Genomic DNA, 55,483 nt, shown 5'->3' with positions numbered 1-55,483 from the left:
CGGCCGCGACGGCGAGGCCCGCGGCATCAGCGCCTTCCTGGTGCCGGCGCATGCCGAGGGCGTGAAGATCGAGGAATACCTCTGGACCTTCAACATGCCGACCGACCATCCGCGCGTGAGCTTCAACAACGTTTGGGTGCCGGGCTCCGCGGTGCTCGGCAAGCTCGACGGCGGCCTGGCGCTGGCCCAGCATTTCGTGCACGAGAACCGCATCCGTCAGGCCGCATCGAGCCTCGGCGCCGCCGATTACTGCGTGCGCGAAAGCGTCAAGTACGCGCGCGAGCGCAAGCCTTTCGGCGAGGAGCTCGCGCGCAGCCAGGGCATCCAGTTCCCGCTGGTCGAACTCGCCACGCAGGTCGAGATGCTGCGCCTCCTGATCCGCAAGACCGCCTGGCAGATGGACCAGATGCCCAAGCCCGAAGTCGAGAAGCGCCTGTCCGACAAGGTCTCGATGTGCAACTACCAGGCCAACCGCCTGTGCTGCGAAGCGGCCGACCGGGCGATGCAGGTGCACGGCGGGCTGGGCTATTCACGCCACAAGCCCTTCGAGCACATCTACCGGCATCACCGCCGCTACCGGATCACCGAAGGGTCCGAGGAGATCCAGATGCGCAAGGTGGCCGGCCACCTGTTCGGGTATATGGGCGCCGGCAAATATTGATCCCGCGCCGCGCACCCGCGACGGCTTCTCTTCTAGCGTCTTCCGCGACGCATGAACAAGCGCTAGCAAAGCCATGCCTGTTCGTGGGCACCCGCGGTACCGGCTTCGCCGGGCCGCTGGGTTGCGCCCCCTTGAGGGGCTGAGGGCCGCGGCTCCAAGCCTGCCAGTGCAGGCTTGGACGGAACCGCAAGAGCAGCCGCCTCTGGCGGCCGCCCCGGTGCCGCAGGCGCTTGGGGGTGGGCTTCAATCAGGACTTGAAGAACGCCAGCAAGTCCGGATTGATGATCTCCGGATGCGTCGCGCACATCCCGTGCGGCAGGCCGGGGTAGATCTTCAACGTCGCGTTCTTCAGCAGCTTGGCCGACAGCAGCGCGGCATCTTGGTACGGCACGATCTGGTCGTCGTCGCCGTGCATGACCAGCATCGGCACATCGATCTTCTTCAGGTCCTCGGTGAAGTCGGTCTCCGAGAAGGCCTTGACGCATTCGTAGTGGGCCAGGATCGAACCCATCATTCCCTGCAGCCACCAGTGGTCGCGAATGCCTTGCGAGATCTTCGCGCCGGGCCGGTTGTAGCCGTAGAAGGGCAGCGTGAAGTCCCGGTAGATCTCGGCGCGATTGGCCGCCACGCCAGCGCGAATTCCGTCGAACACCTCGATCGGCAGCCCGCCCGGGTTGGCCTCGGTCTTGAGCATGAGCGGCGGCACTGCGCCGATCAGCACGCCCTTGGCCACGCGCTTGGTGCCGTGCCGGCCCATGTAGCGGGCTACCTCGCCGCCACCGGTCGAATGGCCGACGTGGATCGCGTCCTTCAGGTTCAGCGCCTCGGTCAGCGCGGCCAGGTCGTCGGCATAGGTGTCCATCTCGTTGCCGCCCGATGTCTGGCTGGACCGCCCGTGCCCGCGCCGGTCGTGCGCGATGACGCGATAGCCCTGCTGGAGGAAGTACAGCATCTGGCCATCCCAGTCGTCGCCCGAAAGTGGCCAGCCGTGCGAGAAGACGATGGGCTGTCCGGTGCCCCAGTCCTTGTAGAAAATCTCGGTGCCGTCCTCGGTCTTGATCGTGCTCATCAATGCGTCCTTGGGTAATGGTTGAGTGAGGGAGGATGTGCCTGTGCGGCACGGTGAGTGCCCGATTTCATTTGCTCGTATTCATGAAACGGGGTACGCAGCTTGAAGCAAAACGCGTTCCCGTGCAGGGGCATGCATTTCGCGCCACGGCATATGCGCCACGCGACAAGCGCCTTGCAACGCGCGACACGCGCAGTCGCCATCGTGTCGCTTGCCATAGGGCCTGCCGCGTAGCATTGCCGCTCGCCGCTGGCGCCCATGCGATGGCGCGGCGGATGCGCAGGACACAACCCCATGGACAAGCAAAAATTCCCCACCGGCCTGATGCACGCCATCGGCTTTACCGAACTCCTTCGCAGCGACGCCGAAGCCGGCGCTGCCCGCGTCCGCTTCACCGCGCGCCCCGAATTCGCCCACACCCACGGCACGGTGGTGCAGGGCGGCATCATCACCGCCTGGCTCGACTGCTCGATGGCCTTCGCCGTGATGGCACGCGAGCCGGAATCGGGGCTGGCCAGCCTGGAACTCAAGGTGACCTTCCTCGAGCGCGTCGACGTATCGACCTTCGAAGTCGAAGCCCGCGTCCTGCGCTGGGGCCGCAGCGTGGTGTTCCTCGAGGCCGACCTGTTTGCGCAGGACGGCCGGCTGTGTGCCCGGGCCTCGTCGACGGGGAAGCTGGTGCGGGCGAAGGGTTGACGCTTGAGTCGTCGAACCGCCATCCGATGGAGCGTCGCAGTCGCCTTGCTGGCAGGCGGCGCGGCGGTGGCCCTGCTCGCGCGCTCCGTCCTGGATCGCGATGCGATGCAATTGCAGATCTGCATGGAGGTGGAACGTCCGTTCCTCGCCTGGCCTTGCCGCCAGGCGCTCTATCGGCTTCACCCGACGGCCGCCGAGATTCGCGATATGAACCGTTCGGCCGGCGCCCAGTTCGTGGTGTTCATGGAAGACCGGGCCGAGGCACGACGCCTCCTGAGTCACTACTTGAACGCCGGGCTCGACATCAACGCGCAAGACCATCGCGACGCCCTTGCCAGTGGTGAAAGCCGAGGCAACCCGCATTGGACCGCCTTGCACCTTGCCGCCACCGCGCTGGATGAGAATGCCGTTCCCCTGCTGCTCGACAACAAGGCGAACCCCGCCGTCAAGGATGACACTGGCCGGACGCCCCTCGATCTTGCCAAGGCGGCTGCAGCGAAGCAGTCGCCGGACCAGCGAAACACAGCGGTCATCGAACTGCTGGAGTCGGCCGGGTCGAAACGCTGAGAAGAGGGGCTACCCCGCCTCCTCCGACTGCCGCGCCAACTGCGCCCGCACATAGTCCACATGCTGCCGCAGCGTGTACACCTTGTCCGAGAACTCCAGCGGAAATTTCGATTGCACGATTTCCTTCTCGATGTGGTCCAGCTGCGCACGCGCGTTGCGCCGCTCCTGGTCATTCAACTGGCGTGAAGCCAGGTCCCGCTCCAGGAACTTCAATTCGCCATAGCGGCGGTAGATCTTGCTCTGGCGCCGCCACGAGACCAGCGCTGGTAGCACGCGCGCCAACGGCACCAGGATGGCCGCCAACGGGACGAGCAGCAACAACAGGCGCTGCACCCAGTTCGCCGCCCAGAAGGGCAGGTAGCTCTGCAGGAAGGGTCGGCCGTTCTTGAAGTAGCGCTCGGCCTCGGTCGACAGCGGAAAGTCCGTGCCCTTGGGGCTGGGGAATTCATCGGGCCGGTTGATCAGGCTCGGCTGCTTGTGCACCTGCTGCGCGGCCTCCAGCAGCAGGTAGCTGAGGGCGGGATGCAACTCGTCGCGAACGACCAGGTTGGCCGTCGTCGCCAGCAGTTCGATGTCGTTCGGGGGCATGTCGCGTTGCGGGTCGACCGAACCGCGCTTCAGCACTACCGGGCGAAAGTAAGGGAAGCGGCGCGCCAATCCTTCCACATGCTCCAGTGCCGCCAAGTGCATCGAACCGTCGGACAGCAGTCGCTGTATCGCGGGCGCTTGCGGTGCCGAGATGATGATGGCCGCGTCGATCTCGCGGCGCGCGAGCATGTCGACCACGGCCAGGCCGCCGTCATGGATGAAGGTGGTGCCATCCGCCGCGGGCTGGTTGCCGTCGGTCACCACGCCATAGACGGCCAGCAGTTGCAGCGCCACCTTGTTGTTGCCGCTGCCGGGCACGCCGATGGCCGTGCGCTTGCCGGCCAGCGCGCCGAGCCCCTTCGACAGGTCCAGCGTGTGCGTGAAGATCCACACCGGCTCGTAGGCGACGGTGGCCAATGAGCGCAACGGCGTCGCGCTGGGCAACGCGTCATAGTCGAGCGTCAGCAACCCGGTGCCGCCCTGCGCGAAAGCGACCTGCACGCTGCCATCGTTGAGCCGCTGCAGGTTCTCGACGCCGCCGCTCGACGCGCGCAACTGCAGGTCGATGCCGTTGGCCTGCAGGATGTCCTTGTAATGCTGGCCGAAGCGGTGATACGCGCCGTCGGTCACGCCCGTGCTCATGATGAGCGAGCGCGGCGGCGCGGGGCTCACGAAGCGCACCACCGCCCAGATCAGGGCTGTCAGGACCGCGATGGCCACGCCCCACAAGAGCAGGTGGCGGCGAATCGACATGGAGCGCATCCGGATCTCCTTCGGCGCGTAGTCTCCGCGAAGGCGAACGCAGTGTCGAGGCCGGCGGGCGGCCGCCCTGTTTCTTGCGGATCAGCGCACCTTGTTGTCCAGGAAGGGCAGCGGATTCACCGCCACGCTTTGCTTGCGGATCTCGAAGTGCAGCTTCACGCGATCCGTGCCGCTCTTGCCCATCTCGGCGATCTGCTGGCCCTGGCGCACCACCTGGTTCTCCTTCACCAGCGCCTTGTCGAGGTGCGCGTAGGCGGAGATGTAGGTCTCGTTGTGCTTGATGATGATCATCGTGCCGTAGCCGCGCAACGCGTTGCTGACGACCACGACGCGGCCATCGGCCGTGGCCAGCACCGGGTCGCCGAGTGCGCCGGCAATATCGATGCCCTTGTTCTCTTTGCCGTTGAATCGGGCGACGATTTCGCCTGCGGCCGGTCGGATGAACGCCGGTTTTACCGTGGGCGCGGGTGGTGGCGGCGATGGCGACGGCGCGGCCGGCACGCCCGCGGTGGGCGCGCGCTTGGCAGGCGGCGGTGGGGTGCTGGAGCAGGCGGCGAGGGCGGTGACCGTGAGGGCGAGGAGGGCGCGTCGGAGCGAGGGGGATGTTGCGAAGGCAGATAGAGGCATGAGTTGTTGGTATGTTGTCGTCGCGCTGTGTTCCCTGGAAAGCAGCGTCTGCGCTGCAGGGCAGCAAAATATAGTGGCTCGCATCTGCCGGCCTGTGGCCGCTACCACTTATTACCTGTTCGATCCGTGCCGCAATTGGGGCTGGCGCTGCAGCACTTCGGCGCGCGGACCGGCATCGGCGATGCGGCCAGCCTCCATCAGCACCACCGTGTCGAAGTGGTCCAGCACGCTGAGCCGGTGGATCGACGCGATCAGGCAGGCGTCGGGGAAAGCGGTGCCGATGCGCTCCAGTACGCGGGCCTCGGTGGCGGCGTCGAGCGCACTGGTGGGCTCGTCGAGCAAGAGCAAGGAACTCCCTTGCGCTGCAAGCACGCCGCGCGCCAGGCACAGGCGCTGCCGCTGGCCGCCGGAGAGGTTGAAGCCACGCTCGGTCAGCGGCGTGTCGAGCGAGCCCTTCATGGCGTCCAGCACTTCGTCGAAGGCGCTGGCATGCAAGGCGGCCTGCAACGCGGCCTCCTCATGCGGCTCGCCGAAGGTCAGGTTCTCGCGCACGCTGGCCTCGAACACCTCGATCTCCTGCGGGATCAGCGTGGCGAGCCGGCGAAGCGCGGTCCAGTCCTGCGCATGGCCGTCGAGGCGCAGGCTGCCCTGCTGCGGCACGTAGAGCCCCGCCAGCACGCGCAGCAAGGTGCTCTTGCCACCACCGCTCGGGCCCACCAGCGCGATGCGCTCGCCGCGGTGCAAGGCCAGCGCCATGTCGCGCAGGCCACCGCCGCGTGCCGCATCGGCATAGCCCCATGCCAGGTGGTTGATGGCGATGCGCTGCCACGCGGCGCCGCGTTCGATCGGTGTGTCGCTGCGGCCATCCGACGGGTCGCCCGGCGCGGCCCAGATCGGGTCGGCGCTCAGGTAGTCGGTGTGCATGCGCGCGAAGTTCTGGAAGTTGGCCGCCATCGAGCCGACCACGGCCGCCGCCTGCTGCGCGTACTGGTAGATCATGAACACGTTGCCTAGCTGCACGGCCTCGCCGGGTCCGCGTTCATGCCACACGTAGATGAGCACCAGCGCCCAGGTCAGCCCGAGCCCGAGCAGTTCCACCGCGGCCCACTTGCCTTCGTTCAACATCGCCGCGCGCTTGAGCGGCACCGACACCGCCGCCATGCGACGACGCAGCAGCACGCGCGAGGCCGCCTGCAGCCGCAGGCCGATCACCGTCGATGCGTTCCCGATGAAGTCCAGTAACGCTGCGACATAGCGCCGGTCGGCATCGTTCTCGGTGCGGGCCAGCTTCATCAGCGCGCGGTCGAAGCGCAGGATCACCAGGCCGATCAGCACATAGCCCACCAGCGCCAGCACGCCGCTGGCGCGCGACAGCAGCATCAACGCCACCAGCGGCCCGACGAAGGTCACCGCACTCGCGAGGTAGACGAACTGGTTCTGCGCGAAGTCCGACAGCGCACGGCCGGCCTGGTGCACGCGGTGCTGCAACTCGCCGGAGTGATGCGCGTCGTGCCAGGTCAGCGGCGCGGCGGCGATGCGGGCATAGAGCGTGTCGGCCAGCGTCTCGCGCACGCGCACGGCCACGTCACGCTCGAGCACGCGGCCGGGCCCGTGCAAGCCCCAGGAGACGAGGTAGACGAACACCAGCAGCAGGATCCACTGCGTGGCGGTGCCGATCTCGCCTTGCTGCAACGCGTTGATAGCCTTGCCAGCCAGCCACGGCATGCCCAGCCGGATCAGCTGCGACCCGCCCAGAAGCGACAGCGCACCGACCAGTCGCCCACGCACCCCGGCGGCAAAGCGCCACAGGGCGCCATAGAGGACGCGAAGGGGGTGCTGGCCGGGCGCAGGCATGGGTACTGCGCCGGGCGGTTAGTGCGCTGTCCCGCAGGTCACTGCGCAGAATGAAATCGATGCATTTCGTGTCAGGGCAAGGCGCAAACCACAGCGATACCGGAAGGTATCGCGAGGATTTGCAACGCCGCCATGGCGCAAAAGGCGCGATTTCATGCGCAGTTACTTGCGGGGCAGCGCACCTACTTCACCGGGATCACCGTGCCGCGATCCACGGCCACGGCGGTGATGGCGTTCTTCGGCGAACCATCGACCAGCAGGTCGGAGTAGGTGAGGTACACCAGCGCATTGCGCCTGGCATCGACCATGCGCACCACGCGCAATCGCTTGAACATGATCGACAGCCGCTCGCTGTAGACCTCCTCTCGCTTGGGCAGAGGCTCCTTGAAGCTGATCGGGCCGACCTGGCGGCAGGCGATCGAGGCTTCGGACTTGTCTTCGGCCAGGCCCAGCGCGCCGGAGACACCGCCGGTCTTGGCGCGCGAGACATAGCAGGTGACGCCGTTGACCTTTGGGTCGTCATAGGCCTCGACCACGATCTTGTGGTCCGGCCCGATCAGCTTGAAGGCCGTGTCGACGTCGCCCACGGTCTCGGCGTGCGCGCCCAGGCCCAGCAGCGAGGCGAGCAACAGCGGAATCAGGGAAGGGGATTTCATGTGTGTGACAGGCTTCGGACTCAAGACTCAGACGATATCGACGGTGTGCACCCGGTCGAAGTTGCCCTTGCGGCGATCCTCGAAGAAGTGCTGCAGCGCCTCGCGCACGGTGCGAAAGGCGATCTCGTCCCAGGGGATTTCTTCTTCGGTGAACAGCTTGGCCTCGATGGTCTCGTGGCCCGGATTGAACTTGTCGCTCAGCAGCCTGGCACGGTAGAACAGATGCACTTGGCCCACGCGCACCACGCTCATCACGGCAAAAAGGCCCTGCAACTCGTACTCGGCGCCGGCTTCCTCGTCCGTCTCGCGCGCCGCGCCCTGGGCTGTGGTCTCGTCGAGTTCCATGAACCCGGCGGGCAAGGTCCACTTGCCCCAACGCGGCTCGATGTTGCGCTTGCACAGCAGCACCTTGTCCCCCAGGACCGGGATCGTGCCCACCACGTTCAGCGGGTTCTCATAGTGGACGGTGTTGCAGGCGGGGCACACCGCGCGCGGCTTGGTGTCGCCGTCATCCGGCAAGCGATAGACGACGGCGGTGCCGCAGTTCTTGCAGTGTTTGATGGGGATGCGCGGGAACATGTATCGGCGGGGTCGGTCTTCAGGAGATCTTCACGGTGAGGGATGGCAGGCCGGCGACGGACCCCACCAGCGTGTCGCCGCTCACCACTGCAGCCACGCCTTCCGGCGTGCCCGAGAAGATCAGGTCGCCCGGCGCCAGTTCCCATGCGGCCGAAAGCTGTTCGATGGTCTCGGCAATGTTCCAGATCAGCTTGCTCACGTTGCTGCGCTGGCGGTCCGTGCCATTCACCTGCAACGAGATCTCCGCGTTCTGCACGTCGCCCGCATCGGCCACCGGCACGATCGGGCCGATCGGCGCGCTCTGCTCGAAGGCCTTGCCGATCTCCCACGGGCGGCCCTGCTTCTTCATCTCGCCTTGCAGGTCGCGCCGCGTCATGTCCAGGCCCACGGCATAGCCGTAGATGTGTTTCATCGCGTCGGCGGCCGCGATGTTCTTGCCGCCGGTGCCGATCGCCACCACCAGCTCGATCTCATGGTGCAGGCTCTTGGTCAGGCTCGGGTAGGCGGCGCTGCCGGTCTGGCCGCCATCCACCACGACGATCGCATCGGCCGGCTTCATGAAGAAGAATGGCGGCTCGCGTCCGCTGAAGCCCATTTCCTTCGCGTGCTCTTCGTAGTTGCGGCCCACGCAGTAGATGCGGTGCACCGGAAAACGCGCACCCGTGCCCACGACGGGGATCGACACGACGGGTGCGGGAGGGAATACGTACTCGGAAGCCATGGGAAGTTCGTCCTTCTACGGAGCAGGTTCAACAGGAAGCGGCAGTGTGCCAGAGGGCGCGGCGGCTCGCCTGCCTGCGACCTTGGACATCCCGCCAATGCTGGGCATGTCGCCCCGACACGCGAGCGCCTTGGACAGTGTTGTCCTATGCTCGCCCCATGATGAAGCTCCACAACTACTTTCGTTCGTCGGCGTCGTACCGGGTGCGCATTGCGCTCAACCTGAAGGGCCTGGACTACGACTACATCCCCGTCCACATCGCGCGCGGCGACCACCTCGCCGGCCCCTTCGCCGCCATCTCGGCCGACATGCTGGTGCCGGTGCTGGAAGACGACGGCGAGCACTTCTCGCAGTCGATGGCGATCATGGAATACCTCGACGAGACCCAGCCCGAGCCACCGCTGCTGCCGCGCGACCCGGTCGGCCGCGCGCGCGTGCGGGCGTTGTCGGAATCGATCGCCTGCGAGATCCACCCGGTCAACAACCTGCGCGTGCTCAAGTACCTGGTGCGCGAGCTCAAGCTGGACGACGTGGCCAAGAACGCCTGGTACCGTCATTGGGTCCGCGTTGGTCTCGAGGCCTTCGAGCGCCAGCTGGCCCAGTTGCCTGCCGGCAGCAGCTACTGCTACGGCGACACCCCGACCATGGCCGACTGCTGCCTGGTGCCCCAGATCTTCAATGCGCAGCGTTTCGATTGCGACCTGAACGGCCTGCCGCGCACCATGGCGGCCTTCGAGACCTGCATGCAGCTCGACGCCTTCCGTCGCGCCCAGCCTTCGAACTGTCCCGATGCCGAATCTTGACCTGCTGGTGCCGCAATGGCCGGCGCCTGCGGGTGTGCGGGCGGTTTGCACGACGCGAGCCGGTGGTGTTTCGCAGGGCTGTTTCGAGAGCCTGAACCTGGGCGATCACGTGAGTGACGATGCAGTGGCGGTCGCGGAAAACCGGCGCCGCCTGCAGGCCGAGATCGGTGTTCGCCCGGTGTTCTTGCGGCAGGTGCATGGCGTGGAATTGCTGCGTCTCGATGCAGCCAGCGCCGACGGGGCGACCGCCGATGCTTGCGCCAGCACCGAGGCCGAGCTGGCGTGCACGGTCATGGTGGCCGACTGCCTGCCCGTGCTGTTCACAGACAGCGCAGGCCGCCAGGTGGCTGCCGCGCATGCCGGCTGGCGCGGGCTCGCCGCGGGCGTGCTGGAGCAGACGCTGGCGACTTACGACGACGGCGAGACGGTCATGGCATGGCTCGGCCCATGCATCGGCCCGACGGCCTTCGAAGTCGGCGCCGAAGTCAAGGCTGTTTTCGAGGCGCACGACCCGGCCAGCGCCGCATGCTTCAAGCCGGCGCACGCCGAAGGCAAGTGGTTCGCCCACCTGTCCGGCCTCGCGCGCCAGCGCTTGCTGGCCGCGGGCGTGGCATCCATTCATGGCAACGACGGCACGGCCGTGTGGTGCACCGTCGGCAACCCTTCACGTTTCTTTTCGCACCGGCGCGACGGGAGCAGCGGACGATTCGCCGCCTGCATCTGGCGCACCTGAACCTGCGCGCTCGCCGCCGGCGGGCGTTCGCCGCCCCTCGACGGCGCCGTCGGTTTCCATTGCCGCGGCAGCTTTGCGCGCGGCCTCCTGCTCCGCAATCTCACGCGCCCGGATGGCCTTGCGTCGGCCCGGCGCACCCATCAGGTACACCACCAGCGCGACCGGGGCCAATCCGTACATCAGAAAAGTAACGATAGCGCCCAGCACCGTGCCATTGGTGTTGGTCGCCTCGGCCACGGCCATCATCACGACGACGTAGAGCCAGCCGATGACGATCAGGTGCACGAACATGTACGGTCGGTGAGTAATGAAAATGGAGACAGTATTCGGCGAACACATGTAGGATGGCCGCCCTAAAACCCCGCGTAGTTCTGCGGCATCGAACCGGTCGAACCAAGGCTCGCCAGCGATTGCAGGATACTCAAAAACTGTCTGGGCCATCGCGCAGATCAAGGAGACTTCATGAAACTAGAGGCCGCGACGGCCGACGCATTCGCGTCGATGCAGCAGGCGCTGACACAGGGATGGAACAAGGCGCTGGAGTCCTTTCAAGCGACTGGCAACAACGGGGGCATGTCGATGCCCGGCATGCCGGACCTGCCCAGGTTCAATCTCTCGCCGGCCAAGCTTCAGGAATTGCAACAGCAGTATGTGAAGGAGGCTTCGGAACTCTGGAACAAAGGCCTCACCACGCCGCCGGCCGGTGACCGCCGCTTTGCCGGAGAGGCCTGGGGCAGCAACCCGCTGTCAGGCTTTGCCGCTGCCGTGTACCTGCTCAACGCACGCACGCTGATGGGCATGGCCGAGGCCGTCGAGGCCGATGCCAAGACCCGTGCGCGCCTGCGCTTCGCGGTCGAGCAGTGGGCCGCCGCGTGCGCGCCGAGCAACTACATCGCGCTCAACGCCGAAGCCATCAAGCGGGCCATCGACACCAGGGGCGAGAGCATCGGCAAGGGATTGCAGAACCTGCTGGGCGACATCAAGCGCGGGCATCTCAGCATGACTGACGAAAGCGCCTTCGAGGTCGGCCGCAACGTGGCGACCACCGAGGGCGCGGTGGTGTTCGAGAACGAGATGTTCCAGCTGCTTGAATACAAGCCGCTCAATGCCAAGGTCTACGAGAAGCCGTTCCTGCTGGTCCCGCCGTGCATCAACAAGTTCTACATCCTTGACCTGCAGCCCGAGAACTCGCTGATCCGCTATGCGAACGAGCAAGGCCACCGCGTGTTCCTGGTGAGTTGGCGCAACCCCGACGAGTCGCTGCGCACCGCCACCTGGGACAAGTACATCGAGGACGCCGCCATCAAGGCGATCCACGTCGCGCAGGAGATCAGTGGAAGCGAGCAGATCAACACGCTCGGCTTCTGCGTCGGCGGCACCATCCTCACGACGGCACTGGCCGTGCTGGCGGCGCGCGGCGAGCAGCCGGCCGCCTCGGTCACGCTGCTGACCACGCTGCTCGACTTCAGCGACACCGGCATCCTCGACATCTTCATCGACGAGCCGATGGTGAAGTACCGCGAGATGCAGATGGGCAGCGGCGGCCTGCTGCCCGGCGGCGACCTGGCCTCCACCTTCAGCTTCCTGCGGCCCAACGACCTGGTCTGGAACTACGTCGTCGGCAACTACCTGAAGGGCGAGACGCCGCCGCCGTTCGACCTGCTCTACTGGAACAGCGACGCGACCAACCTGCCGGGCCCGTTCTACGCCTGGTACCTGCGCAACACCTACCTCGAAAACAAGCTCATGGTGCCTGGCGCGCTCACCGTGTGCGGCGAGAAGATCGACCTGGGCGCCATCGAGGCACCGGTCTACATCTACGGCTCGCGCGAAGACCACATCGTGCCGATCGGGGGCGCCTATGCGTCGACGCAGATCCTCAAGGGCAAGAAGCGTTTCGTGATGGGGGCATCGGGCCACATCGCCGGCGTGATCAACCCACCGGCCAAGAAGAAGCGCAGCCACTGGATCCGCGAAGACGGCAAGCTGCCCAAGACGCAGCCCGAATGGCTGGAAGGCGCCACCGAGCATCCCGGCAGTTGGTGGACCGACTGGTCGGCCTGGCTCAAGGGCCACGCAGGCAAGCAGATTCCCGCGCCCAAGACCTACGGCAAGGGCAACACCTACAAGGCCACCGAACCGGCCCCCGGCCGCTACGTCAAGGCCAAGGCCTGATGGCTCTCCCCCAGGTCGCTGCGCACTGCGTGCGCGACTCCCACCCCCTCACCGGGGGCAACACCGACGGCCCGGCGAAGCCGGTTCCGTGGTGTTCCCCGAACTGAAGCGTCCCGCGTCAAGCCCCTCGTTCAATCGTCCAGTCAGTCATCATCATCGGAGTACATAGCATGGAAGACATCGTCATCGTTTCAGCCGCTCGCACCGCCGTCGGCAAGTTCGGGGGCTCGCTCGCGGGCATCGCGGCTACTGAGCTGGGCGCCATCGTCATCAAGGAAGTGCTGGCGCGCGCCAACCTCACGGCGGACCAGGTCGGTGAAGCCATCATGGGCCAGGTGCTCGCGGCCGGCGCCGGCCAGAATCCGGCACGCCAGGCCTGGCTGAAGAGCGGCGGCGCCAAGGAAACGCCCGCGCTCACGATCAACGCCGTATGCGGCTCCGGCCTCAAGGCCGTGATGCTGGCCGCGCAAGCCATCGGCGCGGGCGACAGCGAGATCGTCATCGCCGGCGGCCAGGAAAACATGAGCCTGGCGCCGCACGTGCTGCCGAACTCGCGCAACGGCCAGCGCATGGGCGACTGGAAGCTGGTCGACACCATGATCGTGGACGGCCTGTGGGACGTCTACAACCAGTACCACATGGGCATCACCGCCGAGAACGTGGCCAAGAAGTACGGCATCGACCGCGCTTCGCAGGATGAACTCGCGCTGGGCAGCCAGACCAAGGCCGCCGCCGCGCAGGACGCCGGCAAGTTCAAGGACGAAATCGTCGGCGTGAACATTCCGCAGAAGAAGGGCGACCCGGTCGTCTTCGACAAGGACGAGTTCATCAACCGCAAGACCAATGCCGACGGCCTGGCCGGCCTGCGCCCCGCCTTCGACAAGGCCGGCGGCGTAACCGCCGGCAACGCGTCCGGCCTGAACGACGGCGCTGCCGCCGTGATGGTGATGACCGCCAAGAAGGCGGCCTCGCTCGGCCTGACGCCGCTGGGCCGCATCGCCAGCTACGCCACCGCTGGCCTCGACCCGGCCATCATGGGCATGGGCCCGGTGCCGGCCTCGACCAAGGCGCTGCAACGCGCTGGCTGGAAGGCCGCCGACCTCGACGTGCTGGAAATCAACGAAGCCTTTGCGGCCCAAGCCTGTGCCGTCAACCGCGAAATGGGCTGGGACGTGAGCAAGGTCAACGTGAACGGCGGCGCCATTGCCATCGGCCACCCGATCGGTGCGTCCGGCTGCCGCATCCTGGTCACGCTGCTGCATGAGATGAAGCGCCAGAACGCCAAGAAGGGCATTGCCTCGCTGTGCATCGGCGGCGGCATGGGCGTGGCGCTGACCATCGAGCGATAAAGGCCCACCCCCGCAGCGCCTGCGGCGCACCCCCTCAAGGGGGCGCACCCAGCGGCCCGGCAAAGCCGGTTCCGCGGGTGCCCACGAACAGGCATGGCGTTTCGTGGGTCGCGAGGCAAGCGCGCCGGCGGAAATGGCGGCGGGGTTTGCAGACGTTTCCGGAGGCCGGCTCAGCCCGGCCTGACTGCGACAAGACCTCTGGGTCGGGACAATCCGACATCCATCCAGAAAGGTTCTTGAATGCCTACGTACGAACGCGCCCTGACCGCCGGGGAGCAACGCGAGTTCAACCAATATGCCGTGATCGGCAACCAGATGATCGGTGGCGAGCGTGACGCGTCGCCCATGCGCATCGTCACCACCCTCCAGGCATTCGTCGAAAAGCACCAGCGCCAGCAGGAAAGCCAGTGGTCGCTGCGCCGCGAAGGCGTCGAAAGGCCGAGCCATACCGGGGCCGCGCGCGCGTTGGCCACCGTGTGGGGCGACCAACTCGTCCGTGTCTTCGGTTGGGAATGGATCTGCCTCATGTTCGAAGGCGAGGAGCACTTCGTCGTCGTGCAGCCGGACCGCTCCCTCGCCGTCTTCGCGGCGGAATACGTGGAAGCCTGCCTCAACCTCGAGATGGGTTGCGCGATCAGGCCTGCCTTCGACCAGTTGCGGGCCAATGCCTTTCCTGCGCAAGCCCCATTGAGTTATGTGAGCGTCATGCAATGGGTCAGCTCGCCCTGCAATGAGCTTGCGCCGTCGCAGGCTGTTCCGCCCAAGCGCTGGGCTGCCGACCGCCTGAAAGCCATCATCCGGAACCTGGGCGCATCGGGCCCGTCGAGCGAAGCGGCGTGCGAAGCGACGGAACAAGGATTCGGCACGCCGACCCTGGCGACTTGAACTTCGGAATTTTCAGGGGCCTCTGTCAGCCGCAGCCTGCTGAGTAGAAACCCTTAGTTTTGGACAATCTAGGTTCCAACCAACAAGGGTTTCAAATGCCTACCTCCGAACGCTCACTCACTGTCCAGGAACATGCACTGTTCAAGGACTACGCTGCCACCGGGTTCAACATGATCTCGGATGTCCCATGCAGCCGGATGTCCGTCATCGTGACCGGGATCGACGACTTCATCCAGGCGGCGCAGGGTCCGCTGCTGTTTGCACCGACGAAGAGCTTCGAAGTTGACGACGCCGTTGCAGCCCGAGCACTGGGCACGGTGTGGGGCAACCAGATGGTGCGCGAATTCGGCTGGGAATGGATCTGCGTGACCCTGGGCGAGGAAGAGCATTTCGTCGTCGCAGCGCCGGACCGCGCATTGGTCGTCTTTGCGCACGACTACGTATGGAAGTGCCTGGAGTCGAACGACATGGAATGCAACGTCGCGCTGTCGTTCGACCTGTTGCGGGCCGGTGCCATCAAGGCTCCGCCGGCATTGACCTACACCAGCATGATGCCGATGGTGAAGCGCTCGAAACCGCGGCAGCGCAGTCACCGCTTCGGGTTCATGAAGAGAGTCGATTCACGGGCGCCGCGGAACCCGTGGAACGAGGCTTGCCGCGATTGCGCGCACGTTTGACGTGCCTGGTGCGTGAGGATTCAAGGCGTCGCCAGAGCGGCCGAGTGCATCCGCCGCACGCGCAGCAACAGCGTCACCGCGATCGACATGTTCAGCAGGTTCCACGCGATGCCGTTGATGAACGCCGCGTGATAGCTCCCGGTCAGGTCGAACACCTTGCCTGACATCCATCCGCCCAGCGCCATGCCGAGCAGCGTGCACATGATGACCGTGCCCACGCGCGCGCCGGCCTCGGCCGGTGGAAAGTATTCGCGCACGATGATTGCGTAGGAAGGCACGATGCCGCCCTGGAACAGGCCGAACAGGGCCGACACCACGAACAGCGGCACCAATCCGTCGAAGGGCAGGAACAGGACCAGCGCCACGCACTGCAGCACCGAGCCGAGCAGCAAGGTGCGCAGGCCGCCGATGCGGTCGCAGATGTAGCCCGACACCAGCCGGCTGACGATGCCGAAGGCCAGCATCACCGACAGCATCTGCGCACCGCGTGCCGCGCCGTAGCCGAGGTCGCTGCAGTAGGCCACGATGTGCACCTGCGGCATCGCCATCGCCACGCAGCAGGCGGTGCCGGCGACGCACAGCAGCCCTTGCGCCATGCCGAGGCTGAGGCCGAAGGGCTGCATCGAAGGGCCGATGGTGACGCGGCCGGGCGTGGCGGCTGGTGTGGCCACCGGGACTTCCAGCGGCGGCCGCTCCCGCATGAACAGCGCCAGCCCGGCCATGGCCAGCCCGCAGAACACGCCCATGCCGAAGTAGGTGGTGCGCCAGCCCACCGTCTCGATGAAGTGCTGCACGATGGGCGGCCAGATCGCGCCCGCGATGTAGTTGCCGCTGGCACACACAGCCACCGCGATGCCGCGCCGCTTCACGAACCAGAGCGAGGTGTCGGCCACCAGCGGCGCGAAGACTGCGGCGCTGCCGAGCAGGCCCACCAGCAAGGCCTGCACGATGGCAAAGGACACGATGCCGCCCGCGAAGCTGCAGGCGATATAGCCCAGACCGAGCGCCACGGCCCCGAGCAGCAAGGGCCACATCACGCCGAAGCGGTCGGCCAGCTTGCCCATCACCACGCCGCCGACGCCGAAGCCGATCATCAGCAGCGTGTAGGGCAGCGACGCGTCGGCACGCGCGACGCCGAAATCCGCTTGCACGGCCGGCAGCACCACCGACACCACGTACATGCCGCTGCTGCCCACGGTCATGAGCAGCATGGTCACGATCAGGCGCATCACCGCATAGCGTGAATCGGGCAGGTGTCGGGTAGCGTGCATCGGGTACTTATAGCGCGATGAGCACCGGCTGGTGGTCGGAGGCACGCGACTGCAGGTCGACCTCGACGCGTTGAACGCGCGGTGCAAGGCTGTCGCTCACGAAGACGAAGTCGGCCGTCACCGGGTCAGGGCCGTAGGTGCGGTCGAACAGGCGGAAGGTCGGCGCATGGGGCGTGTCGCCATGCGCCAGCGGCCAGGCATCCTGCAGGCGGCCGTGGGCATGGGCGCGATGAATGGCCTGGTACTCGGGCGCGGAGACGAGGGCCTCGGGCCGGGACACCGTCAGGTTGAAGTCACCGCACACGATCGCGTGCGGCGTGTGCAACTTGGGCTGGAACGGCGAGGGTTCGGTCTCCGCCTTGGGCGGTGCGGCGGCTTGCGCGCAGGCCTCGGCGTTCAACTCGCGCAACGCATGCACCTGCGCCAGGCGCTGCGTCTGGCTGTAGTACTCGAGGTGCGTGGTCATGATGCGCACCGGGCCCAGCACCGGATCGCGCACGGTCACGACCGTGCACATGCGCGGCATGCTGAAGACGCTGGGGTCGGACGGCCACGGCAGGGGATGGTGCTGCAGGCGCGCCACGGGCAGCCGCGTGGCGATGAGGTTGCCGAAGCGCTGGCGCTTGCCTTGCGCATCGAACTCGTCGACCGCCGCGCCGAAGAAGACCTGGAAGCCGGGCAGCAGCGCCGCCAGCTCCGCAGGCTGGTCGCCGGGCGCGCCGGGCATGTTGTCGAAGCCTTGCGCGATCTCCTGCAGGCAGAGGACGTCGAAGTCGGCCATCGCGCGTGCACCGTCGACGATGCGCTGCGCGCTCACGACGCCGTCGAGGCCGCGGCACCATTGGGTGTTCCAGGTGATGAGTTGCATCATTTGATCCCGGCCCGCATGAAGCTCTGGACGAACTGCCTTTGAAAAAGGAGGAAGGCGATGAGCAGCGGCGCCGAGGTCATGAGCGTAGCAGCCGTGATGACGGACCAGTCCACGCCTTGGTCCACCGATGAGAACACCTGCAGCCCCACCGTCAGCGGCCGTGCGTTTACGCTGTTGGTGATGATCAGCGGCCAGAGGAAGTTGTTCCAGTGGAAGCTCGCCGAGACCAGCGCGAAAGCGGTGTAGACCGGTTTGGCCAGCGGCACGTAGACGCGCCACAGCGTCTGCATGGCGCTCGCGCCTTCCACGCGCGCGGCTTCGTCGAGTTCCTTGGGGATGCCCATGAAAGTCTGGCGCAGCAGGAAGATCGCGAAGGCCGAAGCAAAGTAGGGCAGGCCGATGGCCACCAGCGTGTCGACCAGGCCGAGCCGGGCCATGGACTTGTAGTTCTCGACCAGCAGGATGTCCGGCATGATCATCAGCTGAACCAGCACCAGGGCGAACGCGATGTTCTTGCCGCGGAACTCGTAGCGCGCAAACGCGAAGGCAGCGAGCGTGGCCAGCACCAGTTGCACCGCGAGGATCATGCCGACCAGCAGCGTGGTGTTGAGGAAGTAGCGCGCGAAGGGGGCAGCCGCCCAGGCGCGCGCGAAGTTGTCGAGTGTGAGCGGTGCGGCGAGGGCGAAGCGCGTCGAATACTCGGCCGGGTGGAACGCGGTCCACACCGCGTAGGCCAGCGGCAGGATCCACAGCAGCGCCAGCACCCAGGCTGCGAGCGTGTCGAGCCAGCCGGGTTCGTTGTACGTGAGGCGAGCAGCCTTCATTGGTAGTGCGTCTTCTTGTCCAGCACGAAGAACTGGAACAGCGCGATGCCGGCCAGCACCACGATCAGCACCACGGTGATCGCCGATGCATAGGCCGTGTCCCAGAAGCTGAAGCCGACTTCGTAGAGGTGGTAGAGCAGCAGCGTCGAGGCGTTGTCCGGCCCGCCGCGTGTCAGCACGAAGAGATGGTCGACCATGCGGAAGGCGTTGATGAAGGCATTGACCAGCACGAACAGCGTGGTCGGCATCAGCAGCGGCCATTGCACGCGCCGGAAGAAGTACCAGCGCGACGCGCCCTCGATGGCAGCGGCCTCGCGCAGGCTCGGGTTCATGGTCTGCAGCGCGGCCAGGTAGAAGATCATGAAGAAGCCGGCCTCCTTCCAGATCGCCACCACCGTGACGGCGCCGAGCGCGGTGCTCGGACTGCCCAGCCAGTTGTGCGAGGGCAGGCCGAGCGCGCCGGTGATCTGTTCCAGCAAGCCGTATTGCGGCGTGTAGAAGAACAGCCAGATGTTGGCCACCGCGATCATCGGCAGCACGGTCGGCGTGAAGTACGCCATGCGCAGGAAGGCGCGGCCCGCGATGCGCTCGTTGACCCACAGCGCCATCGCCAGCGCCAGGCCGATGGAAAACGGGATGGTGGCGGCGGCGAACGCGAGGTTGTTGCGCACCGCCTTCCAGAACACCGGGTCGCCGGCCATGACCTCGTAGTTCTCCAGGCCCACCCACACGCCGGGCCGCGCGCCCTTCGGCGTGGAGAAGAAGCTGTCGAACAAGGTCGAGACCGCAGGCCAGTGCGTGAAGCTGACCAGCAGCACCAGCGCGGGCAGCAGCATCAGCCAGGCGTGGACGGCCTGGCGTGAGGAATGGCTGCCGCTGGTCATGCTTGCCGACTTACTTGTAGCTACGCAGGATGCGGTCGGCTTCCTGCTGCGCATCCTTCATCGCTTGTGCCGGCGTCTTGGTGCCGGTGAGCGCCGCCTGCAAGCCGTCGTTCAGCGCCTTGGTCACGCGCTGGTTGTCATGCGTCGAGAACTCGGCCACCGACACCGGCAACTGGTCGCGCGCCACCAGTGCGGGCGGGAAGTCCGCGCCGTACTTCTTCAGCGTCGGCGTGTCGTAGGCGGCCTGCGACACGGCGACATAGCCGGTGTCCATGCTCCACTGCGCTGCGCGCTCGGGCTGCGTCACCCACTTGGCGAACTTGAAGGCCGCTTCCTGCTGCGCCGGCGTGGACTTCTTGAAGATGTAGAAGTTGCCGCCGCCCGTGGGCGAGCCCTTGCGCTTGTTGCCCGGGATCATGCCCACGCCGAAGTCGAACTTCGCATTCGCCTTGATGTTGGTCAGGTTGCCGGTGGTCGTGTAGATGATCGCGGCCTTGCGTTCGAAGAAGTCCTTCGGCGTGGTGCCCCACTCGACCACGCCCGGCGGGTGGATGCCGGCCTTGCCCAGGTCGACCCAGGTCTGCAGCGCCTCGATGACCTTCGGGTCGTCGAACTTGACCTGCGTGCCGGCATCGTTGGCGAGGATCGCGTCGTTGGGCGTGGTCAGCGTCTGGAACAGCCAGTAGGGGAAGCCGCTCGAGGGGATCTGCACGCCCCATTGCGTGACCTTGCCGCTGGCGTCCTTCTTCGTCAGCTTGGTCGCGGCGTCCTTCAGTTCGGCCCAGTTCGTCGGCGGCTTGTTGGGGTCGAGGCCGGCCTCCTTGAAGGCTTCCTTGTTCCAGTACATGACGACCGTCGAACGCTGGAACGGAATGCCCCAGGTCTTGCCGCCGGTCTGGCTGTTCATCATGAAGGCCTTGTAGAAACCGCCCAGCCAGGCCTTGTCATCGTCGGTCTTGACGAAGTTGTCGAAGGGCACCACGGCGTCTTCGTCGATCAGCGTGAACATGTCGGTGGACAGCAGCACCGAGGTGACCGGCGGCGTGCCCGACTTGTGCGCGGTGAGCGCCTTGACGATGGTCTCCTGGTAGGTGCCGGCGTAGATCGGCGTGACCTTGATGCCGGGGTTCTCCTTCATGAAGCCCTCGGCGAATCCATCGATGGTCTTGGCGATCGGACCGCCCACCGCGACGGGGTAGTAGAACTGCACCTCGACGGGCGCCTGGGCCCATGCGGCCGAGGTTCCGCCGAGCAATGCGCCGCCCGCGACGACCTGGCAGGCGAGGGCTTTGAGGAAGGTATTGCGTTGCATGTCTTTCCAGCTCCGTTGAAAAAAATCGGTGTTCGAATCAGTTTTTCACCACGCTATCGCATGACCCGCGACGTGTGAAAACCCGGGCGAGCAATGCCTGTTCGTGGGCACCCGCGGATCCGGCTTTGCCGGGCCGCTGGGTGCGCCCCCTTGAGGGGGTGCGCCGCAGGCGCTGCGGGGGTGGGCTTCCATTTCAGGCGATGCGGAGGCCGTCGCCGTCGAAGGCGTGGGCATCCGTGTCAGCCCAGCGCAGGGCGACGCGCTCGCCGGCCTCGCAATGGCGTTGGCCGTCCGCGCGCACCAGCAGGGATTCGCTGCCGATGGCGCAGCGCAGGACCATGTCCGCGCCGAGGTACTCGACGTCCTGCACCACGGCGGGAATGCCATCCGCGCCGATGGCAATAGCCTCCGGCCGCACGCCCAGCGTCGCGCCGCCCACGCCGACGGCCACGTCGCTGCCGGCGATGCGACCGCTGTCGAGCGCGACCAAATTCATCGGTGGCGTACCAATGAAGCGCGCCGCAAAGGTGCTGGCCGGCCGCGCGTACAACTCGCGTGGCGTGCCGGTCTGTTCGACGCGGCCCTTGTTGAGCAGCACCACCTGGTCGGCCATGCTCATCGCCTCGGTCTGGTCGTGCGTGACGTAGACGACCGTGAGGCCCAACTGACGCTGCAGGTCGCGCAACTCGCGCCGCATCTCCTGGCGCAACTGGGCATCGAGGTTGGACAGCGGCTCGTCCATCAGGCACACCTTGGCCTGGGCCACCAGCGCGCGACCCAGCGCAACACGTTGCTGCTGTCCACCGGAGAGTTGCGAGGGCTTGCGCGCCAGCAGTGCGCCGAGGCCCAGCAGTTCGGCCGTCTGGCCTAGCCGCGTGGCCTGTTCAGCGGCGGGCATGCCCCGGACAGACAGCCCGAAGGTGATGTTGTCGGCCACGCTCAAGTGCGGAAACAGCGCGTAGTTCTGGAACACCATCGCGATGCCGCGCCTGGCGGGCGGCAATCCGGTGACGTCCTGGCCATCGATGATGACCTTGCCACTGCTCGGAATTTCAAGCCCCGCGATGATGCGCAGCGTCGTCGACTTGCCGCAGCCCGAGGGCCCGAGCAGCACGCAGAAGGAACCGGATGCGATGCGCAGGTCTACCGCGTGCAACGCGGCCGCGTCGCCCCAGTGTTTGGCAACGCCGGCCAGTTCGATCGATGACATTGGATCAGTATAGGAAGCCGATGTGACAGATGGTTTCACTCTCGCGTCGGTGTTTTCCTGACTGGTTTAACCCCTAAGTTCGTTAAAGTCCGGGGTCCGCAAATAGCCATCAACCAAGGAAGATTCATGAGCAAGAAAGTCGCATATGTCACTGGAGGAATGGGTGGCATCGGAACCGCAATCTGCCAGCGGCTCCACAAGGATGGATTCACTGTCATCGCCGGATGCGGCCCCACGCGCGACCACGCCAAGTGGCTGGGAGAGCAGAAGGCAGAAGGCTACGATTTCTACGCGTCGGTAGGCAATGTCGGCGACTGGCAGTCCACCGTTGACGCATTCGCCAACGCCAAGTCCGAACACGGCAGCATCGACGTGCTGGTCAACAACGCCGGCATCACGCGCGACCGCATGTTCGTGAAGATGTCGCCCGAGGACTGGAGCGCCGTCATCGAAACCAACCTCAACAGCATGTTCAACGTCACCAAGCAGGTGGTCGGCGACATGGTCGAAAAGGGCTGGGGCCGCATCATCAACATCAGCTCGGTCAACGGCGCCAAGGGCCAGGCCGGGCAGACCAACTACTCGGCCGCCAAGGCCGGCATGCACGGCTTCTCGATGGCGCTGGCGCAGGAACTGGCCGGCAAGGGCGTGACGGTCAACACCGTGAGCCCGGGCTACATCGGCACCGACATGGTCAACGCCATCCGCCAGGAAGTGCTCGACAAGATCATCTCGACGATCCCGGTCAAGCGCCTGGGCAAGCCGAGCGAAATCGCCTCGATCATCGCGTGGCTGGCCACCGACGAAGGCGGCTACTCCACTGGCGCCGACTTCTCGATCAACGGCGGCCTGCACATGCACTGAGCGGCGGTCTGCGCCCCCGTCAGCAAGACCCGCTTCGGCGGGTTTTTCTGTTGGTGCGCCGGATGTGCTGCCGGGCGCGACATGGCGCCAAGGTGGCCGGTGCATCGATCGACCTCTGCATGCCGGCCTCGACAAGGCAGGACGCCAGGAACGAAAAGATCGCCATCTGGAAAGGTTATGCACCGATCTTGCAGAATGGGTCGATGCCCCACAGCGTTTCCCTGATCAACACCATCGCGGCAGGCCTCGGCCTGGCGCTGATTCTCGGTTTCATCGCGGTGCGCGTGCGCCTGCCGGCACTGGTGGGTTATCTGCTCGCCGGGGTCATCATCGGCCCGTTCACGCCAGGCTTCGTGGCCGATGCGGGGATTGCCGCGCAGCTGGCCGAGATCGGCGTGATGCTGCTGATGTTCGGTGTCGGGCTGCACTTCTCGCTCGACGACCTGCTGACGGTGCGCAAGATTGCGGTGCCGGGTGCGCTGGTGCAGATCGCGGTGGCCACGCTGCTGGGTGGGGGCTTGGCCGTCTGGTGGGGCTGGTCGCTGGGGGCGGCGCTGGTGTTCGGCCTGGCGCTGTCGGTGGCGAGCACCGTGGTGCTGCTTCGCGCGCTCGAGACGCTCGGCATCCTTGACACCTTTACCGGTCGCATCGCGGTCGGCTGGCTGGTGGTGGAGGACTTGGCGATGGTGCTTGTGCTGGTGCTGCTGCCGCCGCTGGCGGGTGCGCTGGGCGGCAGCGGGGCGGTGGAGACGTCCGAGCCGGTCTGGCAGACGCTGGGCTTGACGCTGCTGCAGGTGGGCGGCTTCGTCGCGCTGATGCTGGTGGTCGGGCGGCGGGTGTTCCCCTGGGTGCTGTGGCAGGTGACGCGGACGGGCTCTCGTGAGCTGTTCACGCTTTGCGTGGTGGCGGCTGCGGTCAGCATTGCATTTGCATCGGCGGCGCTGTTCGGCGTCTCCTTCGCGCTCGGTGCGTTCTTCGCGGGCATGGTGATGCGCGAGTCCGAGTTTGCCCATCGGGCGGCGCAGGAGTCCCTGCCGCTGCGCGATGCGTTCGCCGTGCTGTTCTTCGTGTCGGTCGGCATGCTGTTCGATCCGATGGTGATGATCGAGCGGCCGCTGCAGGTGCTGGCGGTGGTGGGCGTGATCGTGGTCGGCAAGTCGATGGCGGCTTGCCTGCTGGTGCTGCTGCTGCGCTATCCGCTGCACACGGCGCTGACGGTGAGCGCGAGCTTGGCGCAGATTGGCGAGTTCTCCTTCATCCTGGCCGGGCTGGGCATGTCGCTGGGCCTGCTGTCGGCCGAGGGGCAGAGCCTGATCCTGGCCGGGGCGTTGATTTCCATCGCGACGAATCCGCTGTGGTTCAGCGCGATTGCGCCGATGCAGAAGTGGCTGCGCGCACGCTCTTCGCTGGCACGCGACCTCGACGCGCGTTCGGACCCCCTCGCCGAACTGCCCATGTCGACCGATGCCCGCTATCTGTCCAGGCAGGTCGTGCTGGTGGGCTATGGACGCGTCGGCCGTCGCATCGCCGCGGCCTTGACGGCGCACGACCTGCCCTTCGTCGTGGCCGAGCAGAACCGCGAGCTGGTCGAGAAGCTGCGGGAAAGCGGCATGGCAGCGGTGTGGGGCGACGCGGCGGATCCGTCGGTGCTGATCCAGGCGCACGTGGCGCGCGCGCGGGTGCTGGTCATCGCGACGGCCGACACCCTGCATGTACGCCAGATGATCGAGACGGCACGAACACTCAACCCCGGCATCCAGACCGTGGTGCGCAGCCGCAACGAGGAAGAAGCCGCGCTGCTTTCCCGCGAGGACAGCGCCATCGTGTTCTTCCTCGGCGAGCAGGAACTCGCGCAGGCCATGACGCGCGAAGTCGTTCGGCGCGCAGCGCCGGCTTGATTGAAATGAAGGCCCACCCCCGATGCGCCTGCGGCGCCTCCCCCTCAAGGGGGCGCACCCAACGGCCCGGCAAAGCCGGTTCCGTGGGTGCCCACGAACGGGGCCCCCGCGGGGGGATTGTGTCGAGATGGCGAAGCCACATCGACTCCAGAGGCTGGAGGGCCGCGACTGCAAGCCTCCCCCAGCCAAGCTTGGACTGTCCGCAAGCGCAGCCGCCTCTGGGAGCCGTCCTGACCGCCACAGGCGCTTCAGGTGGCTACAAGTCCTCGATCACCAGCGTGCGATAGCGCTGCGCCATCGAGTACGGCACCGTTCGCACGATCTCCATCATGCGTTCGGCGGCCTTGGCGTCGGGCGTCCTGACCAGCAGGCCGGTGTGGCCGTCGAGCGCAAGCTTGGTGAAGGCGCGCACGGTGGCGCCGTCGGTGCCGGCGGAGGGGAGGGGGTTGTCGCCATCGTGCACCGTCGGTGTGATCTGCGAGAGGATTTCCTCCGGTGGCACCAGGTACACGTCGTCGCCGCTCACGTCGCTGTCGATCAGCCGCTTGCCGACCTGCCGGGCGGTTTCACCGTCCGGAAACATGAGCATGGAATATCCGGTGGGATAGAACGCGCCGCCCAGGGCCGAACGCATGTGGGAATCGACGACGAGGTGTTTCATGGTTGGCTCCTTGTTCAGACGGTGACCAGCGTAGGCTTTCAACCACGAAAAAGTTGTAGGAAAAGAAACAAAAGGCACTCATTTCTCGCGGGGATGTGGCCAATCGTGTGTAATAACGATGTTTATTTACTTACTGTTTGTCACATTTTGAAGTTACCGTGACTTTGTGGTTAGGCGTAGGAGGGTGGTCCTGACTACGATGACCGGGCGTTATTAACCCACGACACTGTAATTTTGTCCTTCTGATGTCCCAACTCCGAAACATTGCGTTGACTGTGCACGAACTGGAAGACGGTGAGTTCTATTGGGTCTTGATGGAAGGCGCCGATAGCGCGGAAGACGCTGCCGCGGACTCGCTGTCCTACTTGCCGCTGGAAGCGTCCGCGGATGCCCATGTCAGTTATTCCAACGCGTTGGTGGCTGGCGTGGCGGCGATCCGCCGGATGTTCGGCCGGGAAGGTCCGCGCGGTGCGTGAAGCGGATGCGAGGGTCGTGCTCGATGCGCGGGCGCGAGGGGTGTCTTTCCGCAGGCCGCGCTGGCAGGGTGTCCAGGCAGGGATCATCGAAATGACTTGTTGCCTTGTCCGGAAGGTCTAGAGATGCAAAGAATGTGGTTGCCGGCCGTACTTGCGCTTGCATTCAGTCTCCTGGCTGCGGCCTGGGCATTCCGGCCCGAGTCGGCGGGCGAATGGGCCGCGTGGGTCCAGGTCTTCGGGGTGCTGCTGGCCATGGGCTGGAGCGTGCGGCTGCAAAAGCTGGCAGGCAGCCAGGGCGAACGGCAGGCGGCGCAGGTGGCGGCGGCCTTTGCGTCGAACATGCACTGGGTCTTTCGCGAACTCAGCGACGCCTGTGCCAAGCGCAGTTGGGCTGACTACAAGGTGCACCGCCGTATCCTGGAGGAGATCCTCGCGCAGGGCCGCGAGGTGACCTTGCAACTGCTGGACGGCCGCTCGCTGGCCATGGTGACCAGCCTGCGTTCGATGGGCGTCGAGGCGCTCGAGGTCACCGAGCCGCATGATGCCGATGGCCTCTGGCCGCCCCTCCAGTGCTACTTCGAAAAGCGACTGCCGAGCATCGCGGCTTGGCTTTCGGCGACCGGCAATCCCTCGGAGAGCAACGGGCCGACCGACTACGCCGGCTTGCGCACCTCGTTGAACAACCTCTAGGCTTCCAGGCGATCTCGACGCTGGCGCGCGGCCCGTGATGGCCCGGGCCAGACCAGCTCGCGTCTTCCGCCAGCCGACACATGGCGTCAGGGCAAGCCACTGCGGCGCTGGTCGCCAAGGCCCGGTTCCTGGAGGAGCCATTGCCCCGCGGGTGGCAGTGCACATGCCGAATGCCAGCACGAAGGTTCCCAGCGCACTGAAGCGGCCGGAGGCAAGGCACTTGCGGGCGGTCCGGAGTCATGGCCAAAATGTGAACTAGTGTTTCATGAACCTGGACGTTGCTCATGCTGGTTTCCGTTCTTGTGCCCACGTCACTGCGCCCCGATCTTCTGGCGGACGCCCTGGCAAGCCTCGCACGACAGGACAGGCGCCACATCGGCGAGATCATCGTGGGCGACAGCAATGCAGCGCCGCTTCGAGCCCGGGCCCGGGCGGTGATCGCCGCCAGCGGGGTCGCAGCGCTGGTCCGCCATGTCGTCAACGACCCGCTCCGTGGCGACCATCCGGATCAATGCGCTCTGGGACGCGTCGCGCGCTTCGACCACATCCTGATCCTGCACGAGCAGGACCAACTCTGTCCTGGCGGCCTCGCCATGCTCGCCGAGGCCTGCGCCAAGGAGACGGACGGCAGCGTGAAGATCTGGTTCGGCCGCAGCCAGATCATGGACGCGGACGCTCACGTCGATCGCGCGCTCACGGCCGCCGACAACAAGGCATTCGGGAAGGACGGCCCCGGTGCCGTACGCTCGGTGCGCGAGTGGTGTCTCAAGCGCGCCATCCCGCGGAACGGCTTCCTGATTTGCCGCGCCAGCTACCTCGCGGAGATCTCCGGCGCTCGCGACGGCAACGTCGGTGATTGGGGCTTGACGGTACGTCTCGCGAACAGCGGCGCCTCTGGCCGATTCATTGCCGAGGATGTGGGGCGCCATCGGGTCCAGGCCGGGTCGGCGACACAGCCAGGACATGGCGTGGACGTGCACCTGATGTTCGAGATCGCTCGGCAGCTGGAGGTCTCCACGCCAGCCCACATCGACGCCAGGAAGAGGCTGCTGCGACAACTCGTGGAAGTCGCGACCACAGGCTACCTCCGCCATGGCGAGCGCGCGCGGGCTTGGATGTGCTTTCTTTCGCCCTATTGGAAGTGGAAGCGGCGCCTGTCCCCGAGCGGTGTCGCAGCGCTGTGCATGTTGCTGACGCCCGCCTTCTGTTGGGATTGGGCGATTGGCGCTTCGGATCCCGGCAGTCCGCTGGCTCCAACCGGGCTGGCTCGTCCCGTGCTGGCTGTGCAAAACCCTTTGTTCGGTGCGGCCGGATTTTCCGGTCGCGATGACGTGGACGAGCGGGCGCCAAGGTCCTGAGACGCGACTGCGCGTGCAGCATCGAACGGTGCAGATGCGCCGGGCGGGTTGATGGCGTTTTCATCCAACGGGTGAGGGGCCGGCGCCAGCTTTACATTGCAGCACGCGCGCCGCACCAGCGCGACACACACGCGGCCGACACTGAACTCGTCATCCAAACAAGGAGTTCAGCATGACCTTCCGTTCCAACAAGACCATCGCCGTGATCGCCGCTACGCTCGCACTGTCCAGCCTGGGCAGCGCATTTGCGCAAGACCGCGGCCAAGGGCCGGACCGCGATGGGCGCGACGGCCGGTATGAACAACGTGGTCCGCGCCACGACGGCCGCCATGACAACGGCCGCCATGACAACGGGCGCTGGAACGACGATCGCGGCGACCATCGCGATGGCCGCCAAGTCGACCGCCGCGGCTACCCGCAGCCGCATGCCGAATGGAGGCGAGGTGGCCGCGTGCCCAACGAATACCGTGGCCGCAACTACGTCGTGAACGACTACCGCGCCTATCGCCTGAATCCGCCGCAGCGTGGCTACCAGTGGGTGGGTGTGGGCGGAGACTACGTTCTGGCTGCGATTGCGACCGGGATCATTGCGCAGATCATTGTTGGGCAGTGAGGTTGCGGAAGGAGGGCACGCTTGCGCGCCTCGCGCCCTGGGACCATGATGCCTGCTGAATCCGGGCCCACCGTTCGCCAGGACGCAGGAGGTTTTCGATGCGCCGAAATCATTCCTTCGATCGCTCACGCCGGAGCATTCTCGGCGCAGCCGGTGCGTGGGGCGTCGTGGCCGCGCTGAGTTCAAGCCACGCACTTGCCCAAGCAATCGCTCGGCCCATACCCATCGGCATCATCGGCTCAGGCCGCATCGGCGGAACCATCGGCGGCCTCTGGGTCAAGGCCGGCCACCCGGTCCTCTTCTCCTCCCGCCATCCCGAGGAGCTCAAGGACCTCGTCGCCGGCCTCGGCCCGCTTGCCAAGGCGGGCACCGTCGCAGAGGCCATCGCCTTCGGCGAAGCCCTCTTCATCGCCGTCCCCTATGGCGCGCTGCCGCAGATCGGCAAGGACTATGGCAGCATGCTCAACCGCAAGGTCATGCTCGATGCCTGCAATGCGGTGGCCTCGCGTGACGGGTCATCCGTGGCCGACGAGGTGGAGCAGGAGGGCATCGGCGTCGTCTCGCAGAAATACCTGTCCGGTGCGCGGCTGGTGCGGGCGTTCAACACCATGTCGTACACGATCTTCGCGCGCGAGGCCAACCGGCCCGATCCGAAGCTGGCGATCCCGATCGCCGGTGACGATCCGGATGCCGTGAAGGTGGCGGCGCAACTGGTGCGCGATGCCGGCTTCGATCCAGTGGTGGTCGGCAAGCTGGCCGATGCCAAGCGCTTCCAGCGTGGCGGGCCGGGCTATGGGCAGTCGGTGACTGCGGCGGAACTGAAGCAGAAGCTGTCTCTGGCGCCATGACGGCGGCGGTCCAGGGCGGGCTGCCGGGCGTCTTGCAACGCTGGATGCGCAAGGCCGTCCCTGCAACGCCGCAGGAACTGGCAGCGGCCCTCTGGTCCTTCGGGTACTTCTTCGCGCTGCTGGCGGGCTACTACGTGCTGCGACCGCTGCGCGACCAGATGGGCATCGCTGGCGGAACGCGTGCATTGCCGTGGCTCTTCACCGCGACCTTCGTGACGCTGCTGGCGGCGCAGCCGGTGTATGGCGCGCTGGTCGCGCGGCTGCCGCGGGCGCGCTTCATCCCCATCGTCTACCACTTCTTCGTGCTCAACCTGGCGATCTTCTGGCTGCTGCTGGCGCTGGACGTCGCGCCGGTGATCGTGGCGCGCGTGTTCTTCGTGTGGGTGAGCGTGTTCAACCTGTTCGCGGTGGCGGTGTTCTGGTCCTTCATGGCGGACCTGTACACGAGCGAGCAGGGCAAGCGGCTGTTCGGTTTCATCGGTGCGGGCGGCACGGCGGGTGCGTTGCTGGGGCCGGTGATCACCATCGCGCTGGCAGTGCCGCTGGGGCCGCACAACCTGCTGATCGCGGCGATCGTGTTCCTGGAGATCGCGGTGTTCTGCGCGTCGCGGTTGGAGCGCAGCGCGGGTGTATCGCAGGGGGCGGGGCAGGGGCGCGACGCGGCGCAGCGCGTGGGCGGCAGTGTGTTCGCGGGGCTGTCGGGGCTGGTGCGCTCGCCGTACCTGCTCGGCGTCGCCGCGTGGGTGAGCCTGCTGTCCTTCGGCGCGACCATGCTCTACCTGATGCAGGCGAACCTGGTGTCCGCCAACGTGCAGGGCGCCGGTGCGCAGACGCGCATCTTCGCGAGCGTCGACCTGATCGTGGGGCTGCTGACGCTGGCCACGCAGGTGTTCGCGACGGGGCACTTCCTCAAGCGCTTCGGCACCGGCATCGCGGCGGCTGCGCTGCCTGCGGTGTATGTGGTCGGCTTCGTGGTGCTGTGGTGGAGCCCGGGGCTGATGGTGGTGCTGGTGTTCCAGGTGGTGCAGCGGTGGATGAACTTCGCCATCGCCAATCCGGCGCGGCAGGTGTTCTTCACGGTGGTCGGGCGCGAGGAGAAATACAAGGCCAAGAACATGATCGACGTGGTGGTGTATCGCGGTTCCGATGCGCTCTATGGCTGGGTGTTCAGCAGCATGCAGGCGATGGGGCTGAAGATCGGCGCCATCGCCTTGTGTGCGCTGCCGGTGGCGCTGCTGTGGACGCTGCTGTCGACTGCGTTGGGGCGTCATCAGGAGCGGCGTGCGGCTGCGCGCGTCGAGCAAAGGCAGCAGACGACGGGGGAAGCGCACCCCAGCGCTGTCGATACCTGACGCGGAAGTCGCAAGGTCCGCGCATCGACGGCCCTTGCGCCAAGCAGCCAGCCCCTATCGCTCCCAGCGCCGATGCCTCGCAGCCGAGGCCAGGTCGCGGTGGACCGCTGCCGCGCCGGCGCTCTTGCACTGCATGCAGTTGCGGCCATGGCCACCGGCGCCATTCTTCAGCGCCAGGTCGAAGAAGGCCTCGCGCTCCTTGATCTGCCCGCACTTCCTGCATTGCTGCATTTCCTTCTGTAACAACCCTGCGGCCTGTTCCTGCATCTGGTGAACGGCTTCCGACTCGACCTCGCCCAGGGCGACTTCCACCAGCGCGAGCAGCCTGCCGTTGATCGTGGCAACGGGGTCCCGTCCGAGGTTGAAGCGGTTCAGGCGCAGGAAGCGGTAGCCGTAGCTTTCCAGCGTGAGCTGGCGCTCGAGGTCACCGGGCTCCAGATAGCGCTCGTAGTTGCCGACGTGCACCTTCTTGCCCTTCTGGAAATGGAATTCGAAGCCGTCGTACTCGATCACGATCTGCAGCGCGCCCTTGTCCGATCGAAAGGTCAGCAGGAAGTCGGTTCGCCACGCCGGATGCTGGTAGGTCGGGTTCAGCTGCTTGAGGTAGGTGCCGATGGGGAATTGCGGAAGGATCTCGATGTGCTGCGCATTCGCCTGGAAGAAGGGCGTCTGCTGGATCCACTTCAGGACCCTCGCTTCCATCGGGCTCTCGGTCAAGGCTTCCGCGCCGGGCGCGACCGGCTCGTGTTGCTCGAGGATGCCCGCGTAGTGCGACAGGGCCTTGGCAATGGCGCCGCGATAGTTCTCCAGCGGCATGGAATGCACGAACCAGATCATTTCCTGCGCACGGCTGAAGCCGACGTTCAGCCGCTGCACCTTCAGCTTGTCCTCGACGCTTTGCTCCGCGTCCTGCAAGGTCACCGGGAAGATGTAGTTCAGCGCGTCGTTGCCGGCGCTGGCGACCATCGAATAGAAGATGATGTTGCGCTCATTGCCCTGGCAGGTGTCGAAGGTGAACACGCGAAGGCGCAGCACGTCTTCGAAGGCCTGGCCCTTCGCATGGTTGAACAGCAGCTTCGACAGCCAGGTCTGCTGTTCCCGGAACGGCGTGATGACGCCGACCGACGGCGGCTCTTCCTCTTCCAGAAGTTCCAGCAGGCGCGCCAGGATGAACTCGCCTTCCGCCTCGTTGATGCCGCGCGTGGCCTTGTGTCCCGGTCCGACTTCGACCTTGGCGAAGCGGATCACATCGTCGATCGGCAGCGCCCTGATCTTCAGTGCCTGGAGCTGGCCGTTGTAGAAGGTCTTGGACGAGTAGCCGATCAGTTCCGGGTAGGAGCGGAAGTGCTTCGTGAGCATCGTCGAGTACGAGCAGGCCGCGGTGCAGAACTCCAGGATCGAACGCTTGACGTCGAACATGGCCAGGCGCTGCAGCACGTCGGTGGCTGTGCTGACGTGTTGCTGGAAGTACTTGTCGAGCTCAGCGCGGTACTTCGTGTTCTGCGCAATGCTCGCGTTCGCGGACTTCACGTTGGAGAACTGCTTGGTGTCGCCCAGCACCACGATCTTCCTGGCGCGCAGCAGGGCGGGCAGGGCCTGCGCCACCGACACCTGCGAGGCCTCGTCGATGACGACGACGTCGAAGATCTCCGGGCTGAGCGGCATGAATTCGCCGAACTCGCGAACGCTGGCCAGGATCACCGGGAACGAGTCCCGAAGCTGGGCGAAGCGCTCTTCCGGAAACTTCTGTCTTGCTGAGATCACGGCGGCGAGCGCCTTGGCATCCGCGCGGTTGTCGTCCATGAACTTCATGAGACGACCGTCGACATGAGCGTTCATGACCGAGGTGTTCATGCGTTCCAGCTTGGTCTTGGTGCCGACGTAGTCGTAGAACGGCGCCGCGCCGAATGCGCCGGCCACCGAAGTCCAGCGTTCGAGCAACTGGATCGTTGGGGGCCACATCTCCAGCTTTCCCGCGCCGAGCATGGCCTCCGGCAATGCCGGGTTGACCCGGTGGAGGACGTCGAGGAGCCTGGCCGTGTCGCGCGCTGCGGGATGCGGCCGCTGGCCTGAAGCGAGACGGCGAAAGGCGTCGTCGAAGTGCTGCCCGAGCGACGCCGCTTCAAGTTTCAGCTGCAGGCTGTTGCCGCCTTCGACGATGGCGCCCAATGCGGCCTTGTCGGCTTTCAATGCAACAGGCCGCGTCGCGCCGAGCTCGTTGACCTTCAGCTCGAGGGCGCGCACCGCACCGCCGCGGAACAGGTAGCCGAACAAGGGCATGCGGAGTTGCTCGTAGGCCAGGAGATCGGCCTGCAGCGCCCTGATCTGTGCGCCTTTCATGCGGGGCAGCAGCTTCCAGTGGTCTGCGTTGTGTGCGCTGAGGAAGTCGAGAAGGCAGACTTCCAGCCGGGTGCTTTCGATCAGGCCTTCGGCCGTGGTGGCCGGACCTGCATCCTTGGCCAGGTACGCCAGGACTGCGTCGAGATTCGTCGAAGCGGCACGGAGCTCGACGCGCAAGGCTTCGGTGATGCCGTCGTGGCAGATGGAATGCAGCGTGTCGAGCAAGGCCGGTGCGCCATCGGCCAGCTGGTTCTCGCAATCGTGCAGGGCCTTGACCGCGCTCAACTCGATCGCACCCAGCACATCCACGGTCTTGTGGACCGCCTCCTTGAGATCGGCGTGCGTCTCGGCGCGCTCGGCTTGCAACTTTTGCGTGGCGCCCTGCGTCGCCTTCGAGTACGCCTGCAACTGGGTCAGGGTCGCGGTCGATGTCAGTTTCTTGAAGTTGGCGTCTTGCCGCCCGAGGCGCAGGATCGGGTTCGGAAAGTTCCGGTCATGACGCACCTTGTTCATCGCGTCGTTGAGCTTTTCCTCGACGACGTCGAGAGCCTCCGCCTTGTCCGAAAGAACGAGGCAGGAGCGGCCCGCAAAGGCGCAGTCGGCAGCGATCGCCGTGATCGTGTGGCTCTTGCCGGTGCCGGGCGGGCCTTCCACGACCAGGATCTTTCCTTCGTCCCTGCGCGTCGCCAGCACGACCTTGCGCTGCTCCTCGTTGAGTGGAATCGGCGAGTCGTCCAGCACCCGGTCGACCAGCGGGAAGTCGTCCCATTCCTTGTTGATGGCGGTGCGGATGGATTCACTGTTGCCCTGCAGCACCTGGCTGACCAGGCCCTGGAACAGATCGACGATCGCCGAGCCGCCGCGCTTGGCCTGGTCGATGATTTCCTCGTAGTCATTGACCAGTGCTTCGTCGGCCTTCTCGAAGGCTGCGAAGTGCAGCGCCGCGGACATGCCCACCTTCGAGGTGCGCGCATCTTTGGCGACCTGGGAGAGTTCGATCTGGCCGCCCAGGTCGGTGGAATTGGCGACGAGCCGGAACAGCCCGCCGGCCACCTCGTAGATGCTCTGCTGCGGCGTGAGGTAGGTGATCCGGTCCCGCACCGGGCTGCTCCATTCGCGCTGGGCCGCTTGGGCGAGTGCGGCGAGCACGTAATCGATCGCCTTGCGATTGGCGAACAGGTGGTTCGACAGGCTGAGCCTGTAGCCGCCGCCTTCCATCGATCCGATGTCGATGGGAACGAACAGCAGCGGGTAGCTGGCATTCTCGTAGCGGAGCGAACCGATGTAGAGGTAGAGCTGCATCCCGTCGCCATTGGCGACGTAGGTCTCCAGGTCACGGAATTCGAGGAAGCCGTCGGCGGCAACGAAGTTGTCGAAGAAGACGAGCAAGGCGTTGTGCGTGTGCTCGCGGGTGATGAAGTCCTGGAGGGCTTCATCCAGAGGCTGCAGATTGCCGGTGGCCAGGAACTTGGCGAGCGTGTCGGGCAGCACTTCGGCCAGATCCGCGCCGACGCGCTGGATCAGGTCGCCTTCGGCCGCGATCAGTGAATCCATCACCGCATAAGCCTGCTGCTTCAGCGGCCCCTCGAGCTGCGTCACGAGCGGGCGGACGATCGACTTGCTGATGAGTGCGCGCAACGCGGCTTGCGTCGCTTCGATCCAGGCCTCTGCGTCCGCGGAGGGAGCAGGGCGCGACGCAATCACTTCCGCGCGCAGACCCGTTCGCACGGCAACGATCTGCTCCTCTGCAATCGCCAGCACCTGCTCGCGAACGATCTTCTGGAGCACGGCACTGATGGGCCGGTTGTACTTGCGCGGCACCATGTCGAGCGAGCGGTCTTCGCCGCTCGGGCGGCTCAACAGGTTCCAGACTTCGCGATCCAGTGCGGGATAGGGCGCGAGCCGCATCCCCGAGCGGAACCCTTCCGGCGTGGTCAGCGTGATGCGGCGGCGTGGCGCCTGGCCGCTCTTGAAGTCGGTGTCGAGGAAGTCGCAGAAATAGCGACTGACTTTCTCCGCGATCTGGTTGATCCTTGCTGCATCCAGTGACATGTCGATCCACTTCGCCTTGAAGAGCCCCCGGGGCCGGGCTGCGCCCAGCCCGCCCCCCGAGGGGAATTGAGTCGGGATGGCAAAGCCACCGAGTCAAGAGCCCCCAGGGCCGGGCTGCGCCCAGCCCGTCCCCCGAGGGGATTTGAGTCGGGATGGCAAAGCCACACCGACTCAAGAGTTGGGGAGTCTAGCTAGCAGGCTGTTGAATCCAGCGGCCGCGACGCGCATCGCGTACTTGAACTGCACAGCACGTTCCATGGCGCAGGTTCTGGCGACCTGCGCGCAGTAACTCAGCTAAGCGGACGCGGGGTCTTGTGGCGGACCCAAGTGCCGTATCAGTCCTACGGCAACGAGTTGCAATTGATCAACACGCATGGCCAATTGTAACTTAATGTTACATATACTGCGCCATGCTGATCTCCATCCTCGTACCCACCTTTCGGCGACCTCATCACTTGGCCGAGGCGCTCGACAGCCTGGCACAGCAAGACCGCTCCCTGATCGGCGAGATCATCGTGGGGGATGACAGCCCCGCGCAGTTTCATTCCGACAACCGTGCCGCGATCGCCGCCAGCGGGGTTGCAGCGCTGGTGCGCCATGTCATCAACGACCCTCCGCTCAGCAACTATCCGAACCAGTGCGCGCTGGGGCGGGCGGCGAGGTTCGACCACATCCTCATCCTGCATGACGACGACCAGCTCTGCCCGGGCGGCCTGGCCAAGTTGGCCGAGGCGTGCGCCGACGAGACGGACGACAGTGTGAGGATCTGGTTCGGCCGCAGTGAAATCATGGACGAGCACTCCCGCGTCGATCCCGTGCGCACTGCCGCCGTCAACAAGGAGTTCGGGAAGGACGGGCCGGGCGAGGTGCGCTCCGTGCGCGAGTGGTCGCTCGAGCATGCGATCCCGCCGGACGGTTTCCTGATCGCCCGGTCCACGTACCTCGCGCACATGCTCGGTGCCCGTGATGGCAACGTCGGTGACTGGGGCTTGTCCGTGAGGCTCGCGAACAGCGGCGCCCACGGTCGGTTCATTGCGGAGGACGTGGCCCGCTACCGGGTGCATACCGAGTCGTTGACCAACTTGGGGCGGGGCGTGGATGCACACATCATGTTCGAGCTGACGCAGCAGCTGAAGGTCTCCGCGCCCGAGCACATCGAGGGCAGGGATCGGCTGTTGCGTGAGTTCGTGGAGGTTGCGACCACGCGCTATCTCCGCGATGGCGAGCGCAGCACGGCATGGCAATGCTTCTTGTCGCCTTATTGGCATTGGAAGCGACGCTTTTCGCCGCGCGGGATCGCGACGCTCGGCATGCTGTTGACACCCGCCTTCTGCTGGAACTGGGCGCTAGGCAACCGAGGTGGCCGGATTTTCCGCTCGTGATGAAGTAGACGAGAGCGCGCCCAGGTCCTGACCCAGCAGAGGGCACGCTGCTCGCCATCTTTACCTTGCAGCACGGGCGCCGCACGTCCGGGACACATGCGCGCGCGCTGCCCATGCATGAAAACGCGAGCGTTGCGGCGATCACGGCGATGGTCTTGGATCGAGGGGCAGTGACCAGCCTCAATCCGCCTTGATGCTCCCGTCCTTGATCACCTTGGCCCACAGCGCCGTTTCCTGGTCCACGAACTTGCCGAGCGTCGGCGGGTCCATGTAGACCGCGAAGGCGCCCTGGTCCTCCACCTTCTTCCTGAAGGCTTCGCTTTCGACGATGGTCTTGACTTGGGCGCTCAGGCGCGCGACGACCTCGGGCGGGGTCTTCGCCGGCGCGAACAGGGCGAACCACGATTCGACCTCATACCCGGGCAGGCCGGCCTCGGCCGCGGTGGGCACCGTCGGCATCGAGGGATGCCGCTTTGCGCCGGCATAGGCGAGCGCCTTGATCTTGCCGGCCTGCACCTGCCCGATGACGGAGGGCGGCGTGGTGATGAACATGTCGACCTGGCCGCTGATGAGGTCGGTGATGACCGGCCCGGAACCCTTGTACGGGACGTGCGTGGCCTGCACCTTGGCCTGGCGCGCGAACATCTCGCCGGCGATGTGCTGGATCGAGCCATTGCCCGACGACGCGTAGAACAAGCCCTTGCCGTTCTTCTGTCCGTAGGTGACGAAGTCCTTCAGGTTGGTGGCCGGCAGCGCACCGCTCACGGCAATCACGTGCGGCGCCCGCATGACCAGCGCGATCGGCGCGAAGTCGCTCGTCTTCCAGCGGATCTGCGGGAACAAGGCCGGGTTGCCGACGTGGTAGCCGGAGTACTGCATGAGCAGCGTGTAGCCGTCCGGCGCGGCGCGCGCCACGGCCTCTGTGCCGATGTTGCCGCTGGCGCCGGGCTTGTTGTCGACCACGACCGGCTGGCCCAGCGCCTTGGCCAGTTGCTCGCCCACCATGCGGGCCATGATGTCGGTCGACCCGGCCGCGGCGGTCGGCACGACCATCGTGATGGGCTTGGAGGGATAGGTGTCGGCGTGTGCGGGAAGGGCGCAGAGGGACGCGGCAATGGCAGCCAGGGAAGCGAGGCGGGTTTTCATGGGCTTGTCTCCGGTGATGTCGGGTTCAGGAAAGCTGGGCCGGCTGGGCAACCAGCGCTTGCAGGGAGTTGGCGAGCCTGGCTTGTGCGCGGTCGCTGGCCCAGGCGACGTGAGGCGTCAGCAGGAGATTGGGAACGCTGTCGTCGAGCAGCGGGTGCGCCGGTGTTGGCGGCTCCGTCTCCAGCACATCTATGGCTGCGCCCGCGATGGTGCCGCTGCGCAGAGCGCTGGCCAGTGCGATGGGTCGACCAGTGCGCCGCGGCCCGTGTTGATGAGGATCGCGTCGGATTTCATCCGGGCCAGCGAATCGGCGTTGATCAGGCCCCGGGTGTCCGGCGTCAGCGGCAGGTGGAGCGTGATCGCATCGGACTGGGACAGGATGTCGTCGAGCGGGAGTTCGTCCTCCTTGCAGTCACTGCCGGGTGTCTGTGCAAAGTGAACCGTCATGCCGACACCCCGTGCAAGCCGCGCTGCCGCCTCGCCGATGCGCCCGCGGCCGACGATGCCCAGGCGCGAGCCGCCAAGGTCGCGAATGCGGGGCCCGGTCCAGCAGAAATGGCTGGATGCCGACCAACGGCCATCGCGGGCCGCGGCGGCATAGGTCGCGATCTCGCGGCGCAAGGCAAACAAGGTGGCAATCGCGTGCTCGGCCACGGAGTCGCTGCCATAGTCGGGCACGTTCTGCACGCGGATGCCCAGCGCCTCGGCCGCCGCGACATCGATGTTGTCCGTGCCGGCGGCCGCCACGGCGATGAGTCGCAGGGCCGGTGCTGCACGGAGTTGCCCGGCGTCGAGGCGCACCTTGTTCGTGATCACCACCGTGGCGCCGGCGATGCGTTGTGCAAGCTGCGCGGGCGAGGTGCTGGGCCAGGGTGTGTAGTCGATGCCGAGGGCGGCGTCGAAGGCCAGCGCCTGCGGCAGCGTGGCTGCATCCAGGAAGACCACCTTCATGACGCCACCTCGGAGATCTCGATGAGGTTCAGGTCCGGGTCACGCAAGTACACGGAGCGGATGCGCGAGGTGGCGCCGGTGCGCATCACCGGCCCTTCGATGATCACCATGCCTTTGTGCTGGAGTGCAGCGATCACTTCATCCAGCGGCACGCTGGCGATGAAGCACAGGTCCAGCGCGCCCGGCACCGGCAGGTGCGCCTTGGGCTCGAACTCCTTGCCCTTGACGTGCAGGTTGATCTTCTGGTGGCCGAAGCGGAAGGCCTTGCGGCCCTCGCCGAAGGATTCGAGCGACATGCCCAGTCCATCGACATAGAAGGCAATGCAGGCCTGCTCGTCGGTGGTGGTGAGCACTAGGTGGTCGAGATGATCGATCACGACAGGGTCTCCCTCGCGCTGGTTCTTGCGCCTTGCTTGGCGGCAGCACGGGCGACGATCTCGGGGAAGTCGGCAGGCGGCTGATGCTTCGTCAGGCGGTGGCCGGCCCTGGGCAACTGGCTCGGCAATTCATGCTGCACGAGGTGGGCCACCTGCGCCGCGGCACTGATCAGGCCATCGAGGTCCATGCCGGTGTCATAGCCCATGCATTGCAGCATGTGGACCACGTCCTCGGTCGCGACGTTGCCGGTGGCGCCCGGCGCATAGGGGCAGCCGCCGATGCCGCCCAGCGACATGTCGAAGCGCCGGATGCCGGCCTCCACGGCGGCCACGCTGTTGACCAGTCCCATCGCGCGGGTGTTGTGGAAGTGCGCCGTGAAGTCCAGTCGAGGATGGCGCGCCATCGCGGCGCTGCAGATCGACTGGACCTGCGTGGGGTAGGCCATGCCGGTGGTGTCGCACAGGGTGATGCCCTTGACGCCCAGCGCGGCGAAGCGGTCGATCCAGCCGAGCACCGTCTGCTGCGGCACTTCGCCTTCCATCGGGCAGCCGAACACGCAGGACAGCGACACGTTGACCGGCACATTCGCACCGCGCGCCAGGCCGATCACTTCAGCCAACTGCGCGAAGGACTGTTCGCGCGTCATCCGCAGGTTGCTGAGGTTGTGCGTCTCGCTGGTCGACATGACGATGTTGAACTCGTCGATGTTGACGTCGAGCGCACGCTCCGCGCCGCGCAGGTTGGGCACCAGGGCGGTGTACACCACACCGGGCTTGCGCTTGATGCGCGCCATGACCTCCTCGCCGTCGCGCAGTGCCGGAATGGCCTTGGGCGAGGTGAAGGAGGTCACTTCGATCTTCGCGTAGCCCAGCGTGCTGAGCTGGTCGATGAGCGCGATCTTGTCGTCGGTCGGGATGAAGTGGCTCTCCATCTGGAAGCCGTCGCGCGTGGCGACTTCGTTGATGTAGAGGCGTTGGTTGTTGCCGTGGTTCATGGTGCTTGCTCCGTGGGTTCAGGCTGTGCGCGCGGGCCAGCCGCCGTTGCGTTGCAGGTCTTCGGTGTGCTGCCCCAGGCGGGGCGCTGCGTGGGCGATGGCGCCCGGTGTTGCGCTGAGCTTGGGCACGACGCCCGGCACCTTCAGCGTGCGCCCATCGGAGGTCGGCGATTCGAGGATCATGTCGCGGGCCAGGTACTGCGGGTCGCTGGCAATGTCGGCGACCGAGTAGATGCGGCCGACCGGCACGCCCGCGCCATCCAGCACGGCCAGCACGTCGTCGCGGCTGCGCGTCTTCGTCCATGCCTCGATGGCGGCATCGATTTCCTCGACGCGGCGCACGCGGCCGTCGTTGTGGGTCAGCTCCGGATCGGTCTCCAGGTCCTCGCGGTCGATGGCGCGCATCAGCCTGCGGAAGATGCTGTCGCCGTTGCCTGCTACGAGCACGTACTGGCCGTCGTTGCAGCGGTAGGCGTTGGTCGGCGCGATGCCCGGCAAGGCGCTGCCGGCGCGTTCACGCACAGCGCCGAAGGCATCGTGCTCGGGCACCAGGCTCTCCATGACGTTGAACACGGATTCATAGAGTGCCACGTCGATGAACTGGCCTTCGCCACCGTGCGCGGTGCGGTGGTGCAGGGCGGTCAGCACGCCGATCACGCCATGCAGCGCCGCCAGCGTGTCGCCGATGGAAACCCCCACCCGCACCGGCACCCGGCCCGGCTCGCCGGTCAGGTGGCGCAGGCCGCCCATCGCCTCGCCGAGCACGCCGAAGCCGGGCTTGTCGCGGTAGGGGCCGGTCTGGCCGTAGCCGGAGATGCGCAGCATGATCAGCCGCGGGTTGAGCGCATGAAGCTGCTCCCAGCCCAGGCCCCAGCCTTCCAGCGTGCCGGGCTTGAAGTTCTCGATGAGCACGTCGGCCTCCAGTGCCAGCGTACGCACGGCGTCCTGGCCTTCAGGGCTTCGCAGGTCGAGGCACACCGAGCGCTTGTTGCGCGACTGCACCTCCCACCAGACGGAGGTGCCGTCGCGCAGCAGCCGCCACTTGCGCAGCGGATCGCCGACGCCGTGCGGCTCGACCTTGATGACGTCGGCGCCGAACTCGGCCAGTGTCTTGCCGGCGAAGGGCCCGGCGATGAGTTGCCCCAGTTCAAGAACCTTGAGGCCTTCCAGTGCTTTCATGTCTCTTTGCTTTCGTGTGCTGCGAAGACTTGAATCTAGGCTTGAAGGGCGTCGAGGAGGAATTGCCATGTCGGCATGTATCCTTCGCGTTTTGCGGAGGCCCCCATGGCGAAGAACCTGATCAACCCGGCGCGGGTCGACTTCGTGACGCTGCGATTGTTCTGCGCCGTGGTGCAGACCGGCAGCATCACCAAGGGCGCGGCGCAGTGCCACCTGGCGCTGTCGGCCGCGAGCCGGCGCTTGAGCGACTTCGAGGCCGCGACCGGCGCGCAGTTGCTGGAGCGAAGCGTGCAGGGCGTGAGCGTGACGGCAGCGGGGCATGCGGCCGCGCAACATGCGATGCGACTGTTCCAGGGCTTCGAGCTGTTCAGCAGTGAGCTGGCGGACTACTCAGTGGGCTACCGTGGCCATGTGCGGCTCTGGGCCAACATGTCCGCGCTGACGGAATTCCTGCCACAAGCGCTGGCGGACTTCATGGCGCAGCAGCCGGGGATACGGGTCGACATCGAGGAGCAGTTGAGCGCGGACATCGTTCGTGCGCTGCTCGATGGCTTGGCCGACATCGGCGTGTTCGCCGAAGGCACGCCGGCAGAAGGCCTGACGCTGGCGCCGTTTCGCAGCGACGAGCTGGTGCTGCTGTGCCCGCGCGCCCATCCGCTGGCCAATGCGCGGAAGCTGGCTTTCGCGGATTGCCTGGACCACGATTTCGTCGGGCTGAACCGGGGCAGTTCGTTGCTGGAGCTCACCTCCCGCGCCGCCGCCGACGCCGGGCGCACGCTGCGCATGCGCGTGCAGGTGCGCAGCTTCGATGCGATGTGCCAGATGATTGCCGCCAAGCTCGGCGTGGGCGTGCTGCCGTTGGCGGCGTGCAAGGAAACGGCGGGGCCGCGCGGGCTCAAGGCGGTGCGGCTGACCGATGCATGGGCACAGCGCCAGTTGATGCTCGGCTACAGCGCGAACAGGCCGTTGTCGGCTGCGGCGCAGGTCATGGTGGATCAACTGCTGCTGCCTGGCGGCAGTGGCACGCGGCGTTGAACGCTCGCTTCAGAAGATCAGCGTCGCCGTCGCCATCACGGTCTTTCGGCTGTCGATGCGGTTCTTGCTGCTGATGGTCGGAACCCAGCGCAAGCTCATCGACAGGGGGGCCTTGCCGCCGATCTTTGTGTCGTAACTCACCACCGGGCCGAATGCCCAGTCGTGTCCCTTGAAGCCGTTGAGCCTGTCGGCGGTGGGACCGCTGTCGCTGCCGAGCTGCTGCACGGTGCCCAGGATCAGGCCGGCGCCCACGCCGTTGCTGAACTTCTTCACGCCCATCACATCGAGCGTGAACAGCGGTGCGTTCTCGTAGTCCGTGTCCTTGTTGCGTGTGTAGAACTGCAGCCCTGCCACGGCATCGAGTTGCCATCCACCTTCCGGAAAGATCCGCGTGTAGGCGATCTGCGGTATGAAGGTCCAGTTGTTGAGGCTGGGGTTGGCGAGATTGTCGGCGTTGTACTTGCCTGTGGGCGCCCAGAAATTGAAGCTGAGCGACATGTGCTCGGTCTCCGAGAAATGGTAGCCCGCGATGATCGGCGACACGTAGATGTCGAACATGTTGGACGCCACGTCCTGCGCGTTGCCCTGGCGAGTGCCGGCCGTGAGGTTGGCATTGATCTTTTCATAGAGGTACGGCAACGTGATGCTCGAGGCGAAGTTCCACTTGCCCGGGCCCGTGTCCCACACCTTCAAGACGGTCGCGAGCGTGAACGAGATCTTCGCGTCGATGCCGATCGATGTCTGGCGCAGCACCGGCACCTGGCGGTCGCCACCGATCGAGCCATTGAGGTAGATTTCACTGAAGTTGACAGCCCAGATGGGCGCGGGCGGGACGATCCCGCCGTTGGCTTGGACGGTCGTGCCGGAGACCGGCCGGCCCAATCCACCCTCGGTGGCATGGGCGGCGATGCCGCACAGCCCGATGGCCAGACCTGAAATCACCTGCAACGGAAAATCCCGGCAACGAGCATTCATGCGAGTCTCCTGGCAACACATTGCCAGTTTGCCCCCACGTGCTTTCGTCCGGCAAGCACGCCTGCGTGGGTTGTGCACTTCGGCCCCAAGGTGCAATTGACTTGGCCTGTGCATTGGTTTGCGGGGTTGGTTCATGCCGGGAGCCGGCGAAGCGGAACAGCAACCTTATTGGCCGATCCACCGCTCGATGTGCGCCCGCATGCGTTGCAGGTGGTCATCACGGCTCGCGTCGCTTGACCTCCTTGTCGCCAGCGCGCAGGGAAGCGATCTCGCGCTCCTCGATCGGGACATCCTTCGGCGGGAGTGCACGGCAGGCCGCGCGGCCTTCATCACCGGGCAGTACACGATCCGCTCGGGCATGACCACGGCGCATGGAGGACTTCGACGGCGGCGAGGTCATCCCCAAGGCGATGGACTTCATGCGCAATTCGAAGAAGGAGGGCAAGCCCTTCTTCGTCTGGCTCAACACCAGCCGCATGCACCTGTACACGCGCCTCGGCGAGAAGTGGGACCACGCCGCTGCCAAGTACACGCATGAGGACGACAGCCACGGCAGCGGCATGCTGCAGCACGACCACGACATCGGCCAGGTGCTCGACTTCCTCAAGAAGTACGGCATGGAAGACAACACCGTCGTCTGGTATTCCACCGACAACGGCCCCGAGCATTCGTCATGGCCGGACGGCGCAACGACGCCTTTCCGCGGCGAGAAGATGACCGCCCACGAAGGCGGCGCGCGCGTCATCTCGATGCTGCGCTGGCCCGGCGTGATCAAGCCCGCGCAGATCAGGAACGGCATCCAGTCGCACCAGGACATGTTCACCAGCTTCGCGGCCGCGGCCGGCGTACCCGACGTCGTGGAGCAGATGAAGACGCAGAAGAAGCAGTACATCGACGGCGTCAACAACCTCGACTACTGGACCGGCAAGTCACCCGAGAGCGCGCGCCTGCTCTATCGAAGGCAAGCTCACTGCGGTGCGCATGGGGCCATGGAAGCTGCACTTCTCGACCAAGGAGGACTACTACGCGCAGGTGGTGCCGCGCTTCGCCCCGCTGATGTTCAACCTGCGCAGCGATCCGTTCGAGAGCTATGACAGCAAGGATTCGTATGGGCACCTGATCCAGCAGAACTCGTGGATCTCGGGGCCGATGGGCGAGCTGATCGGCGCGCACCTGAAGACGCTGGCGGAGTACCCGCCGGTGCGGGCGGCGAAGTCCTCTGATCGGTCGAATCTGGTGCAGGATTTCCTGCAGCGACAGAAGCGGCAGCCTTGAAAAGGGGCAGGCGCCTGTCGACTGCAAAGGGCGTCTACTGAGGCTGGGAACGGGCTGCTTTCGAGAAGTGCGCCTTGCCAATTGAGCATCGCAGCCCTTGGAATGCCCGAGAATCCGTTCAGACCCAAGCGCCTTGTGGCCGCGCGATGCGCATGTGGGATGCGCCGGCGGCAAGCACGATGGGATTGGCGATGGCACATCAGGCAAGCGCAATAGCAATCGTCGGCGGCGGAATCGGCGGACTCACGGCGGCCCTATCGCTGCTGCACGCGGGGTTCGATGTGCACGTGTATGAGCAGATGAAGGATCTGCGTGAAGTGGGTGCCGGAATTCAGATCAGTCCCAATGCGTCGCGCATCCTGCATCGGCTCGGCTTGGCGGGGAAGCTGGCAGCAATGGGCGTGCGGCCGTTGGCCTGGCATCAGCGACGTTGGGACGACGGTCGCACATTGCTGCACACGCCGCTCGGCGAAACAGTCGAGGCGGTGTTTGGTTTCCCGCACGTTCAGGTGCACCGGGCCGACCTGCTGAATGCGCTCAGGGATTCCTTCCCCGCCGAACGTCTGCATCTTGGACATCGGTTTGCGGGATGTACCGACCGCGGCGACCACGTCGAGCTGAGCTTCGAGAATGGCGCGCGCATCACCAGCGATGCGTTCGTCGGTGCGGATGGCATTCACTCCGCCGTGCGCCGAGCCTTGTTCGGCGACGCGAGCCCCCGCTTCACAGGGTGTGTCGCCTACCGCGGCCTGGTGCCCGCCGCCCGCCTGGCGCACCTGCGGCTCCCGGTGGAATCCCAGGTCTGGATGGGGCCGGGCAAGCACTTCGTGCACTACTACGTTCAGAACCAGGCCTTGGTCAACTTCGTTGCCATCGTTGACCAGGATGACTGGGCGCGCGAATCCTGGATCGAGCCGGCCGACGTCGCCCAGGCATTGGCCGCGTTCGAGGGGTGGCATCCCCAGGTCCGGGCGATCCTCGGGGCGGTCGACGAGACCTTCGTCTGGGGCCTCTTCGATCGCTCGCCCATGGCGCAATGGTCCGTCGGACGCAGCACGCTGCTGGGCGATTCCTGCCACGCGATGCTGCCCTTCATGGCGCAGGGGGCGGCGCAGGCGATCGAGGACGGCGCAACACTCGCGGCGTGTCTTGCGAAAGGCAGCCCGCAAGACATTCCCGGCGCACTGCGGCGCTACGAATCCTTGCGATTGCCGCGCGCGTCGCGCGTCCAAACCGCTTCGAGGGAAAACAAGACGCGCTTCCATCTGCCAGACGGGCCACAACAGCAAGAGCGCGATGCGCAGATGGCGAGTGGCTCGACCGACTGGTCGTTCAAGGCCGTTCAGTGGCTCCACGGGCACGACGCGGGAATCGTCGAAGAAGGCGCGTGAGCGCGAAGGACTGATGAAACTTGTCGGCGCCGTGCACGAGAACTGGCAGCCCGAACGTTGATCAGCGTACCTCGCAGTCGTCTTCTCTACCCGACCGTCAAGGTGGGACGGCCATCCGCTTACGCAACAACACCTTCCAGGCATCCGAGCTGCGGCTGGTGGCAGTTGATGGCGTCGAACAACCTGAGCCCGGCGGTACCGTCAGGCGCCTGACGGATAGCCAGCGAGATGTCCTGCTGCTGCGTCTTCTCGAACGCGCGTGAACCTCGTCGAGACCTCGGGGCGATTCAATTCAGCTTGATGTCGTAGGTCTTCACGATGCCTGCGTTGCGCTCGTACTCCTCGCGCACCGCCGGGCCCAGCTTGTCGACGGGCTGGTCCTCGATGGGGTCGAAGCCGTTGGCCAGCAGGCGCTGCTTCACGCTTGGCAGGTTGCCAACATGGGCCAGGGCGGAGTGGATTTTCTGGACCAGTTCAGGCGCCATCTTGCTGCTGGCGATCACCCCCATCCAGTTGCCGAACACCAGATCCGGGTAGCCCAGTTCCGTCATCGTCGGCACATTGGGCAACTGCGGCGAGCGCGCCTTGGACGCGACGGCGAATACCTTGAGCTTGCCGCTATCGATCATCGACCTGGAGGTGGTGAGCCCGTCGAACATGATTGGAATGCGCCCCGCGATCACGTCCACCAGCGCCGGGGGCGAGCCAGGGTAAGGCACGTGCTGCAAGTCCAGCCCCGCCTCCTTGCTGAACATCAGCCCCGCGTACTGCGAGCTGGTGCCGGCGCTGTACGAGGCAAAGGCGAACTGGCCCGGCTTGCCCTTGAGGTAGGTCACCAGTCCCTTCACGTCTGATGCGGGCAGCGTCGGCGAGCCCACGAGCACGGACGTGCCCTTGGCCAGCGCGGCGATGGGCTTCACGTCCTTCAGCGGGTCGAAGCCGCCCTTGAGCACCAGGGGCACTTCGGTGAGGACGTTGCTTGCGCACACCACCATCGTGAGGCCGTCAGCTGGCTGCGACAACATGTACTTGATGGCGATCGCGCCGCCCGCGCCGGGCTTGTTCTCAACCACCACGGTCTGGCCGGTTTCCGTCGCCAAGGCTTCGCCTATCAGCCGAGCGAACACGTCCGCCGAGCCGCCTGCAGGCCCGGTGACGACCAGGCGGATCGGCTTGTCCGTCCAGGAGGCGGCGTTGACGGCAAAGGCGCTGGGCGTGGCCAGCAATGTGCAGGCGGCAGCGGCCAGGGCACGGCGGCGGCTGATGAAATGGGGCATGGTCGTCTCCAGTGGTGATGCTTTGAAGGCCTGAATCTTCGCGCCGCTGGCCGGACGTCGCGTTGCATTTCATGCCATTCGTTTCGCTTTTCACGCCAGCGATCGCTCAGGACGCGAGCACATCATCGAAGCGGTGGAGGCCAGCGTCGGCATCCAATACCTCGAAGGCTGGGTGCTGCAGAAGCTCATCGACGGCACGCAGCTGGAAGTGCGCTGCTTCGGATCGCGCGCGCTGCACATCGTGGCCGGCAACGCCCCGGCGCTGTCGCTGTGGACCATCCATGCGCAACATGGTCCTGCGCAGCGACGCGATCATCAAGGCGCCTTCCAACGACCCGTTCACCGCGCTGGCGATCGCCCGCACCATGATCGAGATGGCACCGGTCCATCCGCTGACGAAGCATGTGAGCGTGGCCTACTGGAAGGGCGGCGACACCGCGTTCGAAGAGCGCCTGTACCAGCCGCAGAACATCGAGAAGATCGTCGCGTGGGGCGGCTTTGCCTCGCTCAAGCACGTCACGCGCTACGTGCAACCTGGGCTGGAACTCATCTCGCTGGACCCCAAGCGCAGCGCCAGCATCATCGGCGCCGAGACCTTCGAGACCGAGGAGACGATGCGCGAAGCCGCCGTGCGCCTGGCCACCGACGTCGGTGTGCTGAACCAGAAGAGCTGCATCTGCGCACGCGTGGTCTATGCGCAGAGCGGCACCGATGAAGACGGCGTGCGGAAGCTCGCCGACTTCGGTCGCATGGTCCATGAGGCAATGCTGAAATTGCCCAACAGCGTCAGCACCGCCGCAAAGCGCTACGACGCGGGCCTGAAGGCCGAAGTCGACGCGCTGCGCCTCGATGACGAGTGGTACGAAGGTGATCGGCGGCGAGCAAGCGGAGGGCGCCGTCATCGTGTCGAAGATCCCGGAGGCGGTGTTCTTCTACACGAAGCTCGACGACCGCACCGTCTACCCCTGCGTGCCGGGTCATGAGATCGTCGGACACGTGACGGCCGTCGGGCCCGAAGTCACCAAGTACAAGGCAGGCGATCGCGTCGCGGTCGGCTGCTTCGTCGACAGCTGCGGGCTGTGCGAGCCCTGCCAACTGGGGCAGGAGCAGCACTGCACCGGCGGCGTCACCGCCACCTGCAACGGCAAGGACCGCGTGACCGGCGAGACCACCCTGGGCGGCTACGCCGACAAGATCGTGGTGCGCGAGAAGTTCGTGCTCCGCGTGCCCGATGCGCTCGATTTCGAGTACGCCCCGCCGCTGCTGTGCGCCGGCATCACCGTTCGGACGCCGATGCGCGAGCATGGCGTGGTCATGGGAACCCGGGTCGCGGTCGTGGGCCTGGGCGGTCTCGGCCACATGGGCGTGAAGCTCGCCGTCGCACTGGGTGCGCGGGTCACGGTCATCACCACCTCGCCCTCCAAGGCCGAGGATGCACTCGCGCTGGGCGCACACAAGGTGCTGCTGTCCACCGACCAGAAGGCCATGATGGCTTCGCTCAACGCCTTCGATTTCATCCTCGACACGATCCCCAAGCGCCACGACGGCATTGCCGCCAGGTAGCTGGGAGAATGGAGGCATGCGTGTGCACCCCGTGTGCACCTGTCTTCGCACATCCTCGATCCCGCGACCGCCAATGCCTGAAAAAAGCCAATCCAATCAACAGCTTGATTCGATGAGGGTCAGTGTCGCCCCGATGATGGATTGGACCGACCGTCATTGCCGCTTCTTCCACCGCCTGCTGAGCCGCCGCACCTTGCTCTACACCGAGATGGTGACCACCGGCGCCCTGGTGCACGGCGACGTGCCGCGCCACCTGCGCTTCAACACCGAGGAGCACCCGGTCGCCCTGCAACTGGGCGGCAGCGAACTCGCCGACCTGGCCCATTGCGCGAAGCTCGGCGAGGAATGGGGCTACGACGAGATCAACCTCAACTGCGGCTGCCCCAGCGAGCGCGTGCAGCGCGGCGCTTTCGGTGCCTGCCTGATGCAGGAGCCGCAACTGGTGGCCGATTGCGTGAAGGCCATGGTCGATGTGGTCGACGTGCCGGTCACCGTCAAGCACCGCATCGGCATCGACAAGACCGAGAGCTACGCGTTCGTGCGCGACTTCGTCGGCACGGTGCGCGAGGCCGGCTGCAACACCTTCATCGTGCATGCACGCAATGCCTGGCTCAAGGGCTTGTCGCCCAAGCAGAACCGCGAGGTGCCGCCCTTGCGCTATGCCCTGGTGCACCGCCTCAAGCACGACTTCCCGGACCTGCGCATCTCCATCAACGGCGGCATCGCCGACAACGCCGAAGTCCATTCGCAACTGCGTCTGCTGGACGGTGTGATGATCGGTCGTGAGGCCTATCACAACCCCTGGTGGCTGGCCGAATGGGATGCCGGTTTCTTCGGTGAAACGACACGCGAACTCACGCGCGAAGACATCGAATCCCAAATGTGCGACTACATGGCCCGAGAGTCCGCCGAACACGGCACCCCCTGGTCCAACATCGCCCGCCACATGCTCGGCCTGCGCAACGGGCTCCCTGGCGCCCGTCGCTGGCGTCAGGTCTGGAGCGACCACAAGCTCAAGGGTTCATCGCCGCACGAGGTCATGGCACTCGCACACGCCACGGGGGCTGCGCGCGAACCGGTGATCTGAATTCGCACGAACGCAGGAGGAAGACGCAGGCACGCGTCCCGATATCGCGAAGCCCCCGTCAGGCAGCTGCTTCCAATCCGCTCTCGAAGTGCTCGCGCATGCGGGCCATGGCGGCCTCGGCGTCGCGAGCCACCAGCGCCGCCATGATCGCGCGGTGTTCGCTCAGTGATTCGCCAATCCGGCCCGCCTTCAGGAGCGAGTTGTGGCGATTGAGCTTCATCACCTTGCGCAGGTCGGCCACCATCTGGTCGCGCCAGCGGTTGTCGGCCATGGCCAGCAGCCGCATGTGAAAGCGCTCGTTGACCGCGAAGAAGCGCTCACGGTCGATATGTCCCGGTCGGGCCGCGGCTTCGAGCTCGGCATGCAGCGCCTTCAGTTCGTCCACTTGGGCCGTGGTCGCATTCACCGCCACCACGCCGGCCGCGTCGCTCTCCAGCAGGCTCAGCAAGTGGTAGACGTCCGAGAGATCCTTCTCCGACAGCTCGGTCACGTAGGCGCCACGGCGCATCTTCATCGTCACCAGCCCTTCCGCGGCCAGTACCTTCAGCGCTTCCCGCAACGGCGTGCGGCTGATGCCGTACTCCTCCGCCAGCTTGAGTTCGTCGATCCAGGTGCCAGGCTCCAGCTCGCGATTGAAGATGCGCTGGCGCAGCAATTCGGCCACTTCTTCATACAGGGCGCGGGGTGTGAGGGTGACAACGGACATGCGCGAAATGTACCGCAATAATGGGTTATGAATTAATAATTACAGCGCGGGTATACTCGCGACCACATCTTGATTCCCAGCCAGGCGGCGCACATGAGCACACCTTCCGAACCCACCTTCAAGTCTTCCACCCTCGACGCCTGGACCAAGGCCGCGGCCAAGTCCGCGCCCGGCGGCGACCTGAACGCGCTCAACTGGCTCACGCCCGACGGCATCACCGTCAAGCCGCTCTACACCGCGGCCGACCTGCAGGGCCTGAAGTACACCGATACGCTGCCTGGCTTCGAGCCCTACCTGCGCGGCCCCCAGGCCACGATGTACGCCGTGCGCCCCTGGACCATCCGCCAGTACGCCGGCTTCTCCACCGCCGAGGAGTCCAACGCCTTTTATCGCAAGGCTTTGGCAGCAGGCGGGCAGGGCGTCAGCGTGGCCTTCGACCTGGCCACTCACCGCGGCTACGACAGCGACCATCCGCGCGTGACCGGTGACGTCGGCAAGGCTGGCGTCGCGATCGACAGCGTGGAGGACATGAAGATCCTGTTCGACCAGATCCCGCTGGACAAGGTGAGTGTGTCCATGACCATGAACGGCGCGGTGCTGCCGGTGCTGGCGGGCTACGTCGTCGCGGCCGAAGAGCAGGGCGTGTCCGAGGATCAACTCAGCGGAACCATCCAGAACGACATCCTCAAGGAGTTCATGGTCCGCAACACGTATATCTTCCCGCCCGCGCCGAGCATGCGGATCATCGGCGACATCATCGAGTACACGGCGCAGAAGATGCCCAAGTTCAACTCGATCTCCATCAGCGGCTACCACATGCAGGAAGCCGGCGCGAACCAGGCGCTGGAACTGGCCTTCACGCTGGCCGACGGCAAGGAGTACGTGAAGACGGCGCTGGCCAAGGGCCTGGATGTGGACGTGTTCGCCGGGCGCCTGAGCTTCTTCTGGGCCATCGGCATGAACTTCTACCTGGAAGTGGCCAAGATGCGCGCCGCGCGCCTGCTCTGGTGCCGAATCATGAAGGAGTTCGAGCCGAAGAACCCCAAGAGCCTGATGCTGCGCACGCACTGCCAGACCTCGGGCTGGTCGCTGACCGAGCAGGACCCGTACAACAACGTCGTGCGTACCACCATCGAGGCCATGGCCGCGGTGTTCGGCGGCACGCAGAGCCTGCACACCAACGCGCTCGACGAAGCGATCGCGCTGCCCACCGAGTTCAGCTCGCGCATCGCACGCAACACGCAGCTCATCATCCAGGAAGAGACCCATATCACCAGCGTGATCGACCCCTGGGCCGGCAGCTACATGATGGAGAAGCTCACGCAGGACATGGCCGATGCGGCGTGGAAGATCATCGAGGAAGTCGAGGCCATGGGCGGCATGACCAAGGCCGTGGACAGCGGCTGGGCCAAGCTCAAGATCGAGGCGGCTGCGGCGGACAAGCAGGCGCGCATCGACTCGGGCAAGGATGTGATCGTTGGCGTGAACAAGTACAAGCTCAAGTCCGAGGACACGCACGACATCCTGCAGATCGACAACGTGAAGGTGCGGGATGGGCAGATCGCAAAGCTCAACGCCATTCGCGCCAAGCGCGACACCGCGGCCACTCAGGCGGCGCTCGATGCGCTGACCGCAGCGGCTGAAAGCGGTGAAGGCAACTTGCTGGACCTGAGCATCCAGGCCGTGCGCCTGCGCGCGACTGTGGGCGAAATCAGCGATGCACTGGAAAAAGTCTACGGTCGCCACCGCGCTGACACGCAAAAGGTGACGGGCGTCTATGCGGCAGCCTACGACTCGGCTGAAGGCTGGGAGGCACTGCAGCACGAGATCGCCGCCTTCGCCGAAGAGCAGGGCCGCCGCCCGCGCGTGATGATCTCCAAGCTCGGCCAGGATGGCCACGACCGCGGTGCCAAGGTCGTCGCCACCGCATTCGCCGATCTGGGCTTCGACGTCGACATGGGCCCGCTGTTCCAGACACCGGAAGAATGCGCCCGCCAGGCCATCGAGAACGACGTGCATGCGGTGGGCGTCTCCACGCTCGCCGCCGGCCATAAGACGCTGGTGCCCGCGATCATTGCGGAACTGAGGAAGCAGGGCGCCGACGACATCATCGTGTTCGTCGGCGGCGTGATCCCGCGGCAGGACTACGACTTCCTCTACGAGGCTGGCGTCAAGGGCATCTACGGCCCGGGCACGCCGATCCCGGCGAGCGCGAAGGACGTGCTGGAGCAGATCCGCGCGGCGGTCGCGGCCTGAGGATCAACGTGGCAGACATCCTGTCCCGGTTGTCCTTGCAGCCGGTGGATTCCAGCGACTTCGAGGCCATGCTTGCCTTGCGCATCGACGCGATGCGCCCGAGCCTGGAGCGCGTCGGCCGCTTCGATCTCGATCGTTCTCGTGAGCGACTGCAAGCGGGCTTCGTCGTGCCATACATGCATCACATCGCACTCGACGGCGATCAACGCATCGGCTTCGTCACGCTCAAGCCCGAAGGCAGCGATGCGCTGCGCCTGGACCATCTCTACCTGCGCACCGGTTTCCAGGGCCTGGGCATTGGTGAATGGGTGCTGGAGTGAGCCAAGTCGCAGGCGCGCGAGCAAGGGCGCGACATCAAGCTCACCTCGCTGGTGAAGAGCGACGCCAACCGCTTCTACCTGCGGCACGGCTTCGTGCTCGAAGGCGGAGAGGGTGTGGACTTGCACTACCGCTGGCGATTCGCGCCACCGGCGGTTTGACTGGCTGAGTCATGGTATATACCATTGGTATATCTTTCTATTCAAGCTGGAGGTGCAGCCATGTCTGACCTGGCCATCGCCAAGATCTTCATGAACGGTCGCAGCCAAGCCGTCCGGTTGCCCAAGGAGTTCCGTTTCGACACCGATGAAGTGACGGTCGAACGATCGGGCAACGCAGTGATTCTTCGCCCACGCTACAAGGACCACGCGGCCTGGTGGGCGGAAGTCGAAGCGGCACTCAATGCATTCGAAGGGATGCCCGAGAGCATCGAACGCGAACAGACGCCGTTGCGCGATCTGCCGGATTTCGGATGAGCCGGGCCGACTCGTGACACGCTACTTTCTCGACACCAACATCTGCGTCTATGCATTGCATCGCCGCATGCCGCAGGTGCTCCGCCGCCTGGAGCGCGCTTCTCAGGACGAACTCGTGATTTCGACGTTGGTCGCCGCCGAACTGGCCGGCGGCGTGATGCTCAGCACGCGCGTGGAAGCAAACCGGCGCGCGCTCGAAGCCTTCCTTCGCACCATGACCGTCGAGGGCTGGGGCTCGGAAGCCGTGTGGCACTACGCCGAGCAAGCGGCCCGACTGCGACGCGCCGGCACCCCTGTCGGGACCATCGATCTGCTGCTGGGCTGCCAGGCACTCGCGGACAGCGATGCAGTGCTGGTGACACACAACGTGCGCGAGTTCCAGCGCATCGAAGGACTGCGTGTCGAGGATTGGGCCGCCGCGTGAGCTTTGCAAATGTCATTCTCGATCGCGAGGCGCCGACCGTCGCCCAGCGCCGCGCCATTGCCAAGGCCATCACGCTGCTGGAGTCGACTCGCGACGACCATCGCAAGCAGGCCGACGAACTGCTCACGGCGCTGCTCCCGCATACCGGCAAGTCCTTTCGCCTCGGAATCTCCGGCGTCCCTGGCGTCGGCAAGTCGACTTTCATCGAAACGCTGGGCCTGTTCCTCATCGACAAGGGCCATCGCGTCGCGGTGCTCACCATCGATCCGTCATCGACCGTCTCCGGCGGCTCCATCCTCGGCGACAAGACGCGCATGGAAAAGCTCTCCGTCCACGAGCGCGCCTACATCCGTCCAAGCCCGTCGTCGGGCACGCTCGGCGGCGTGGCCGAGAAGACGCGCGAGGCCATGCTGGTCTGCGAGGCGGCCGGCTACGACATCGTCATCGTCGAAACCGTGGGCGTGGGCCAGAGCGAGACTGCCGTGGCCGGCATGACCGACATGTTCGTGCTGCTGCAACTGCCCAATGCCGGCGACGACCTGCAGGCGATCAAGAAGGGCGTGATGGAACTGGCCGACCTGGTCGTCATCAACAAGGCCGACATCGACAAGGATGCCGCCACGCGCGCGCAGGCCCAGATCACTTCCGCGCTGCGCCTGTTCGGCCATCACGGCAACCCCGCACATGCGCAGGCGATGCAAGCCGCGCATGCCGTTCCAGGCTCACCCGAAGCAGAGATCCGCTTCTGGCAACCGCGCGTGATGCAACTGAGCGCACTGCTCGGCACCGGCGTCGATGCCTTCTGGACCGCGGTCACCGAATTCAAGTCGCTCCAGAGCGCCAACGGCAGGCTCACAATGCGCCGGGAGAAGCAGGCGCTCGCATGGATGTGGGAACGCATCGACGCCGGCCTCAAGCATGCCTTCCGACACCATCCCCACGTGCGCGAACTGCTGCCGCAAACCATTGCCGCCGTGACAGGCGGCACGCTCCCCGCATCCACGGCCGCACGCAACCTGCTGGCCGCGCAAGACCACCACACCCCCATCTGAAACTTCCACGGGACGTCATGAAAGAAATCCTCGAACTCCTCGAACAACGGCGTGCGCAGGCCCGCCTGGGCGGCGGCCAGAAGCGCATCGACGCGCAGCATGCCAAGGGCAAGCTGACCGCACGCGAGCGCATCGAACTGCTGCTGGACGACAACACCTTCGAAGAATGGGACATGTTCGTCGAGCACCGCTGCACCGACTTCGGCATGGAGGACAACAAGATCCCCGGCGACGGCGTAGTCACCGGCTACGGCATGATCAACGGCCGCCTGGTGTTCGTCTTCAGCCAGGACTTCACCGTCTTCGGCGGCGCGCTCAGCGAGGCGCATGCCGAGAAGATCTGCAAGGTGATGGACCAGGCCATGAAGGTCGGCGCTCCGGTCATCGGCCTGAACGACTCCGGTGGCGCCCGCATCCAGGAGGGGGTCGCTTCCCTTGGCGGCTATGCCGAGGTGTTCCAGCGCAACGTGATGGCCTCGGGCGTGGTGCCGCAGATCAGCATGATCATGGGCCCCTGCGCAGGCGGTGCGGTGTACTCGCCCGCCATGACCGACTTCATCTTCATGGTCAAGGATTCGAGTTACATGTTCGTCACCGGCCCCGAAGTCGTGAAGACCGTGACGCACGAGGACGTGACCGCCGAGGAACTGGGCGGCGCCTCCACCCACACCACCAAGAGCGGCGTCGCCGAC

General features: G+C 65.7%; 54 protein-coding genes and 3 pseudogenes (1 of these 57 cut by a window edge). 31 read left to right on the top strand and 26 right to left on the bottom strand.

Annotation, left to right across the window (positions count from 1 at the left end; genetic code table 11):
* Positions 1-661 carry the 3' portion of an acyl-CoA dehydrogenase family protein gene (locus tag WKW82_RS34620; RefSeq protein ID WP_340347577.1) on the top strand. The gene continues 617 nt to the left of window position 1, outside the view, so the window shows 661 of its 1,278 coding nt (coding positions 618-1,278); its start codon lies beyond the left edge, outside the window; it ends in the stop codon at positions 659-661.
* A 247-nt stretch (positions 662-908) separates the two neighbouring features.
* Here WKW82_RS34620 and WKW82_RS34615 read toward each other — a convergent pair whose 3' ends face one another.
* Positions 909-1,730 carry an alpha/beta fold hydrolase gene (locus WKW82_RS34615; protein ID WP_340347576.1) on the bottom strand — a complete coding sequence of 274 codons (822 nt, stop codon included), beginning with the start codon at positions 1,728-1,730 and terminating at the stop codon, positions 909-911.
* 294 nt (positions 1,731-2,024) lie between these two features.
* Between WKW82_RS34615 and WKW82_RS34610 the strand changes: the two genes are divergently transcribed.
* Positions 2,025-2,426, top strand: coding sequence for a PaaI family thioesterase (locus WKW82_RS34610; RefSeq protein WP_340347575.1), 402 nt, complete (start codon positions 2,025-2,027; stop codon positions 2,424-2,426).
* A gap of 45 nt (positions 2,427-2,471) precedes the next feature.
* A complete protein-coding gene (locus WKW82_RS34605) occupies positions 2,472-2,993 on the top strand; it encodes an ankyrin repeat domain-containing protein (protein ID WP_340347574.1) in 522 nt (173 codons plus the stop codon).
* Between the two features lie 9 nt (positions 2,994-3,002).
* On the opposite strand, the gene WKW82_RS34600 is transcribed toward WKW82_RS34605, so the two are convergent.
* The 6 genes from WKW82_RS34600 to WKW82_RS34575 form a co-directional block, all read right to left on the bottom strand.
* Positions 3,003-4,334 (bottom strand): TAXI family TRAP transporter solute-binding subunit, encoded by a 1,332-nt coding sequence (locus tag WKW82_RS34600; protein ID WP_340347572.1) that lies wholly within the window; start codon positions 4,332-4,334, stop codon positions 3,003-3,005.
* A gap of 90 nt (positions 4,335-4,424) precedes the next feature.
* Positions 4,425-4,970 (bottom strand): peptidoglycan DD-metalloendopeptidase family protein, encoded by a 546-nt coding sequence (locus WKW82_RS34595; protein ID WP_340347571.1) that lies wholly within the window; start codon positions 4,968-4,970, stop codon positions 4,425-4,427.
* A 111-nt stretch (positions 4,971-5,081) separates the two neighbouring features.
* The gene (locus WKW82_RS34590) at positions 5,082-6,824 is read right to left on the bottom strand and encodes an ABC transporter ATP-binding protein (RefSeq protein ID WP_340347570.1); all 1,743 of its coding nucleotides are present in this window, start codon (positions 6,822-6,824) and stop codon (positions 5,082-5,084) included.
* Positions 6,825-7,006: 182 nt separating this feature from the next.
* Complete coding sequence (locus WKW82_RS34585) at positions 7,007-7,480, bottom strand: CreA family protein (RefSeq protein ID WP_340347569.1); 474 nt, start codon at positions 7,478-7,480, stop codon at positions 7,007-7,009.
* Positions 7,481-7,507: 27 nt separating this feature from the next.
* Positions 7,508-8,059 (bottom strand): NUDIX hydrolase, encoded by a 552-nt coding sequence (locus WKW82_RS34580; protein ID WP_340347567.1) that lies wholly within the window; start codon positions 8,057-8,059, stop codon positions 7,508-7,510.
* Between the two features lie 19 nt (positions 8,060-8,078).
* Complete coding sequence (locus WKW82_RS34575; protein ID WP_340347566.1) at positions 8,079-8,780, bottom strand: fumarylacetoacetate hydrolase family protein; 702 nt, start codon at positions 8,778-8,780, stop codon at positions 8,079-8,081.
* A 161-nt stretch (positions 8,781-8,941) separates the two neighbouring features.
* Between WKW82_RS34575 and maiA the strand changes: the two genes are divergently transcribed.
* Both maiA and pgeF read left to right on the top strand, forming a co-directional pair.
* Positions 8,942-9,583: a maleylacetoacetate isomerase gene (gene maiA / locus WKW82_RS34570; protein WP_340347616.1), complete on the top strand. Its 642-nt coding sequence runs from the start codon at positions 8,942-8,944 to the stop codon at positions 9,581-9,583.
* Positions 9,570-10,316, top strand: coding sequence for a peptidoglycan editing factor PgeF (gene pgeF, locus WKW82_RS34565; RefSeq protein ID WP_340347564.1), 747 nt, complete (start codon positions 9,570-9,572; stop codon positions 10,314-10,316). The genes maiA and pgeF overlap by 14 nt, the downstream gene beginning before the upstream one ends.
* On the opposite strand, the gene WKW82_RS34560 is transcribed toward pgeF, so the two are convergent.
* Positions 10,248-10,757, bottom strand: a complete 510-nt coding sequence (locus WKW82_RS34560; protein WP_340347563.1) for a hypothetical protein — start codon at positions 10,755-10,757, stop codon at positions 10,248-10,250. The two genes, pgeF and WKW82_RS34560, sit on opposite strands and share 69 nt — an antisense overlap.
* Before the next feature lie 21 nt (positions 10,758-10,778).
* Between WKW82_RS34560 and phaC the strand changes: the two genes are divergently transcribed.
* The 4 genes from phaC to WKW82_RS34540 all read left to right on the top strand — a co-directional run bounded on the left by phaC (position 10,779) and on the right by WKW82_RS34540 (position 15,402).
* On the top strand, positions 10,779-12,491 hold the full coding sequence (phaC, locus tag WKW82_RS34555) for a class I poly(R)-hydroxyalkanoic acid synthase (protein WP_340347562.1): 1,713 nt from the start codon (positions 10,779-10,781) through the stop codon (positions 12,489-12,491).
* 170 nt (positions 12,492-12,661) lie between these two features.
* Positions 12,662-13,840: an acetyl-CoA C-acetyltransferase gene (locus WKW82_RS34550; RefSeq protein ID WP_340347561.1), complete on the top strand. Its 1,179-nt coding sequence runs from the start codon at positions 12,662-12,664 to the stop codon at positions 13,838-13,840.
* A 240-nt stretch (positions 13,841-14,080) separates the two neighbouring features.
* Positions 14,081-14,725, top strand: coding sequence for a hypothetical protein (locus WKW82_RS34545; protein WP_340347560.1), 645 nt, complete (start codon positions 14,081-14,083; stop codon positions 14,723-14,725).
* A 95-nt stretch (positions 14,726-14,820) separates the two neighbouring features.
* Positions 14,821-15,402 carry a DUF3806 domain-containing protein gene (locus tag WKW82_RS34540; RefSeq protein ID WP_340347559.1) on the top strand — a complete coding sequence of 194 codons (582 nt, stop codon included), beginning with the start codon at positions 14,821-14,823 and terminating at the stop codon, positions 15,400-15,402.
* A 20-nt stretch (positions 15,403-15,422) separates the two neighbouring features.
* Here WKW82_RS34540 and WKW82_RS34535 read toward each other — a convergent pair whose 3' ends face one another.
* The 6 genes from WKW82_RS34535 to WKW82_RS34510 all read right to left on the bottom strand — a co-directional run bounded on the left by WKW82_RS34535 (position 15,423) and on the right by WKW82_RS34510 (position 21,774).
* Entirely contained in the window at positions 15,423-16,673 is a 1,251-nt protein-coding gene (locus tag WKW82_RS34535) for an MFS transporter (protein ID WP_340347557.1), read from the bottom strand.
* A 7-nt stretch (positions 16,674-16,680) separates the two neighbouring features.
* Positions 16,681-17,541 (bottom strand): endonuclease/exonuclease/phosphatase family protein, encoded by an 861-nt coding sequence (locus tag WKW82_RS34530; RefSeq protein WP_340347556.1) that lies wholly within the window; start codon positions 17,539-17,541, stop codon positions 16,681-16,683.
* Positions 17,541-18,368: a carbohydrate ABC transporter permease gene (locus WKW82_RS34525; protein WP_340347555.1), complete on the bottom strand. Its 828-nt coding sequence runs from the start codon at positions 18,366-18,368 to the stop codon at positions 17,541-17,543. Before WKW82_RS34525 ends, WKW82_RS34530 begins: the two co-directional genes overlap by 1 nt.
* The gene (locus WKW82_RS34520; protein ID WP_340347554.1) at positions 18,365-19,252 is read right to left on the bottom strand and encodes a carbohydrate ABC transporter permease; all 888 of its coding nucleotides are present in this window, start codon (positions 19,250-19,252) and stop codon (positions 18,365-18,367) included. Before WKW82_RS34520 ends, WKW82_RS34525 begins: the two co-directional genes overlap by 4 nt.
* Before the next feature lie 10 nt (positions 19,253-19,262).
* Complete coding sequence (locus WKW82_RS34515; protein WP_340347553.1) at positions 19,263-20,564, bottom strand: ABC transporter substrate-binding protein; 1,302 nt, start codon at positions 20,562-20,564, stop codon at positions 19,263-19,265.
* A gap of 193 nt (positions 20,565-20,757) precedes the next feature.
* A complete protein-coding gene (locus WKW82_RS34510) occupies positions 20,758-21,774 on the bottom strand; it encodes an ABC transporter ATP-binding protein (RefSeq protein ID WP_340347552.1) in 1,017 nt (338 codons plus the stop codon).
* 126 nt (positions 21,775-21,900) lie between these two features.
* Between WKW82_RS34510 and phbB the strand changes: the two genes are divergently transcribed.
* Positions 21,901-22,638 (top strand): acetoacetyl-CoA reductase, encoded by a 738-nt coding sequence (phbB, locus tag WKW82_RS34505; protein WP_340347550.1) that lies wholly within the window; start codon positions 21,901-21,903, stop codon positions 22,636-22,638.
* 203 nt (positions 22,639-22,841) lie between these two features.
* Positions 22,842-24,536, top strand: coding sequence for a cation:proton antiporter domain-containing protein (locus tag WKW82_RS34500; RefSeq protein WP_340347549.1), 1,695 nt, complete (start codon positions 22,842-22,844; stop codon positions 24,534-24,536).
* Positions 24,537-24,792: 256 nt separating this feature from the next.
* On the opposite strand, the gene WKW82_RS34495 is transcribed toward WKW82_RS34500, so the two are convergent.
* Positions 24,793-25,197, bottom strand: coding sequence for a hypothetical protein (locus WKW82_RS34495; RefSeq protein ID WP_340347548.1), 405 nt, complete (start codon positions 25,195-25,197; stop codon positions 24,793-24,795).
* Between the two features lie 245 nt (positions 25,198-25,442).
* On the opposite strand from WKW82_RS34495, the gene WKW82_RS34490 reads away from it, so the two are divergent.
* Positions 25,443-25,673, top strand: a complete 231-nt coding sequence (locus WKW82_RS34490) for a hypothetical protein (protein ID WP_340347547.1) — start codon at positions 25,443-25,445, stop codon at positions 25,671-25,673.
* A gap of 123 nt (positions 25,674-25,796) precedes the next feature.
* Positions 25,797-26,363 carry a hypothetical protein gene (locus WKW82_RS34485; protein WP_340347545.1) on the top strand — a complete coding sequence of 189 codons (567 nt, stop codon included), beginning with the start codon at positions 25,797-25,799 and terminating at the stop codon, positions 26,361-26,363.
* A 311-nt stretch (positions 26,364-26,674) separates the two neighbouring features.
* Here the strand turns inward: WKW82_RS34485 and WKW82_RS34480 are convergent, their stop codons facing one another.
* A complete protein-coding gene (locus WKW82_RS34480; RefSeq protein WP_340347544.1) occupies positions 26,675-26,935 on the bottom strand; it encodes a hypothetical protein in 261 nt (86 codons plus the stop codon).
* A gap of 21 nt (positions 26,936-26,956) precedes the next feature.
* Between WKW82_RS34480 and WKW82_RS34475 the strand changes: the two genes are divergently transcribed.
* The 4 genes from WKW82_RS34475 (at position 26,957) to WKW82_RS34460 (ending at position 30,534) form a co-directional block, all read left to right on the top strand.
* Complete coding sequence (locus WKW82_RS34475; RefSeq protein ID WP_340347542.1) at positions 26,957-27,721, top strand: hypothetical protein; 765 nt, start codon at positions 26,957-26,959, stop codon at positions 27,719-27,721.
* Between the two features lie 172 nt (positions 27,722-27,893).
* A complete protein-coding gene (locus WKW82_RS34470) occupies positions 27,894-28,334 on the top strand; it encodes an RcnB family protein (RefSeq protein ID WP_340347541.1) in 441 nt (146 codons plus the stop codon).
* A gap of 98 nt (positions 28,335-28,432) precedes the next feature.
* Complete coding sequence (locus tag WKW82_RS34465) at positions 28,433-29,182, top strand: NADPH-dependent F420 reductase (protein WP_340347540.1); 750 nt, start codon at positions 28,433-28,435, stop codon at positions 29,180-29,182.
* Entirely contained in the window at positions 29,179-30,534 is a 1,356-nt protein-coding gene (locus tag WKW82_RS34460) for an NTP/NDP exchange transporter (protein ID WP_340347538.1), read from the top strand. Before WKW82_RS34465 ends, WKW82_RS34460 begins: the two co-directional genes overlap by 4 nt.
* A 54-nt stretch (positions 30,535-30,588) precedes the next feature.
* On the opposite strand, the gene WKW82_RS34455 is transcribed toward WKW82_RS34460, so the two are convergent.
* Positions 30,589-34,926 carry an AAA domain-containing protein gene (locus WKW82_RS34455; protein ID WP_340347537.1) on the bottom strand — a complete coding sequence of 1,446 codons (4,338 nt, stop codon included), beginning with the start codon at positions 34,924-34,926 and terminating at the stop codon, positions 30,589-30,591.
* 410 nt (positions 34,927-35,336) lie between these two features.
* Here WKW82_RS34455 and WKW82_RS34450 point away from each other — a divergent pair, with 410 nt between their 5' ends.
* On the top strand, positions 35,337-36,308 hold the full coding sequence (locus WKW82_RS34450; protein ID WP_340347535.1) for a glycosyltransferase family 2 protein: 972 nt from the start codon (positions 35,337-35,339) through the stop codon (positions 36,306-36,308).
* Between the two features lie 180 nt (positions 36,309-36,488).
* Here WKW82_RS34450 and WKW82_RS34445 read toward each other — a convergent pair whose 3' ends face one another.
* The 5 genes and pseudogenes from WKW82_RS34445 to WKW82_RS34425 form a co-directional block, all read right to left on the bottom strand.
* Positions 36,489-37,454, bottom strand: coding sequence for a Bug family tripartite tricarboxylate transporter substrate binding protein (locus WKW82_RS34445; RefSeq protein WP_340347533.1), 966 nt, complete (start codon positions 37,452-37,454; stop codon positions 36,489-36,491).
* A gap of 25 nt (positions 37,455-37,479) precedes the next feature.
* Positions 37,480-38,405 (bottom strand): annotated as a pseudogene (locus tag WKW82_RS34440) (NAD(P)-dependent oxidoreductase).
* Positions 38,402-38,782, bottom strand: a complete 381-nt coding sequence (locus WKW82_RS34435) for a VOC family protein (RefSeq protein WP_340347532.1) — start codon at positions 38,780-38,782, stop codon at positions 38,402-38,404. Before WKW82_RS34435 ends, WKW82_RS34440 begins: the two are co-directional and overlap by 4 nt.
* Positions 38,779-39,777 (bottom strand): hydroxymethylglutaryl-CoA lyase, encoded by a 999-nt coding sequence (locus WKW82_RS34430; RefSeq protein WP_340347531.1) that lies wholly within the window; start codon positions 39,775-39,777, stop codon positions 38,779-38,781. The genes WKW82_RS34435 and WKW82_RS34430 overlap by 4 nt, the downstream gene beginning before the upstream one ends.
* An 18-nt stretch (positions 39,778-39,795) precedes the next feature.
* A complete protein-coding gene (locus WKW82_RS34425; RefSeq protein WP_340347530.1) occupies positions 39,796-40,956 on the bottom strand; it encodes a CaiB/BaiF CoA transferase family protein in 1,161 nt (386 codons plus the stop codon).
* 105 nt (positions 40,957-41,061) lie between these two features.
* On the opposite strand from WKW82_RS34425, the gene WKW82_RS34420 reads away from it, so the two are divergent.
* Positions 41,062-41,991 carry a LysR family transcriptional regulator gene (locus WKW82_RS34420; protein WP_340347529.1) on the top strand — a complete coding sequence of 310 codons (930 nt, stop codon included), beginning with the start codon at positions 41,062-41,064 and terminating at the stop codon, positions 41,989-41,991.
* A gap of 9 nt (positions 41,992-42,000) precedes the next feature.
* On the opposite strand, the gene WKW82_RS34415 is transcribed toward WKW82_RS34420, so the two are convergent.
* Positions 42,001-42,966 (bottom strand): SphA family protein, encoded by a 966-nt coding sequence (locus tag WKW82_RS34415; protein WP_340347528.1) that lies wholly within the window; start codon positions 42,964-42,966, stop codon positions 42,001-42,003.
* 217 nt (positions 42,967-43,183) lie between these two features.
* Positions 43,184-43,387 carry a hypothetical protein gene (locus WKW82_RS34410; protein WP_340347620.1) on the bottom strand — a complete coding sequence of 68 codons (204 nt, stop codon included), beginning with the start codon at positions 43,385-43,387 and terminating at the stop codon, positions 43,184-43,186.
* On the opposite strand from WKW82_RS34410, the gene WKW82_RS34405 reads away from it, so the two are divergent.
* The 3 genes from WKW82_RS34405 (at position 43,386) to WKW82_RS34395 (ending at position 45,632) form a co-directional block, all read left to right on the top strand.
* Complete coding sequence (locus WKW82_RS34405; protein WP_340347614.1) at positions 43,386-44,060, top strand: sulfatase-like hydrolase/transferase; 675 nt, start codon at positions 43,386-43,388, stop codon at positions 44,058-44,060. The genes WKW82_RS34410 and WKW82_RS34405 overlap by 2 nt on opposite strands.
* Positions 43,948-44,241, top strand: a complete 294-nt coding sequence (locus tag WKW82_RS34400) for a hypothetical protein (RefSeq protein ID WP_340347526.1) — start codon at positions 43,948-43,950, stop codon at positions 44,239-44,241. Before WKW82_RS34405 ends, WKW82_RS34400 begins: the two co-directional genes overlap by 113 nt.
* A 191-nt stretch (positions 44,242-44,432) precedes the next feature.
* Positions 44,433-45,632 (top strand): FAD-dependent monooxygenase, encoded by a 1,200-nt coding sequence (locus WKW82_RS34395; RefSeq protein ID WP_340347524.1) that lies wholly within the window; start codon positions 44,433-44,435, stop codon positions 45,630-45,632.
* A gap of 287 nt (positions 45,633-45,919) precedes the next feature.
* Here WKW82_RS34395 and WKW82_RS34390 read toward each other — a convergent pair whose 3' ends face one another.
* A complete protein-coding gene (locus WKW82_RS34390; RefSeq protein ID WP_340347522.1) occupies positions 45,920-46,909 on the bottom strand; it encodes a Bug family tripartite tricarboxylate transporter substrate binding protein in 990 nt (329 codons plus the stop codon).
* A gap of 71 nt (positions 46,910-46,980) precedes the next feature.
* Here WKW82_RS34390 and WKW82_RS34385 point away from each other — a divergent pair, with 71 nt between their 5' ends.
* From WKW82_RS34385 to dusA, 3 genes and pseudogenes are all read left to right on the top strand, one after another.
* Positions 46,981-47,892 carry an acyl-CoA reductase gene (locus WKW82_RS34385; protein ID WP_340347521.1) on the top strand — a complete coding sequence of 304 codons (912 nt, stop codon included), beginning with the start codon at positions 46,981-46,983 and terminating at the stop codon, positions 47,890-47,892.
* Positions 47,864-48,454 (top strand): annotated as a pseudogene (locus tag WKW82_RS34380) (alcohol dehydrogenase catalytic domain-containing protein); the annotation flags it as partial. The gene WKW82_RS34385 and the pseudogene WKW82_RS34380, both read left to right, overlap by 29 nt.
* 91 nt (positions 48,455-48,545) lie before the next feature.
* Positions 48,546-49,559, top strand: coding sequence for a tRNA dihydrouridine(20/20a) synthase DusA (gene dusA / locus WKW82_RS34375; protein WP_340347520.1), 1,014 nt, complete (start codon positions 48,546-48,548; stop codon positions 49,557-49,559).
* Positions 49,560-49,617: 58 nt separating this feature from the next.
* Here the strand turns inward: dusA and WKW82_RS34370 are convergent, their stop codons facing one another.
* Positions 49,618-50,265: a GntR family transcriptional regulator gene (locus WKW82_RS34370; RefSeq protein ID WP_340347519.1), complete on the bottom strand. Its 648-nt coding sequence runs from the start codon at positions 50,263-50,265 to the stop codon at positions 49,618-49,620.
* A 93-nt stretch (positions 50,266-50,358) separates the two neighbouring features.
* Between WKW82_RS34370 and scpA the strand changes: the two genes are divergently transcribed.
* The 6 genes and pseudogenes from scpA to WKW82_RS34340 all read left to right on the top strand — a co-directional run.
* Positions 50,359-52,521 (top strand): methylmalonyl-CoA mutase, encoded by a 2,163-nt coding sequence (gene scpA, locus WKW82_RS34365; protein ID WP_340347517.1) that lies wholly within the window; start codon positions 50,359-50,361, stop codon positions 52,519-52,521.
* Positions 52,522-52,529: 8 nt separating this feature from the next.
* Positions 52,530-53,000 (top strand): annotated as a pseudogene (locus WKW82_RS34360) (GNAT family N-acetyltransferase).
* A gap of 60 nt (positions 53,001-53,060) precedes the next feature.
* Positions 53,061-53,315, top strand: a complete 255-nt coding sequence (locus WKW82_RS34355) for an antitoxin (protein WP_340347514.1) — start codon at positions 53,061-53,063, stop codon at positions 53,313-53,315.
* A gap of 13 nt (positions 53,316-53,328) precedes the next feature.
* Positions 53,329-53,739 (top strand): type II toxin-antitoxin system VapC family toxin, encoded by a 411-nt coding sequence (locus WKW82_RS34350; protein WP_340347513.1) that lies wholly within the window; start codon positions 53,329-53,331, stop codon positions 53,737-53,739.
* On the top strand, positions 53,736-54,791 hold the full coding sequence (meaB, locus tag WKW82_RS34345) for a methylmalonyl Co-A mutase-associated GTPase MeaB (protein WP_340347512.1): 1,056 nt from the start codon (positions 53,736-53,738) through the stop codon (positions 54,789-54,791). The genes WKW82_RS34350 and meaB overlap by 4 nt, the downstream gene beginning before the upstream one ends.
* Positions 54,792-54,808: 17 nt before the next feature.
* Positions 54,809-55,483 (top strand): acyl-CoA carboxylase subunit beta (locus WKW82_RS34340; RefSeq protein WP_340347511.1); only part of this gene is annotated, 675 nt, incomplete at its 3' end.

It is taken from the genome of Variovorax rhizosphaerae (assembly GCF_037889975.1).
Classification (GTDB): Bacteria; Pseudomonadota; Gammaproteobacteria; order Burkholderiales; family Burkholderiaceae_C; genus Variovorax; species Variovorax rhizosphaerae.
This window is presented reverse-complemented; position numbering and strand designations above follow the sequence as displayed.

Coding starts and splice junctions, on each gene's coding strand:
- WKW82_RS34415 (WP_340347528.1), bottom strand. CDS start 42,966: ATGAATGCTCGTTGCCGGGATTTTCCGTTGCAGGTGATTTCAGGTCTG.
- WKW82_RS34500 (WP_340347549.1), top strand. CDS start 22,842: ATGCCCCACAGCGTTTCCCTGATCAACACCATCGCGGCAGGCCTCGGC.
- WKW82_RS34580 (WP_340347567.1), bottom strand. CDS start 8,059: ATGTTCCCGCGCATCCCCATCAAACACTGCAAGAACTGCGGCACCGCC.
- WKW82_RS34460 (WP_340347538.1), top strand. CDS start 29,179: ATGACGGCGGCGGTCCAGGGCGGGCTGCCGGGCGTCTTGCAACGCTGG.
- scpA (WP_340347517.1), top strand. CDS start 50,359: ATGAGCACACCTTCCGAACCCACCTTCAAGTCTTCCACCCTCGACGCC.
- WKW82_RS34560 (WP_340347563.1), bottom strand. CDS start 10,757: ATGGCCCAGACAGTTTTTGAGTATCCTGCAATCGCTGGCGAGCCTTGG.
- WKW82_RS34450 (WP_340347535.1), top strand. CDS start 35,337: ATGCTGATCTCCATCCTCGTACCCACCTTTCGGCGACCTCATCACTTG.
- WKW82_RS34455 (WP_340347537.1), bottom strand. CDS start 34,926: ATGTCACTGGATGCAGCAAGGATCAACCAGATCGCGGAGAAAGTCAGT.
- WKW82_RS34590 (WP_340347570.1), bottom strand. CDS start 6,824: ATGCCTGCGCCCGGCCAGCACCCCCTTCGCGTCCTCTATGGCGCCCTG.
- WKW82_RS34575 (WP_340347566.1), bottom strand. CDS start 8,780: ATGGCTTCCGAGTACGTATTCCCTCCCGCACCCGTCGTGTCGATCCCC.
- WKW82_RS34425 (WP_340347530.1), bottom strand. CDS start 40,956: ATGAAAGCACTGGAAGGCCTCAAGGTTCTTGAACTGGGGCAACTCATC.
- WKW82_RS34445 (WP_340347533.1), bottom strand. CDS start 37,454: ATGAAAACCCGCCTCGCTTCCCTGGCTGCCATTGCCGCGTCCCTCTGC.
- WKW82_RS34490 (WP_340347547.1), top strand. CDS start 25,443: ATGTCCCAACTCCGAAACATTGCGTTGACTGTGCACGAACTGGAAGAC.
- WKW82_RS34390 (WP_340347522.1), bottom strand. CDS start 46,909: ATGCCCCATTTCATCAGCCGCCGCCGTGCCCTGGCCGCTGCCGCCTGC.
- dusA (WP_340347520.1), top strand. CDS start 48,546: ATGCCTGAAAAAAGCCAATCCAATCAACAGCTTGATTCGATGAGGGTC.
- WKW82_RS34610 (WP_340347575.1), top strand. CDS start 2,025: ATGGACAAGCAAAAATTCCCCACCGGCCTGATGCACGCCATCGGCTTT.
- WKW82_RS34585 (WP_340347569.1), bottom strand. CDS start 7,480: ATGAAATCCCCTTCCCTGATTCCGCTGTTGCTCGCCTCGCTGCTGGGC.
- WKW82_RS34520 (WP_340347554.1), bottom strand. CDS start 19,252: ATGACCAGCGGCAGCCATTCCTCACGCCAGGCCGTCCACGCCTGGCTG.
- WKW82_RS34530 (WP_340347556.1), bottom strand. CDS start 17,541: ATGCAACTCATCACCTGGAACACCCAATGGTGCCGCGGCCTCGACGGC.
- WKW82_RS34355 (WP_340347514.1), top strand. CDS start 53,061: ATGTCTGACCTGGCCATCGCCAAGATCTTCATGAACGGTCGCAGCCAA.
- WKW82_RS34400 (WP_340347526.1), top strand. CDS start 43,948: ATGGGGCCATGGAAGCTGCACTTCTCGACCAAGGAGGACTACTACGCG.
- WKW82_RS34540 (WP_340347559.1), top strand. CDS start 14,821: ATGCCTACCTCCGAACGCTCACTCACTGTCCAGGAACATGCACTGTTC.
- WKW82_RS34485 (WP_340347545.1), top strand. CDS start 25,797: ATGCAAAGAATGTGGTTGCCGGCCGTACTTGCGCTTGCATTCAGTCTC.
- WKW82_RS34495 (WP_340347548.1), bottom strand. CDS start 25,197: ATGAAACACCTCGTCGTCGATTCCCACATGCGTTCGGCCCTGGGCGGC.
- pgeF (WP_340347564.1), top strand. CDS start 9,570: ATGCCGAATCTTGACCTGCTGGTGCCGCAATGGCCGGCGCCTGCGGGT.
- WKW82_RS34370 (WP_340347519.1), bottom strand. CDS start 50,265: ATGTCCGTTGTCACCCTCACACCCCGCGCCCTGTATGAAGAAGTGGCC.
- WKW82_RS34595 (WP_340347571.1), bottom strand. CDS start 4,970: ATGCCTCTATCTGCCTTCGCAACATCCCCCTCGCTCCGACGCGCCCTC.
- WKW82_RS34615 (WP_340347576.1), bottom strand. CDS start 1,730: ATGAGCACGATCAAGACCGAGGACGGCACCGAGATTTTCTACAAGGAC.
- phaC (WP_340347562.1), top strand. CDS start 10,779: ATGAAACTAGAGGCCGCGACGGCCGACGCATTCGCGTCGATGCAGCAG.
- WKW82_RS34535 (WP_340347557.1), bottom strand. CDS start 16,673: ATGCACGCTACCCGACACCTGCCCGATTCACGCTATGCGGTGATGCGC.
- WKW82_RS34550 (WP_340347561.1), top strand. CDS start 12,662: ATGGAAGACATCGTCATCGTTTCAGCCGCTCGCACCGCCGTCGGCAAG.
- WKW82_RS34430 (WP_340347531.1), bottom strand. CDS start 39,777: ATGAACCACGGCAACAACCAACGCCTCTACATCAACGAAGTCGCCACG.
- WKW82_RS34405 (WP_340347614.1), top strand. CDS start 43,386: ATGCGCAATTCGAAGAAGGAGGGCAAGCCCTTCTTCGTCTGGCTCAAC.
- WKW82_RS34395 (WP_340347524.1), top strand. CDS start 44,433: ATGGCACATCAGGCAAGCGCAATAGCAATCGTCGGCGGCGGAATCGGC.
- WKW82_RS34385 (WP_340347521.1), top strand. CDS start 46,981: ATGCCATTCGTTTCGCTTTTCACGCCAGCGATCGCTCAGGACGCGAGC.
- WKW82_RS34465 (WP_340347540.1), top strand. CDS start 28,433: ATGCGCCGAAATCATTCCTTCGATCGCTCACGCCGGAGCATTCTCGGC.
- WKW82_RS34475 (WP_340347542.1), top strand. CDS start 26,957: ATGCTCGCCGAGGCCTGCGCCAAGGAGACGGACGGCAGCGTGAAGATC.
- WKW82_RS34470 (WP_340347541.1), top strand. CDS start 27,894: ATGACCTTCCGTTCCAACAAGACCATCGCCGTGATCGCCGCTACGCTC.
- WKW82_RS34600 (WP_340347572.1), bottom strand. CDS start 4,334: ATGTCGATTCGCCGCCACCTGCTCTTGTGGGGCGTGGCCATCGCGGTC.
- WKW82_RS34525 (WP_340347555.1), bottom strand. CDS start 18,368: ATGAAGGCTGCTCGCCTCACGTACAACGAACCCGGCTGGCTCGACACG.
- maiA (WP_340347616.1), top strand. CDS start 8,942: ATGAAGCTCCACAACTACTTTCGTTCGTCGGCGTCGTACCGGGTGCGC.
- WKW82_RS34515 (WP_340347553.1), bottom strand. CDS start 20,564: ATGCAACGCAATACCTTCCTCAAAGCCCTCGCCTGCCAGGTCGTCGCG.
- WKW82_RS34420 (WP_340347529.1), top strand. CDS start 41,062: ATGGCGAAGAACCTGATCAACCCGGCGCGGGTCGACTTCGTGACGCTG.
- WKW82_RS34410 (WP_340347620.1), bottom strand. CDS start 43,387: ATGAAGTCCATCGCCTTGGGGATGACCTCGCCGCCGTCGAAGTCCTCC.
- phbB (WP_340347550.1), top strand. CDS start 21,901: ATGAGCAAGAAAGTCGCATATGTCACTGGAGGAATGGGTGGCATCGGA.
- WKW82_RS34545 (WP_340347560.1), top strand. CDS start 14,081: ATGCCTACGTACGAACGCGCCCTGACCGCCGGGGAGCAACGCGAGTTC.
- WKW82_RS34510 (WP_340347552.1), bottom strand. CDS start 21,774: ATGTCATCGATCGAACTGGCCGGCGTTGCCAAACACTGGGGCGACGCG.